At 42.3% G+C, this 57,671-nt stretch carries 54 protein-coding genes (1 of these 54 running past the window's edge); 29 read left to right on the top strand and 25 right to left on the bottom strand.

Annotated elements, in window-relative coordinates; translation table 11 throughout:
• Positions 1-144 precede the first annotated feature (144 nt).
• A complete protein-coding gene (locus ABMY41_RS05080; protein WP_349274291.1) occupies positions 145-1,716 on the top strand; it encodes a translocation protein TolB in 1,572 nt (523 codons plus the stop codon).
• Here the strand turns inward: ABMY41_RS05080 and ABMY41_RS05085 are convergent, their stop codons facing one another.
• Both ABMY41_RS05085 and ABMY41_RS05090 read right to left on the bottom strand, forming a co-directional pair.
• Entirely contained in the window at positions 1,717-2,046 is a 330-nt protein-coding gene (locus ABMY41_RS05085) for a 5-carboxymethyl-2-hydroxymuconate Delta-isomerase (protein ID WP_054560998.1), read from the bottom strand.
• A 10-nt stretch (positions 2,047-2,056) separates the two neighbouring features.
• Positions 2,057-2,644, bottom strand: a complete 588-nt coding sequence (locus ABMY41_RS05090; RefSeq protein ID WP_175078480.1) for an outer membrane beta-barrel protein — start codon at positions 2,642-2,644, stop codon at positions 2,057-2,059.
• A 103-nt stretch (positions 2,645-2,747) separates the two neighbouring features.
• Between ABMY41_RS05090 and ABMY41_RS05095 the strand changes: the two genes are divergently transcribed.
• From ABMY41_RS05095 to ABMY41_RS05120, 6 genes are all read left to right on the top strand, one after another.
• Positions 2,748-3,218, top strand: coding sequence for a CreA family protein (locus tag ABMY41_RS05095; protein ID WP_055196731.1), 471 nt, complete (start codon positions 2,748-2,750; stop codon positions 3,216-3,218).
• A gap of 3 nt (positions 3,219-3,221) precedes the next feature.
• On the top strand, positions 3,222-4,004 hold the full coding sequence (locus ABMY41_RS05100; RefSeq protein ID WP_054560995.1) for a hypothetical protein: 783 nt from the start codon (positions 3,222-3,224) through the stop codon (positions 4,002-4,004).
• A 6-nt stretch (positions 4,005-4,010) separates the two neighbouring features.
• Complete coding sequence (locus ABMY41_RS05105; RefSeq protein ID WP_287245694.1) at positions 4,011-4,631, top strand: LysE family transporter; 621 nt, start codon at positions 4,011-4,013, stop codon at positions 4,629-4,631.
• Between the two features lie 7 nt (positions 4,632-4,638).
• Positions 4,639-5,154: a gamma-glutamylcyclotransferase family protein gene (locus tag ABMY41_RS05110; protein ID WP_175082464.1), complete on the top strand. Its 516-nt coding sequence runs from the start codon at positions 4,639-4,641 to the stop codon at positions 5,152-5,154.
• Positions 5,151-6,698, top strand: a complete 1,548-nt coding sequence (locus tag ABMY41_RS05115; protein WP_054560992.1) for a serine hydrolase — start codon at positions 5,151-5,153, stop codon at positions 6,696-6,698. The genes ABMY41_RS05110 and ABMY41_RS05115 overlap by 4 nt, the downstream gene beginning before the upstream one ends.
• A 68-nt stretch (positions 6,699-6,766) precedes the next feature.
• Positions 6,767-7,687, top strand: a complete 921-nt coding sequence (locus tag ABMY41_RS05120) for a histone deacetylase family protein (protein ID WP_054560991.1) — start codon at positions 6,767-6,769, stop codon at positions 7,685-7,687.
• On the opposite strand, the gene ABMY41_RS05125 is transcribed toward ABMY41_RS05120, so the two are convergent.
• Positions 7,684-7,977 (bottom strand): DUF4144 domain-containing protein, encoded by a 294-nt coding sequence (locus ABMY41_RS05125; protein ID WP_251601060.1) that lies wholly within the window; start codon positions 7,975-7,977, stop codon positions 7,684-7,686. The two genes, ABMY41_RS05120 and ABMY41_RS05125, sit on opposite strands and share 4 nt — an antisense overlap.
• Before the next feature lie 78 nt (positions 7,978-8,055).
• Between ABMY41_RS05125 and ABMY41_RS05130 the strand changes: the two genes are divergently transcribed.
• Positions 8,056-10,560 carry an EAL domain-containing protein gene (locus tag ABMY41_RS05130; protein ID WP_349274292.1) on the top strand — a complete coding sequence of 835 codons (2,505 nt, stop codon included), beginning with the start codon at positions 8,056-8,058 and terminating at the stop codon, positions 10,558-10,560.
• On the opposite strand, the gene ABMY41_RS05135 is transcribed toward ABMY41_RS05130, so the two are convergent.
• The 13 genes from ABMY41_RS05135 to rsmD form a co-directional block, all read right to left on the bottom strand.
• Complete coding sequence (locus ABMY41_RS05135; RefSeq protein WP_054560988.1) at positions 10,557-11,366, bottom strand: DUF2797 domain-containing protein; 810 nt, start codon at positions 11,364-11,366, stop codon at positions 10,557-10,559. The genes ABMY41_RS05130 and ABMY41_RS05135 overlap by 4 nt on opposite strands.
• Before the next feature lie 46 nt (positions 11,367-11,412).
• Entirely contained in the window at positions 11,413-13,911 is a 2,499-nt protein-coding gene (locus tag ABMY41_RS05140) for an EAL domain-containing protein (protein ID WP_349274293.1), read from the bottom strand.
• A 94-nt stretch (positions 13,912-14,005) separates the two neighbouring features.
• On the bottom strand, positions 14,006-15,292 hold the full coding sequence (gene purD, locus ABMY41_RS05145; RefSeq protein ID WP_287245695.1) for a phosphoribosylamine--glycine ligase: 1,287 nt from the start codon (positions 15,290-15,292) through the stop codon (positions 14,006-14,008).
• Positions 15,293-15,307: 15 nt separating this feature from the next.
• On the bottom strand, positions 15,308-16,129 hold the full coding sequence (locus ABMY41_RS05150) for a methyltransferase (protein ID WP_349274311.1): 822 nt from the start codon (positions 16,127-16,129) through the stop codon (positions 15,308-15,310).
• 102 nt (positions 16,130-16,231) lie between these two features.
• Complete coding sequence (purH, locus tag ABMY41_RS05155; RefSeq protein ID WP_138619132.1) at positions 16,232-17,818, bottom strand: bifunctional phosphoribosylaminoimidazolecarboxamide formyltransferase/IMP cyclohydrolase; 1,587 nt, start codon at positions 17,816-17,818, stop codon at positions 16,232-16,234.
• A 360-nt stretch (positions 17,819-18,178) separates the two neighbouring features.
• On the bottom strand, positions 18,179-18,469 hold the full coding sequence (gene fis / locus ABMY41_RS05160; protein WP_002957804.1) for a DNA-binding transcriptional regulator Fis: 291 nt from the start codon (positions 18,467-18,469) through the stop codon (positions 18,179-18,181).
• A 21-nt stretch (positions 18,470-18,490) separates the two neighbouring features.
• A complete protein-coding gene (gene dusB / locus ABMY41_RS05165) occupies positions 18,491-19,462 on the bottom strand; it encodes a tRNA dihydrouridine synthase DusB (RefSeq protein ID WP_054551040.1) in 972 nt (323 codons plus the stop codon).
• A 270-nt stretch (positions 19,463-19,732) separates the two neighbouring features.
• Complete coding sequence (gene prmA / locus ABMY41_RS05170; protein ID WP_055020740.1) at positions 19,733-20,614, bottom strand: 50S ribosomal protein L11 methyltransferase; 882 nt, start codon at positions 20,612-20,614, stop codon at positions 19,733-19,735.
• 64 nt (positions 20,615-20,678) lie between these two features.
• Positions 20,679-22,538, bottom strand: a complete 1,860-nt coding sequence (rpoD, locus tag ABMY41_RS05175; RefSeq protein ID WP_175078471.1) for an RNA polymerase sigma factor RpoD — start codon at positions 22,536-22,538, stop codon at positions 20,679-20,681.
• 123 nt (positions 22,539-22,661) lie between these two features.
• Complete coding sequence (gene dnaG / locus ABMY41_RS05180; RefSeq protein ID WP_175082460.1) at positions 22,662-24,413, bottom strand: DNA primase; 1,752 nt, start codon at positions 24,411-24,413, stop codon at positions 22,662-22,664.
• Between the two features lie 136 nt (positions 24,414-24,549).
• The gene (locus tag ABMY41_RS05185) at positions 24,550-24,996 is read right to left on the bottom strand and encodes a GatB/YqeY domain-containing protein (RefSeq protein ID WP_054551044.1); all 447 of its coding nucleotides are present in this window, start codon (positions 24,994-24,996) and stop codon (positions 24,550-24,552) included.
• A 21-nt stretch (positions 24,997-25,017) separates the two neighbouring features.
• A complete protein-coding gene (gene rpsU / locus ABMY41_RS05190; RefSeq protein ID WP_002957797.1) occupies positions 25,018-25,233 on the bottom strand; it encodes a 30S ribosomal protein S21 in 216 nt (71 codons plus the stop codon).
• 145 nt (positions 25,234-25,378) lie between these two features.
• Positions 25,379-25,996: a 16S rRNA (guanine(966)-N(2))-methyltransferase RsmD gene (gene rsmD / locus ABMY41_RS05195; RefSeq protein ID WP_175082459.1), complete on the bottom strand. Its 618-nt coding sequence runs from the start codon at positions 25,994-25,996 to the stop codon at positions 25,379-25,381.
• A 209-nt stretch (positions 25,997-26,205) separates the two neighbouring features.
• On the opposite strand from rsmD, the gene ftsY reads away from it, so the two are divergent.
• The 5 genes from ftsY (at position 26,206) to glsB (ending at position 31,971) form a co-directional block, all read left to right on the top strand.
• The gene (ftsY, locus tag ABMY41_RS05200) at positions 26,206-28,167 is read left to right on the top strand and encodes a signal recognition particle-docking protein FtsY (protein WP_349274312.1); all 1,962 of its coding nucleotides are present in this window, start codon (positions 26,206-26,208) and stop codon (positions 28,165-28,167) included.
• Between the two features lie 53 nt (positions 28,168-28,220).
• Positions 28,221-28,898: a cell division ATP-binding protein FtsE gene (gene ftsE / locus ABMY41_RS05205; RefSeq protein WP_054560978.1), complete on the top strand. Its 678-nt coding sequence runs from the start codon at positions 28,221-28,223 to the stop codon at positions 28,896-28,898.
• Positions 28,895-29,881 carry a permease-like cell division protein FtsX gene (ftsX, locus tag ABMY41_RS05210; RefSeq protein ID WP_054551047.1) on the top strand — a complete coding sequence of 329 codons (987 nt, stop codon included), beginning with the start codon at positions 28,895-28,897 and terminating at the stop codon, positions 29,879-29,881. The genes ftsE and ftsX overlap by 4 nt, the downstream gene beginning before the upstream one ends.
• 225 nt (positions 29,882-30,106) lie before the next feature.
• Positions 30,107-30,970, top strand: a complete 864-nt coding sequence (gene rpoH / locus ABMY41_RS05215) for an RNA polymerase sigma factor RpoH (RefSeq protein ID WP_349274294.1) — start codon at positions 30,107-30,109, stop codon at positions 30,968-30,970.
• Positions 30,971-31,050: 80 nt separating this feature from the next.
• Entirely contained in the window at positions 31,051-31,971 is a 921-nt protein-coding gene (gene glsB, locus ABMY41_RS05220; RefSeq protein ID WP_054560977.1) for a glutaminase B, read from the top strand.
• A gap of 6 nt (positions 31,972-31,977) precedes the next feature.
• On the opposite strand, the gene ABMY41_RS05225 is transcribed toward glsB, so the two are convergent.
• Positions 31,978-33,282, bottom strand: coding sequence for an inosine/guanosine kinase (locus ABMY41_RS05225; protein WP_349274295.1), 1,305 nt, complete (start codon positions 33,280-33,282; stop codon positions 31,978-31,980).
• A 180-nt stretch (positions 33,283-33,462) separates the two neighbouring features.
• On the opposite strand from ABMY41_RS05225, the gene tadA reads away from it, so the two are divergent.
• Positions 33,463-33,960, top strand: coding sequence for a tRNA adenosine(34) deaminase TadA (gene tadA / locus ABMY41_RS05230; RefSeq protein ID WP_175082457.1), 498 nt, complete (start codon positions 33,463-33,465; stop codon positions 33,958-33,960).
• Here the strand turns inward: tadA and ABMY41_RS05235 are convergent, their stop codons facing one another.
• Positions 33,961-34,131: a hypothetical protein gene (locus tag ABMY41_RS05235; RefSeq protein WP_165385080.1), complete on the bottom strand. Its 171-nt coding sequence runs from the start codon at positions 34,129-34,131 to the stop codon at positions 33,961-33,963. It abuts the gene before it with no gap.
• A gap of 102 nt (positions 34,132-34,233) precedes the next feature.
• On the bottom strand, positions 34,234-35,715 hold the full coding sequence (mltF, locus tag ABMY41_RS05240; protein ID WP_175078467.1) for a membrane-bound lytic murein transglycosylase MltF: 1,482 nt from the start codon (positions 35,713-35,715) through the stop codon (positions 34,234-34,236).
• 311 nt (positions 35,716-36,026) lie between these two features.
• Here mltF and purL point away from each other — a divergent pair, with 311 nt between their 5' ends.
• From purL to ABMY41_RS05260, 4 genes are all read left to right on the top strand, one after another.
• Positions 36,027-39,911, top strand: a complete 3,885-nt coding sequence (gene purL, locus ABMY41_RS05245) for a phosphoribosylformylglycinamidine synthase (RefSeq protein WP_289096961.1) — start codon at positions 36,027-36,029, stop codon at positions 39,909-39,911.
• A 141-nt stretch (positions 39,912-40,052) separates the two neighbouring features.
• Entirely contained in the window at positions 40,053-42,521 is a 2,469-nt protein-coding gene (locus ABMY41_RS05250) for a YdbH domain-containing protein (protein ID WP_349274296.1), read from the top strand.
• Positions 42,514-42,696: a YnbE family lipoprotein gene (locus ABMY41_RS05255; protein ID WP_054551055.1), complete on the top strand. Its 183-nt coding sequence runs from the start codon at positions 42,514-42,516 to the stop codon at positions 42,694-42,696. The genes ABMY41_RS05250 and ABMY41_RS05255 overlap by 8 nt, the downstream gene beginning before the upstream one ends.
• Before the next feature lie 9 nt (positions 42,697-42,705).
• On the top strand, positions 42,706-43,041 hold the full coding sequence (locus ABMY41_RS05260; RefSeq protein WP_054551056.1) for a YdbL family protein: 336 nt from the start codon (positions 42,706-42,708) through the stop codon (positions 43,039-43,041).
• Between the two features lie 75 nt (positions 43,042-43,116).
• On the opposite strand, the gene ABMY41_RS05265 is transcribed toward ABMY41_RS05260, so the two are convergent.
• The gene (locus ABMY41_RS05265; RefSeq protein ID WP_287246107.1) at positions 43,117-43,659 is read right to left on the bottom strand and encodes a DUF1415 domain-containing protein; all 543 of its coding nucleotides are present in this window, start codon (positions 43,657-43,659) and stop codon (positions 43,117-43,119) included.
• Between the two features lie 37 nt (positions 43,660-43,696).
• Entirely contained in the window at positions 43,697-44,956 is a 1,260-nt protein-coding gene (gene waaA, locus ABMY41_RS05270; RefSeq protein WP_349274297.1) for a lipid IV(A) 3-deoxy-D-manno-octulosonic acid transferase, read from the bottom strand.
• 153 nt (positions 44,957-45,109) lie between these two features.
• Here waaA and ABMY41_RS05275 point away from each other — a divergent pair, with 153 nt between their 5' ends.
• Genes ABMY41_RS05275 through hldE form a run of 3 tightly spaced genes read left to right on the top strand, consistent with a single transcriptional unit; the run spans position 45,110 to position 48,625 of the window.
• On the top strand, positions 45,110-46,564 hold the full coding sequence (locus tag ABMY41_RS05275; RefSeq protein WP_287246050.1) for a capsule assembly Wzi family protein: 1,455 nt from the start codon (positions 45,110-45,112) through the stop codon (positions 46,562-46,564).
• A 31-nt stretch (positions 46,565-46,595) separates the two neighbouring features.
• Positions 46,596-47,186 (top strand): SIS domain-containing protein, encoded by a 591-nt coding sequence (locus tag ABMY41_RS05280; protein ID WP_054560969.1) that lies wholly within the window; start codon positions 46,596-46,598, stop codon positions 47,184-47,186.
• Positions 47,186-48,625: a bifunctional D-glycero-beta-D-manno-heptose-7-phosphate kinase/D-glycero-beta-D-manno-heptose 1-phosphate adenylyltransferase HldE gene (gene hldE / locus ABMY41_RS05285; RefSeq protein ID WP_289097015.1), complete on the top strand. Its 1,440-nt coding sequence runs from the start codon at positions 47,186-47,188 to the stop codon at positions 48,623-48,625. Before ABMY41_RS05280 ends, hldE begins: the two co-directional genes overlap by 1 nt.
• Here the strand turns inward: hldE and ABMY41_RS05290 are convergent.
• Positions 48,615-49,337, bottom strand: coding sequence for a 3-deoxy-D-manno-octulosonic acid kinase (locus tag ABMY41_RS05290; RefSeq protein WP_289096957.1), 723 nt, complete (start codon positions 49,335-49,337; stop codon positions 48,615-48,617). The genes hldE and ABMY41_RS05290 overlap by 11 nt on opposite strands.
• Positions 49,338-49,461: 124 nt before the next feature.
• Between ABMY41_RS05290 and ABMY41_RS05295 the strand changes: the two genes are divergently transcribed.
• The 6 genes from ABMY41_RS05295 (at position 49,462) to glpG (ending at position 54,682) form a co-directional block, all read left to right on the top strand.
• The gene (locus ABMY41_RS05295) at positions 49,462-50,520 is read left to right on the top strand and encodes a glycosyltransferase family 9 protein (RefSeq protein WP_287246057.1); all 1,059 of its coding nucleotides are present in this window, start codon (positions 49,462-49,464) and stop codon (positions 50,518-50,520) included.
• A complete protein-coding gene (gmhB, locus tag ABMY41_RS05300) occupies positions 50,520-51,071 on the top strand; it encodes a D-glycero-beta-D-manno-heptose 1,7-bisphosphate 7-phosphatase (RefSeq protein WP_287246059.1) in 552 nt (183 codons plus the stop codon). Before ABMY41_RS05295 ends, gmhB begins: the two co-directional genes overlap by 1 nt.
• Before the next feature lie 149 nt (positions 51,072-51,220).
• Positions 51,221-52,417: a glycine C-acetyltransferase gene (locus ABMY41_RS05305; protein ID WP_054560964.1), complete on the top strand. Its 1,197-nt coding sequence runs from the start codon at positions 51,221-51,223 to the stop codon at positions 52,415-52,417.
• Between the two features lie 55 nt (positions 52,418-52,472).
• Entirely contained in the window at positions 52,473-53,498 is a 1,026-nt protein-coding gene (tdh, locus tag ABMY41_RS05310) for an L-threonine 3-dehydrogenase (protein ID WP_054551064.1), read from the top strand.
• Positions 53,499-53,552: 54 nt separating this feature from the next.
• Complete coding sequence (glpE, locus tag ABMY41_RS05315; RefSeq protein ID WP_054560963.1) at positions 53,553-53,870, top strand: thiosulfate sulfurtransferase GlpE; 318 nt, start codon at positions 53,553-53,555, stop codon at positions 53,868-53,870.
• The gene (gene glpG / locus ABMY41_RS05320) at positions 53,867-54,682 is read left to right on the top strand and encodes a rhomboid family intramembrane serine protease GlpG (RefSeq protein ID WP_175078458.1); all 816 of its coding nucleotides are present in this window, start codon (positions 53,867-53,869) and stop codon (positions 54,680-54,682) included. The genes glpE and glpG overlap by 4 nt, the downstream gene beginning before the upstream one ends.
• Before the next feature lie 41 nt (positions 54,683-54,723).
• On the opposite strand, the gene ABMY41_RS05325 is transcribed toward glpG, so the two are convergent.
• Positions 54,724-55,128, bottom strand: coding sequence for a flagellar basal body-associated protein FliL (locus ABMY41_RS05325; protein WP_054551067.1), 405 nt, complete (start codon positions 55,126-55,128; stop codon positions 54,724-54,726).
• A 165-nt stretch (positions 55,129-55,293) separates the two neighbouring features.
• Between ABMY41_RS05325 and ABMY41_RS05330 the strand changes: the two genes are divergently transcribed.
• Complete coding sequence (locus ABMY41_RS05330; RefSeq protein ID WP_289096955.1) at positions 55,294-55,839, top strand: chorismate lyase; 546 nt, start codon at positions 55,294-55,296, stop codon at positions 55,837-55,839.
• Positions 55,836-56,714 carry a 4-hydroxybenzoate octaprenyltransferase gene (ubiA, locus tag ABMY41_RS05335; protein WP_289096954.1) on the top strand — a complete coding sequence of 293 codons (879 nt, stop codon included), beginning with the start codon at positions 55,836-55,838 and terminating at the stop codon, positions 56,712-56,714. The genes ABMY41_RS05330 and ubiA overlap by 4 nt, the downstream gene beginning before the upstream one ends.
• On the opposite strand, the gene ABMY41_RS05340 is transcribed toward ubiA, so the two are convergent.
• Positions 56,715-57,335, bottom strand: a complete 621-nt coding sequence (locus ABMY41_RS05340; protein ID WP_349274298.1) for a 2OG-Fe(II) oxygenase — start codon at positions 57,333-57,335, stop codon at positions 56,715-56,717.
• A 140-nt stretch (positions 57,336-57,475) separates the two neighbouring features.
• Positions 57,476-57,671, bottom strand: the end of a protein-coding gene (locus ABMY41_RS05345) for a LysR family transcriptional regulator (RefSeq protein ID WP_217875793.1). 692 nt of this gene lie beyond the right edge of the window; 196 of the gene's 888 nt are visible here — the last part of the coding sequence; its start codon lies beyond the right edge, outside the window; the stop codon is at positions 57,476-57,478.

A 57,671-nucleotide genomic window follows, 5' to 3' on the forward strand; every position in this document is an offset into this window, starting at 1 on the left:
GAGGATCTGTAATTGAATTAAAATGTTTCAGAAAAGTAGTGCTCATATTTATGCGACCAAGTAATTATTATGCCTTGATCTGATCACTACTTGCTCTATAAGTTCAATTTATAATGATCTTGCCGTGATGATCAGCACTATTTGGTGTATTCATGGCGACAGCTTGGTAAACCAAATAACCTATATTTACGTGATTTACATTTTCCTGAGCACCCAGCAAAGCAATTAACGGACTCACCTTTTACAGAAGGGCGCTCTGTGTTTAGCCCAGATGCAAACACATTATATTATTACCGTATGGCCTCTGATGTTTGTGAAATTGTAAAACTCTCTTTGGTAAATGCCACCAGTGTCGTGCTAGGGGAGTGCAGTAATAACTATGCGCCTGATCTTGATATCAGTAGTGATGGTAAAACCTTGGCCTACATTGCTGATCATACGAGCAAGACAGGTGATTATGTCACTCGTATCAAACTGCTCGATTTACAGGCAAAACATAGAAAAGAAACAGTTATTCCTTGTAATGATGACTGCGAAACTGTGTATGAGTCTGTGTCGTTTTCACCAGATGCACAGCGAGTTGTGGTTACGCGTAATGTTAAAAACAACCAAAAAGCACTGTTTTTAATAGATGTAAAAACAGGGCAAAGCCAACGGCTAACTCATGATTTTGTTGATATTCATGGTGTAGATTGGCATCCGTCTAAAGAGCAATTGGCGTTTAGTGCAGTTGAGGGCGGTAAACGTTATGGCTACTTCTTTGACATTAAGAATCAAACCCTAATCAACACGCAAATTGCGGGCATGAGTTCACCTAATTACAGTAGTGATGGTAGTGTTTATTACCATCAGTGGGATTTAGATAAGGTGATCACGCGTCTGAAAATAGACGAACAAGTGGCCAACTCGCCGTTTTCTATGTTGTCGACCAATTTTAGCTCGCTATTCCCTGAATATAATCAGCAGCAAAATAAACTACTGTATGTTTCCAATGAATCTGGCAGTTCACAGCTTTGGATTGTTAACCCTGATAGCAGCTCGCGAAAGCAGCTTACTGACTTTGCACATAACACGGGGGAAGTTCGTGATCCAACCTGGTCAGCCGATGGACGCTATATTTTGTTTTCATTGTATGACAATGGCAGTACCCGCTTATATATTTATGATTTCAAAGTAGAGCAAAGTCAGCAAATCAAACTGCCATTTAGTCATGTAATTAAACCCAAGTTTAGCGCTGATAGCCAGCATATTTTAGTCTCTGATGGTGACTACTTATATCGTTATGACTTAACAGGTAAAAGCCTAGGTAAAGCTGTTGAAGTGCCGGCGCAGTATGGCGTTGAAACACAATCGGGCGATATTTTATTTACCAACTCGCGCCATGCTATTTGGATAAAACATCATGATACGGGTGTTGAAGAAATGCTGGTGAACGATGTTAAGTTGGCGCGCAGTTATGCATGGTTGCTGGTGGCAAAGAACGCGTATCATGAGGGGCGTATTTATTATTATAAAGAACGCTTAGGTGATTACCGTATTAGCTACTATGACTTAGCAAGTAAGCAGCATCATGATTTAATTGCTTTACCGGAGCGAGCTTATAGTCGCTCATCGGGCTTGACCTACATACCCAATGAGCGTTGGCTGGTTTATACAGCGTACTTATCGCCTGAGATAGAAATCAAGCGTTTACCCGCAGCCTATTTACCAAAGTAGTTAACACTTACGGTAGATGTCAGCATCCATATCGTAAATATTAACGCTTAAGCTATACGAGCGGCGGCAGTATGTTCTTAAGCAACTTAGTAATTGCTCACTGAGCATTTGCTTTTGCTCTATAGTTCTGCCTGCCATGATTGATGCGCCGATGTGAATAAAGCCATCTTTGCCTTCACCTAATTCGTAATGCTGATAAGCAATTGCACGAGTCTTTATGGTCGAAAGCTCAAATAAGCCTGAGTCAAAAACGGCTTGGTGAACTTTTTCAACTAACACTTGTGGCAGAATTGGCAAGTCTTCTGAGTGTTCTATAACAATGTGCGGCATGGGGTCTTCCTTAAAAGCGGTAACTAAAACCGATGTTTGTCTGAAATTGGTTTAACACATCACCATCAAAGTGCCATAGACATTGGTCGTCTTCTGATGTTGGCAATGTGCACGATACGTTACTTGCATTATTTACAATAGTTGCCAGCCAGCGAGTTTCAACATAAACCCGAGCTTGTTCAGTAAATAAATAATCTGCGCCAGCATATAGGCCAGAGGTAAAAAACGTATCAGAGTCGGCAAAGTCAGTGCTGACGTGGTTTGCGCCAATTTGGGCACCCACAAAACCAACTATACGGTCAGCTAATGGCACTTCTACGGCACTTTGAAATAGCAGGTATTGCATCTCGACTTGCTTGTTGGTTTGGTCTTTCATATCAAGTTCGGTTGCTGAATAAAAGAACCCATAACGAGCATTATCAATGGTTCTATCTAGGCTGACAGTAAAATGGCTGTCATCCTCAAGCTCAATTTTTAGGTTTTCTTCGGTTTGCACCGAGTTAGTAAAGTTTTTGCCGAAACCAGCGCTAATAGAGTAGTCAGCTTGAGCTGTACTACTTAAGAACATTAAACACAGTAAACCAAGCGATTTTTTCATTGTTTAGGTGCTCGTTGTTGAAGATATTTTGAGATAGTATTGAAACATAGCAAGCAAATCGTTGTAAACGGACAACTATCGCTTTTTAATAAGGAACACTAGGATGAAGTTACTAAAATTAGCTGCACTTACTGCGCCACTGATTTTGTTGAGCGGTTGCTCGGATGATGCTGCTTCGGTGAGTTTGGGGTTATTTACGACCAAAGATATTAAAGTGGTATCACAACAAGACCCGCTTATAAGCGGTGTAACTTGCCACATTAGCCATATTGAAGCGAACCTTGATTTTGCTGATCCATCCGATATGTCTATTGCCTGTCGTCAAACAGGCCCCATTACCGCTGACCAATTACAACAAATTGACCGCAGTAAATCAGGCGAAGTGGTATTTAAGTCATCGAAAAGTATTTTGTTTAAGTCGTTAAAAGTTCGTCGTATTTATGATGCGCCAACACGCACACTTTTATATTTGTCTTATTCAACGAAAGAGTCGAGCGGCAGCCATCATCATGCTTTATCAACTGTGCCTCTTTACAATACAGATGCATGGCAATGGGCACAATCACAAGAGTAATTTATGTTAGCGTTATTTAAGTCGGCCCCACTTGTTGATGAGCAAGAGCAGCAGTGGTTAATCGATACTTTTTTATGGGCTGTTGAACACTTTGATAGTGAATATTTTTTAAAGCACACGCAAATCATTTTACCTAATGGGCAGTTCTTTCCGGATAGGGTGTCGAGCGTCAGTGAAATGGCTGAAAAGGTATTTAGTCGAGTTGTTGATTATGCGGGGATGCAGGCGTGGCCAATTAACTTAGTTGCGCCATCTGGGCTTACACCTCAGGTGTTTCCGCATTTTGAATTTCAAGATAATTTACGCGGTAGCGAGGCGAGTTTAATTGTACCGGCAAATCATCCGGTGAATATCTCCTTTAACCCGAACCAAATCAATCAACCGCAAGATTTAGTGGCAAGTTTTGCTGGTACCTTAGCGACCATTTTGATTCACCATGTGGGTGTCTTACCTCCCGGCGGTAAAGAGTACTTACCGCAAGCAAGCGATGCGTTGGCATGCTATTTAGGCTTTGGGGTGATGATGAGTAATACGGTGTATCAATTTAAAGGTGGCTGCGGCTGCGGTTATAACCCTTATGCCAATCGCCAAGCAGCGCTGACTGAGCCACAAACGCTATTTATGCATGCGCTGGTTACGCATTTTAAAGGGGATAATCAGTCGAAGAAGTTTTTAAAACCCCATTTACGCAGCCAATATAAAAAAGCGCAAAAGCAAATTAAAGCATTGGTAAATGACAGTGCAAATCCGTTGTTATTAGCATTAGATGAACAAGCAGTAGGGTGATATTGAGTGCAGTATTTAGATGAGTTTTTATTGATAGCCATAGCTCACTTTTTTGCGGTAGCAAGCCCAGGTCCTGACTTTGCAATTGTACTAAAGCAAAGTATTCAACAAGGTCGTGAAAATGCGCTTTGGACCAGTGCTGGGGTTGGTGCGGCTATTTTGCTGCATATTGCTTATTGTGTATTAGGTGTGGCATTAATTTTATCCCAGTCACCTAGCTTATTCATGGCTTTAAAATACCTTGCAGGGGCTTATTTGGCATACTTGGGTGTGCAAGCTTTACGAAGCGCAAAACCTAGCGATAGTAAACAGCAAACCCTTGCCCCTGCTGAGCCTGAATCTGTGTATAAAGCATTTCGACGCGGTTTTTTTACCAATGCCCTTAATCCCAAAGCAACACTGTTTTTTATGTCGTTGTTTACTCTTGTAATAAGCCCTGAAACACCTGTTGTAGTGCAGGCTGGTTATGGCGTGTATATGGCAATGGCGACTTGGCTGTGGTTTTCATTTTTATCATTGGTGTTATCAAAAGCATCAGTGCGAGCATTTTTCTTAAAAAGCGGATACTGGTTTGATAGAGGCATTGGCGTGATCTTAATTGCCTTAGCTATTCGCGTTGTTGTGTGAGGTAAGTATGGCGCTATATAACTTTTCATTTGGTTCAAATATGTCATCGAGCAGATTGTTGGCAAGGTTACCTGAAGCAAAGCGGGTAGGCACAGCTACTTTAAAGGGCTATGAGTTGACGTTTGATATGGTAAGTACCGACGGCTCTGCAAAGTGTAGCGTGCGCAAAACAGATCAGGCAGATGCCTTGGTATATGGTGTTGTTTATCAGTTAAACGAAGCTGAAAAGTCGATTCTTGATGATATCGAAGGGCCGCGTTATGACTGTGTAGATATCACCGTTGAGCTACTAGATGGCGAGCAACTTGCTGCCCATTGTTATATCGCTAACACCTTAGATGAGTCTTTACTGCCATTCGACTGGTATCTTCAGCATGTTCATCGCGGAGCGCTTGAAGCAGGTGTACCAAATCATTACAGTGAAGCAATACTCGCAAGACCAAGTTGCGATGATCCAGATAAAACCCGAGCAGCGAAAGAGTTCGCTATTCACAACAATAAAAATCACCAAGGGATATTATGATATTTCGTAAATTAGCCGTTGCAGCGGCGCTTTTATCGAGCTGTTCGTTTTACAGTTATGCCGATATTGATACTAAAAAAATTGAAAAAGTAATCGAAACGTCAATGGCACGTTTTGACGTACCGGGTATGGCTGTAGCGATTGTTGAAAATGACCAGGTCGTGTTAGCAAAAGGTTTTGGCGTATCTCACCTTGATACCGGTAAAAAAGTAAATAAAGACACCTTATTCGGTATCGCGTCAAACACCAAAGCATTTACCGCAGCAGCGTTAGCTAAATTAATTGATGAAGGTAAGCTTAGCTGGGATGACAAAGTAATTGATCATCTTCCTGAGTTTCGTCTGTATGACCCTTACGTAACACGTGAAATGACCATTCGCGATTTATTAAGCCACCGTAGCGGTTTGGGTTTAGGGCAAGGCGATTTAATGATTTGGCCAGATACTGACAAATCGATTGATGAAATTATCGCAGGGCTAAAATACTTAAAACCAGCGAGTAGCTTTCGCAGTAAATACGCCTATAACAACTTAATGTTTGTCACTGCAGGTGAGGTGGTAGCCCGTGTATCTGGCATGAGCTGGAATGATTACATCGAGAAAAATATTCTTCAGCCACTTGATATGAAAAACTCACGCGCAGGTTTTTCACGTATTCCTAGTAGCAATAAAAACTGGGCGACGGGTCATATTCCAATGGATGGCCAACTACACCCATTTTTTGTGAACTACCTCGAAGATTTCCGTGGCGCTGGTGCGATTGCATCAAGCGTAAGCGATATGAGCCAATGGCTACGCACGCAGCTTGCACATGGCAAAATGCCAAATGGCCAGCAGTTATTCACTGAAAAGCAGCAGCAACAAATGTGGCACCCGCACATTACGTCAATGGCATCAAAAAGTGCTTATGAAGCTTACCACCAACAATTTAGAGGTTATGGTTTAGGCTGGAGCATTGAAGATTTCCACGGCATTAAAAAGCTAGGCCATGGTGGTGGTATCTTAGGCATGGTGTCTCAAGTGACATTATTACCAGAGAAAAATCTCGGTATTGTTATTCTGAGTAACCAGCAAGCATTCAGCGCGCTCTCTGCGGTGACTTACGAAGTATTAGAAGATGCATTAGATCTTGAAGATAAAGACTGGGTTGAAGACCTTGCTAAAAAGCACTTTGAAGGTAAAAAAGAAGCTTACGCAAACGCAAAACCAGAAACACCTGCTGATTATCAAGCGAAACTACCAAACATCAACTACACAGGCACGCTGCACGATAACTGGTATGGTGATGTGGTAATCGAGGAGTTAAATGGTCAGCTACGTATTGATTTTACTCATACAAAGCGTTTGAAAGGTCAGCTTGAGCATTACACGGGCAATACGTTTATTGTGAAGTGGGATGAAAAGTTACTTGAAGCAGATGCTTACATTGAGTTTCAAATGAGCCCGGATAACCGAGTGAGTAGTGCAAAAATGCGTGCTGTCTCAACGGCGGTCACAGACTTTAGTTTTGACTTTAGGAATTTAGATTTACGCGCTAAAAAGTAAACCAAAGTCGCAAAGCCACCATTAGGTGGCTTTGTTATACTGGGGGAAAATAATTCAAGGAGCGTATTATGAGAACGGCAGTTATCTCACATCCATTTTGTCGTAAACATAAAATGATTGAGGATCACCCCGAATGCCCTGCGCGTTTAGATGTGATCACCGACCGCTTGCTAGCAAGTGGTGTTGATATAGCAATTACTCACTTACAAGCTCCTAAAGCCAGCCGCGACGACTTTTTACGTGCTCATGATGAACCTTTGGTAAGCCATGTAGAGCAAACAATTCCCGATGAAGGACTTGCTGAATTAGACGGCGACACTTGGTTGTGCCCAGATTCAATGAAAGCAATTGAACGAGCCGTTGGTGCTGGATTACTCGCCGTTGATGAAATCCTTGCTGATAAACTGGATGCCGCATTTTGCTCGGTTAGACCACCAGGGCATCATGCAAACCGCAGCACCTCGGCAGGATTTTGCGTTTTTAATAACCTAGCCATTGCCGTGAAATACGCGCAAAGCAAAGGTGTTAAACGTATCGCTATTTTGGACTTTGATGTACACCACGGTAATGGCACGCAAGATATCTTTTTAGATGATGACAATGTGTTGTTTTGCTCTTTGTTTCAACATCCTTTTTACCCAAATACTGCGGTTGAAAATAACGCGACTTTAGTTAACTCACCGCTGCCAATTGCCAGTGATGGTAATGACTTAAAAGCTGTTTACCTTGAGCAGTGGCTACCAAAACTCAACGAATTTAAACCTGAACTATTGTTTATTAGTGCAGGTTTTGATGCTCACCTTGAAGATGACATGGCAAGCCTGAAGTTTGTTGAAGACGATTACGCATGGCTAACCACGCAATTAGCTGAGTTTTGTCAGCAGCAAGATTGCAAAGGGATTATCTCATATCTTGAAGGGGGCTATGCTTTATCAGCTCTAGGTCGTAGTGCCGTTGCGCACATTAAAGCGCTGGTGGATGCACCTTAATCTGCCAGCATCGCAAAGGCTTGCGTTGGTGTAAGCCGAGTAACCTTACTTAAACAGCATACTCCCTCTTGTGCTAGGTGCTCAGTCACTCTATTAGCAAGCTCTATATCAGTTAATGCTTTCACGCTTTCTTCCTGCAAGTTGACATAGTGCCCTGTTGCCAAAAGTAGCATCGCTTCTTGCTGCTGCTCTTTGCTTAAGCCATATAAAAAGCTTTCTATATCGGCTTCGTCTTCAACTAATGCTAATTCATGGTCTGAAAAAATAATCTTAGGAAATGATGAGTGCATTTATTGTCCTGTGTCAAAGTTGCATAGGTTGAAATGATTATAATTGCCAATTCATGTAAGAACTAGGAAAGTCGACTTATGAATCAACCAAGACGACATCAAAAGGTGAGTGATGTCTTTTCGCAAAAGCTGGTATCGTGTCCTGCGCATACGCCTTTGGTCGATGCGGTAAGGTTGATGCATGTTCACAATGTGACGGCGATTTTTATCAAGCATGAGCAGTCTGTAGTTGGTATTTGGACTGAGGCTGATTGTTTGAAAATTGACATCAGCAGCCCGCTCTATAAGAACCTTGCCATTCACGAGGTCATGTCGGCGCCTGTCATTACAGTACCAAATCAATGCTCAGTCAGTGATGCAACCTTGCGTTTTCAACAACATGGCATTCGTCATTTATTGGTGATGGATAGCGAGAATCAGCCTGCGGGTATGTTGAACTTATCTGATATTGTGCATAACCAAGGTTTGGACCACTACCTACAATTTCGACCCATTCATGACCAGTATCGCACTGATCTAGAGATAGTTGATGCGCAAACACCGATAGAAGAGGTTGTGCAACTGATGCGCGCTGGCCGCCTTGATAGTGTACTGGTTTATAACCGAGAGCTTGAACTGCACGGTATTATTACTCAGCGTGATATTGTTGAGCTGATCATTCAAACCGAGTGGCTAAATCCTTGTTGGCAATATGCTAGCTACCCGTTAATTGAAATTGATTGTGAAAGCAGTTTATTTGATGCGTATCGCACTATGACAGAGCGTAATGTGCGTCATTTAGTGGTTCGAGATGATGAAATTTGCGGGGTGATATCATTTGCTGATTTGATCACAGAGATTGAGTCAGCTTATTGCTGCGAGCTTGAACGGGCCATAGAGCAGCGTGACATTGCTTTGCAAAAGTCACAACGTAACCTATTTTTAGCAAATAAAATTATTGATGCCTCACTCGATGGCATTATGTTAACCCGTAAAGACGGCACTATTATTCAAGTTAACCCAGCTTTTACTAAACTGACCGGCTTTGCCGAGCATGAAGTAATCGGTAAGCGTCCCAATATTTTAAGCTCGACAAAACATAGCCGTTCGTTTTATCAAAAAATGTGGCATGCCATTGAATACGAGGGGGTCTGGCAAGGGGAGATCTGCAATTGCAAAAAAGATGGTGAAGAATTTGTAGAGTGGCTCACCATTATCCAGATTAAAGATCCTAACTTTGATGAAGTGCTTTATGCGGCAATTTTCAGCGACATTACAGAGCGTAAACGTGCCGAAGAAAAAATTGCCCAGCTTGCCTATTACGACGAATTAACCGGCCTGCCTAATCGACGCTTATTTCATGACAGACTCTCTATTGCGCTGAGTTCTGCCAAACGAAACCATGATCTATTAGCGGTGATGTATATCGACTTAGACCGCTTCAAAGAGGTTAACGACAGTTTAGGGCATGACGCTGGTGATAACTTATTACAGCAAGTGGCAGAGCGTATTTTATCAATTCTACCTGAAGGGGATACTCTTGCACGTTTAGGTGGCGATGAGTTTGTTTTATTATGCGAAGTAAATCGGGTTGAAACACTGCTCAACTTTGCCGAACAAGTATTGCAGCAAGTGAGTATGCCGCTTGCTATTAACGAGCATGTGGTTGCAATTACAGCTTCTATTGGCGCTGCAGTTTACCCTGATGATGGCGTAGATAGCGCTACACTGCTTAAGCATGCAGATATTGCTATGTACCGTGCTAAAGAAGTGGGGCGTAATTCATTTCAATTATTCAAACCTGCGATGAATGCACGTTCTTTAGAGCGATTGGCAATGATGAGCCGATTACAAAACGCCATCGAAAGCGATGAGTTTGAGCTTTATTTCCAACCTAAGCAGCAATTAAATTCAGGCAAAATTTTAGGAGTAGAGGCACTGTTACGTTGGCATGAGCCAAACCTTGGAGTGATTTCACCTGCTAAGTTTATCCCTCTTGCTGAAGAACTTGGCCTAATTGTGAAACTTGATTTATGGGTTATCGAGCAAGCGTGTAAAGAGTTAGAAAAATGGCAGCAACAAGGCATTGAAGCAGGGCGCTTGGCAATTAATATTTCGGCAAATCACTTACGTCAGGGGCAACTAGCATCGAATGTTGAGCGCTTACTTGAGCGTTACGATGTAGATCCACACAAGCTTGAAGTAGAGCTTACTGAAAGCTGTTTTATCAGCCACTTTAGTGAGGCTAAGCAAGAGCTACTCGCGCTTAAAAAGCTAGGTGTGCATATTACGTTAGATGACTTTGGCACGGGCTATTCGGCTTTAAGTTACTTAACTAAACTGCCAATTGATACGTTAAAAATAGATGCCAGCTTTATCGCAAAAGTGCCCGATGAATACGGTAATAGTGAAATTGTTACGGCGATTATTAGCCTTGCCAAAAGCTTGAGTATTCATGTTGTCGCAGAAGGGGTAGAGAAGGTAGAGCAGTTAAATTACTTACGTTCACTTAACTGCGATACCATTCAAGGCTATTACTTTTGCCGCCCAATAGCGAAGCAGCAATGGTATGATTTTTATCTCAATAGCGAAAAAAGTGCCTAAGCTAGGCTAATTTCGTAAGAAGTGAACTTACGAATATTAATGACGCCAGTATCAAAAATTAAGTACTGGCCTTTAATGCCTTTTAAAATACCAGATACTTCTGGTGCTTTATCAAAATTGAAAGAGCTGATTTTGCTTGGGTATTCACTTACTGGGTAGTCTAGCTCAACTACATCTTCATCGAGCTTTTCAATGGCTGTTGCGCCAAATAGCTCTGCAAGTTCACTCAACTTAGCATCAATCTGTGGGATCAACTCTGCAGCAGCAGCTTTTAAATCAATCGCTTCAGATTGGCCTTTTAGCATGTTTCGCCAATTGGTTTTATCAGCAATAAATTCGGCTAAGGCAACCTCAACTAAACCCGATTGAAGACGGGTTTGTACTTTGAAGATAGGTAAAGCTTGCGTCGCACCTTGGTCAATCCAGCGTGTAGGAATTTGAGTATGGCGGGTAATACCTACTTTTAGGCCTGAAGTGTTGGCTAAATACACGTAATGCGGGATCATGCAGTTTTCTTCACCCCACTGTGGCTCACGACAGGTGCCCTTATCAAAGTGGCACGTTTCAGGTTTCATGATACACATGTCACAGCTAGCCAGTTTGCGCATACAGACAAAACAGTGGCCTTGAGAGTAGCTTTTCTTGGTTTTCTTACCACAGTTACAGCAAAAAATATTGCCGGTAAAAGTCAGTGTGAGCGGCTTACCAATATAGTCATTTAATGAAACTAGCTCATCACCGATAGGTAATTGATATTCGACAGGAGAAGTCAGTGTCGACTTTAATTTTCTGATCGTACCTTGCATCTTTACATGGCCCCTAAAGATGTTAAAAAGGGCAGTGTAACACGGCCTATTTGAATTGTGAGGCAATAAAGCTTAGATACTCATTAATTGGCACCGCTTTGCTGTAATAATAGCCTTGCCCTTGATCTGCGCCCATCTTGATCAGCATTTTTTCTGTTTCTTGGTCTTCAATGCCTTCGATGGTGATATTCATATCAAGGTTATGAGCCATATCAATGGCGGTTTTTACCACTACCTGGTTGGTGGTGTTATTCACTAAATCAAGAATAAAGCTCTTATCGACTTTAATCGTGCTAAATGAATAATTTACCAAGTAGTTTAACGACGAGTAACCAGTACCAAAATCATCGAGTACCACCTTGCTACCGAGTTTATTAAGTTCGCTGATAAAGCTAACCATTTCATCATGGTTTTTGATAAGCGCAAACTCAGTTAACTCAAACTTTAACTGATCCGCAGTAATGCCATGCTTTAAAATTGTGTTTTCGACTTTTTCGACAAGCTTTGGGATAGCTAGATTTTTGGCACTTAAATTAACGCTAATGGTATGCTCGCGATAGCCTTGTCGATTAAGCTGGGCAGCTGCTAGGCAAGCCTGATCAATCACCCATAAGCTCAACTCGTTAATTAAACCAGTACGTTCAGCCAATAAAATGAGTTGCTCAATGTCCAGGTATTTACCCGCTGTAGGCCAGCGTAACAAAGCCTCTGCGCCACAGATAGTACCATTGAGTAAATTAATAATGGGCTGTAAGTAAATGGCTAAGGTATTGCTTCGCATTGCTTGTTGTAACTCAGCGGCAAGGCTGACATCCATATCGATATGCGGTGTAGTAAAGTCGATGTTGTGCTGCTTTTGTGACAACCCTAGGTAGCCACGTTGTAGCCAAATATCAAAGCCATCATCATTAACCGGTTCGGTAATGCTATAGCGGTAGTAAAGCTGTAGGTCTAAGCCTGCCACTTTATATTGCTTAGGCAGCTGTTTGCATAAGTTGCTAAGTTCTTGGTGTAGCTCTGCTTGTGATTGAATTTTGGTAGAAATAAAAGCCAGTACACCATTGCCTAAGTCAGCCACTTTTGGACTGTTATCTAGCGCTGACTCTAAATTAATAAATTGCCTATTCTTATTAATTTGATGCTCTAAAGATTGAGCCACAGTGATAATTATTTGGCTGCTTTGGCTTGGCTTTAGAATGCTCATTAGGGCATTAAATTGCTCTATTTTCACTAAACAAAGATTAGCGAGTCTATGCTCCGAGGTAATCGCCATATAGGCTTGTTTGAGCATTGCTTGGTTGAGTAGCTCAGTTTGTTGGGTATGGGTTGCATGATACAGCGCTTTTTCACGTTGATAACGCACCCGGTCTGCCAGCGCCATTGCCATAAGCACAATCTCACAGAGAATGGCGACTAAAAATATGTGCCTAACTGCAAAGCTGTAGGGAATAAAGCCAGTTAATTCTAACGGCTGAATGGCTGCGCCTACAATCAATGGCACCCACGACATGACATAAAACTTCGCCCACCGAAAACCGCTCACCAATTTTTTGTAAATCATGCAAATACATAGAATGTATAACGGCACCATGATGGCAAAAAAGATTTTTGAAGAATGGTATTCCAGCATAAAAAAGCTGATAAGACTGAGGCTAAACAGCAGGGCTAAAAAGCTGATACTAAGCTTGTATAGGCGGCAATTGTCTTTATGGTAGCGTAAGAACATGGTGCAAAACGCCACGGTGAAAAATGCAATCGCATAGTTACTGAAGACCACTTGCTCATTAAAAAAGATTTGCCACGATAACGGCCATAAGTAAAAACCAAAGCCGAGCACTGAGCCCATAAGTAACAGTGCTGAGATGATGTAGCCTATATAAATAAGGTAGACGCGATCACGGATCCCTAAAAATAATACCAAGTTATACAGGGCAGCCATGATCAGCACACCAATGAAGATCCCCCAAATTCCTGATTGCGAACGTAGTAAATCTTGAAACTCTTTTTCACCATAAATATTAATAGGTGTTTTGCTAATACCAACCGTATCAATTTTTATAATGAGGGATGTTTGCTCATAGCCCTGCATTGTAAGCATGCTGTGCGGTGTACTGTATTGAAACAAACTAAGACCAGATACTTTATCACCCAGCTCGGTTGTATCTATAAGCTGGCCCTTATCATCAACATGATAAACGCTAAGATAATCAACCATAGGGTTATCAAAGTGAATCGCTAGCTCAACAGGCTTTGCTTGGCGGTTTTCTAAATCAAGCTTTAACCAATAATCTTGCGCCGCTAAATCCCACTCAACATCTTTAAAAGGGCGCTGTTTAAGTTTGTCTGGTTCAGCTAAAAACTGCTCGAGAGTCAGCGCTTTACTACTATCAATTCGATAAGCTGTATTACTGTAGATGGGGGCTGTTTTATCTATGGTGTAGCGGGTAGGGCTGGCTAAATGTGCAGCTAGGGTAGCAATGATAAAAAACAAAATTGTCAGAATAAGAAATGAAACAAAGTTATATTTCAGTGCTTTATTATTCAAAATTAGTTCTTTATCTAGGTAAATGTTCTTAACAGTGTAGCATTAAAAAAGCGCAGATAAACTGCGCTTTTTTCAGAATTAGACTGGTTTGACCTTAATTCTGTTCGCGAGCAATAGCACGGTAAGCGATATCAGTACGATATTCCATGCCTTCCCAGCTGATTTGTTCAACCAGTTTATAAGCACGTTGTTGCGCTTCGGTTACTGTGTTGCCAAGTGCAGTAGCACAAAGCACACGACCGCCAGCTGTTACTACGTTGTCGCCGTCTTGCTTAGTACCTGCGTGGAATACTTTCTCACCTTCAGGGTAAGTAACTTGCAAGCCGCTGATTGCATCACCTTTCGGGTAACTATCTGGGTAGCCTTTTGCTGCTAATACAACACCGACTGCTGCACGCGGGTCGAACTCGATTGCTGTTTTATCTAGTTCTTCACGGTTAGCCGCTTCGATAAGCTCAACAAGGTCAGACTTAAGACGAAGCATCATAGGTTGTGTTTCAGGGTCGCCAAAACGACAGTTGTATTCGATTACTTTTGGCGTACCATCAGCGGTGATCATTAAACCAGCGTATAAGAAACCAGTGTATGGGTGGCCTTCTTTTGCCATACCTTCAACCGTTGGGTTGATCACTTCGTTCATAATACGTTGATGAATTTCATCAGTCACCACTGGAGCCGGTGAGTATGCACCCATGCCGCCAGTGTTCGGACCTTGGTCACCGTTGTAAGCGCGTTTGTGGTCTTGGCTAGTTGCGAATGGCAGTACGTTTTTGCCATCAACCATCACGATGAAAGAGGCTTCTTCGCCTTCTAAGAACTCTTCGATAACCACGCGGCTACCCGCTTCACCAAAGCTGTTGCCTGCAAGCATATCGCGGATAGCTTCTTCAGCTTCAAGCTCAGTCATTGCAACGATAACGCCTTTACCTGCTGCTAAGCCATCAGCTTTAATAACAATAGGCGCACCTTTTTCCTTTAGGTAAGCAAGTGCAGGATCGATTTGTTCAAACGTTTGGTAGTCAGCAGTTGGAATGTCGTGACGTGCTAAGAAGTCTTTAGTGAATGACTTAGAGCCTTCTAGCTGTGCAGCACCTGCTGTTGGGCCGAAGATAGCTAAACCGTTTTCACGGAAAGTATCAACGACACCTAAAACAAGCGGTACTTCTGGACCAACAATAGTTAACTCAACGTTGTTTTCTTTAGCAAAAGTAACTAAACCTGCTAGGTCTTCAACGTTGATAGCAACGTTTTCAAGTTTTGGCTCTAGTGCAGTACCTGCGTTACCTGGAGCAACGAAAACGGTGTTTACTTTAGTATTTTGTGCAGCCTTAAACGCAAGAGCGTGTTCGCGGCCGCCACTGCCGATGACAAGTACATTCATGGCGTATAATCCTATTTATAGCGGTTTTTTAAACTTCAGCGTCATACGATCACTCTCACCAATCGCTTTATATTTAGCAGCATCTTTTTCGTCAAGTGCTAAACGTGGTGGTAGTGTCCACACCCCTTTAGGGTGATCCGCTGTATCAAGAGGGTTTGCATTAATGTCACTGCTTGCCACTAGTTCAAAGCCAGCCTGCTTTGCAATTTCAATTACATAGCTTTGCTTCATATAACCTGATGATTTCTGATCTTCGTCGCTGCGCGCTTCAGGTAGGCGGTGTTCAACCACACCTAAAGTGCCGCCTGGTTTAAGTGCTTTATAAAATGCTTTAAACGCACTTAACGCGCCTTCTTTATCTTTACCCATGTACCAGTTGTGTACATTTCTAAATGTTAAGACAAGATCTGCGCTACCCGCTGGTGCAATATCAAGATGTGTTACTGGCGCAAATTCAGTTAGTTTAACTTCACTGAAGCGTGCGTCATCGCTCATCTTTTTCTTAAAACCAGCTAATGAACGTTGGTAATAACCCACCTCAGAATCAGCAGGGAAATGTGCCGCGTAGTAAACACCATGGCCTTTTACAGCTGGCGCAAGAATTTCGCTATACCAGCCACCGCCCGGTGCAATTTCAACAACTGTCATGTTTGGCTTAAAGCCAAAGAAGTCAAGTGTCTCAACTGGATGGCGATATTGATCACGTGCGCTATTTTTAGCATCACGTTCGCTTGATTGCACAGCTTGTGTAAGCGCTGATTCATGAGAATGGCTTAAAGCCTGTGCTGATGTCAGTGCAAGGCTGGCAACAAGTAACGATTTTACGGCAAATTTCATCATCTGTTCCTTCATTATATGGGTAATTATTATTATTAATCAGAATACGTGAATTTGTGGCAAACAAAAAGGGTTAAGCTATGTGCTTAACCCTTTATGTGATTAGTGGCGGAAATGGCGCATACCTGTAAATACCATTGCCATACCAGCTTCGTCAGCTGCAGCGATAACTTCTTCATCGCGCATTGAACCACCTGGTTGAATAACAGCGGTGATGCCAGCCTCTGCTGCTGCATCAATACCGTCACGGAATGGGAAGAATGCATCTGATGCCATAACTGAACCTTTTACTTCAAGGTTTTCGTCAGCGGCTTTGATACCAGCAATTTTCGCTGAATAAACACGGCTCATTTGACCTGCGCCTACACCAATCGTCATACCGTCACGTGCGTAAACGATTGCGTTAGACTTAACGAATTTAGCTACTTTCCAGCAGAATAATAAATCTTTTAATTCTTGCTCAGTTGGTTGACGCTTAGATACAACTTTAAGGTCGCCTTGCGTAACCATGCCTAGGTCGCGGTCTTGAACTAGAATACCGCCATTAACACGCTTGATGTCGTGACCTGTTGCATTACCAGACCATTCACCACATTCTAATAAACGTACGTTTTGCTTAGCAGATACGATTTGGGCTGCAGCTTCAGATACTTTAGGTGCAATGATAACTTCAACGAATTGACGAGCAACAATTGCTTCAGCTGTGTCTGCATCAAGTTCTTTGTTGAATGCGATGATGCCACCAAATGCTGATGTAGGGTCAGTTTTGAATGCGCGATCATAGGCTTCAAGAATGTTGTCACCAATTGACACACCACAAGGGTTCGCATGTTTTACGATAACACACGCTGGTACGTCGAATTCTTTTACACACTCTAATGCTGCGTCAGTATCAGCAATGTTGTTGTAAGAAAGTGCTTTACCTTGCAATTGAACCGCAGTCGCAACAGATGCTTCAGTTAAGTCGTTTTCAACATAAAAAGCAGCGTCTTGGTGTGAGTTCTCACCGTAGCGCATATCTTGCTTCTTAGTGAACTGCATGTTGATAGTGCGTGGGAACTTAGTCTCTTCAGCAGCTTCTTCTGTGTAGTCAGGAACCATTTTGCCGAAGTAGTTTGCAATCATGCCATCGTACTGAGCTGTGTGCTCGTAAGCAGCAATAGCTAGATCAAAACGTGTTTTATACGTTGTTGAACCGTTGTTGCTTTGCATTTCGCTGATTACGCGGTCGTAATCTTTTGCATTTACCACGATAGTCACGTCTTTATGGTTTTTCGCCGCAGCGCGAACCATAGTTGGGCCACCGATATCAATGTTTTCAATCGCATCTTCTAGGCTGCAGTCTTCTTTCGCAACAGTGTTTGCGAAGGGGTATAAGTTAACTACAACGATATCGATAGCAGAGATGTTATTCTCGCTCATTACGTCTTCATCTTGACCGCGACGCGCTAGGATGCCGCCGTGAATTTTTGGATGAAGTGTTTTTACGCGACCATCCATGATCTCAGGGTGACCAGTATGGTCAGATACTTCAGTGACTTTGATGCCGTTATCAGCAAGTAATTTGCAAGTACCGCCAGTTGATAAAATATCCACGCCTTGTGCTTCAAGAGCGCGAGCAAATTCAACGATACCGGTTTTATCTGACACACTTAATAGTGCGCGACGAATTGGACGATGTGTATCCATTGTAGTTTTGATTACCTCAATGTTTGAGCTAGCTTAGAAAGGCGGTATTTTAACTGAATATGCTTTAAAAAACGACGTTTAAAGCGTGAGGATTTTGCATAGTTTTTAACAGCTATAAAAAAAGCACCCTAAGGTGCTTTTTTCAAAACTTTTATATCTGTTCTTTAAAAACTTACATTCCAGTTCTTAAAAAACTTTTATACCAGTTGTATTGGATTAGTAAGCAATTATAACGACAGAGAAATAAGTCAATAACAAGGCAAAAATTTTGTAGTGTAGTTATTCTACATAAGAAATTTTTAACGCAGTTAGGGACTTATTTAACTCGTTAGAATGATTACGGTTTCAATATAACTGGTATCAGTTCATGCCGTACTTTTTAAGTTTCTTACGTAAAGTACCACGGTTGATACCTAGTAAGATTGCAGCACGAGTTTGGTTACCACGCGTGTACGTCATTACTTCTTCAAGTAATGGTGCTTCTAGCTCAGAAAGAACAAGGTCGTATACGTCTTGTACGTCTTGACCATTAAGTTGCTTTAAGTAGTGATGAACAGCTTTTTTCACTGCATCACGCAACGGCTGTGGTTTCTCGTGTGACTGTACATGAGGGTTTGTGATAAATGGAGAAGTCACGTTTTGTTCGAACATCGTTATATGTCTCTTTCTTTCTTAGTTAGCTGCTAGTGTTTTAAAGTATTCTTCTAATGCGTCGACTTGTGCCTGTGGGTTATCTAACGCATTAAATACTCGCCTAAACTGACCGTCACTGTCATGGGTTTGCAAATACCAAGATACATGCTTTCGAGCGATACGCGCTCCCATTGGCTCCCCGTAAAACTGATGAAGATTGTCTAAATGCTCCATCAAAATGCTACGCACCTCTGCAATTTCAGGTGCTGGCAAATGTTCTCCAGTTCGCAAATAGTGGTCTATCTCCCTAAAAATCCAAGGGCGACCTTGGGCGGCTCGACCAATCATAATGGCATCTGCACCCGTATAATCCAAAACCTGCTTTGCTTTTTCTGGTGAAGTAATATCACCATTGGCAACGACAGGGATAGACACTGAACGTTTAATATCCCTAATTGTGGCGTACTCTGCTTCACCTTTATACATACATGCGCGCGTTCGCCCGTGTACTGCCAGTGAGGCAATGCCATAACGTTCAGCTATTCTCGCAATCTCGACACCATTACGGTTATCCTGATCCCATCCGGTACGGATTTTTAAAGTGACAGGGACATCGACAGCATTAACAACGGCATCGAGTATCTCTTGTACTAATTCAGGAAACTGTAATAAGGCAGAGCCTGCGAGTTTCTTATTCACTTTTTTAGCTGGGCACCCCATATTGATATCTATGATCTGTGCACCATTGCTGACATTGAATTGTGCTGCCTGTGCCATAAGCTCAGGATCGGCTCCGGCGATTTGCACCGAACGAATTCCCGACTCACCGCTGTGATCCATACGGTTCATCGATTTTTCGGTTTTCCATACTTTCGGGTTTGACGAGAGCATTTCAGAAACAGCAAGGCCCGCACCTAAGCGACGGCAAAGTTGTCTGAATGGTCTGTCTGTAATGCCTGCCATTGGCGCGACAATTACATTGTTCTCAAGTTGGTATGAACCGATACGCACTGTTATTCAATTGGCCTCTTTTCAAGGGGCGCTAAGTTTACGGCTTTTTTAGCAAAAATCAAAGGCTATAAATTGAACAAAAGTGACTTTTTTTTGCTCTTTTCGTATTGACTTTTGATAACAGTTTGACGGGCTGGTTGATTTGTTTGATATTTGAACAGAAAAAATTTTACTCACAAAAAAGTGAGAAACTACTAACTGTAAAAATAAGGTAAAGCCTGTTAAATACTGGCTTTACCTATTATGTTTGAGTAAATACTCTAGTGCTATTTAGGCTTTCTTGATGCCGCTCACTCGGGTCCATTCACCCTCAACAGCCACGTCATCAAGTGCTAAAAACGGGGCATAAACATCGGCTACAGACTGAGCTTGTTCTTCTAAAATACCTGACATAGCAATTTTACCATTCGGTTTTAAAAGGCCTAAAATCACTTCATGTAGTTCGCGAAGTGGTTGAGCTAAGATGTTTGCAACCACAATATCAGCTGTAAACTCTGGCTGATCTTCAGGTAAATAGACTTCAAGTTTATCTGCAACGCCATTACGTTTTGCATTATCGCGGCTTGCTTCAAGGGCTTGAGGATCTATATCGATACCGATCATACGCTCTGCGCCGAGTTTGATCGCCGCAATTCCTAAAATGCCCGAGCCACAACCAAAGTCGACCACAGTTTTACCTGTTAAATCTTGGCTTTCTAGCCACTTTAAGCAAAGGGCAGTGGTTGCATGGGTACCTGTGCCAAAAGCAAGGCCAGGGTCGAGCAATACATTAACAGCATCAGGATCTGGAATATCGCGCCAACTTGGACAGATCCATAGGCGCTCACCAAATTGAATAGGGTGGAAGTTATCCATCCACTCACGCTCCCAATCTTTATCTTCAAGCTGTTCAATTTTATAAACGAGCTTATCGGCGAGTGTTGCTTCAGCATTTAATGTTGCTACTACGCTGTCCATATCATGGTTAGCGTCATACAGGCCAATCACAGTGGTATCAGCCCATAACTGCACAGTACCAAGTTTTGGCTCATAAATAGGGGTATCTTTGGCATCAACATAGGTGACTGACGCACTGCCAGTGTCCATGAGTAAGTCGCTGATTAATTCTGCGTTGTCTGCATTTGCGTTGATGCGAATTTGGATCCAAGCCATGAATATCTCTCGAATAGAAAAAAGGCCGCAACAGCGGCCTTTTAGTTAATAACGCGATACTAAATTACTTAGCATCTAAGAAGCTTTTCAGTAAGTCAGAGCGAGAAGGGTGACGTAATTTACGTAACGCTTTCGCTTCGATTTGACGAATACGCTCACGTGTTACGTCAAATTGTTTACCTACTTCTTCTAATGTATGGTCAGTGTTCATGTCGATACCGAAACGCATACGTAGTACTTTAGCTTCACGTGCTGTTAAGCCCGCTAGTACATCGTTTGTTGCGCCACGTAGTGATTCCATGGTTGCAGAATCAATAGGTGAGTCGATAGTGGTATCTTCAATGAAGTCACCTAAGTGCGAATCTTCATCATCACCGATTGGTGTTTCCATTGAAATTGGCTCTTTAGCGATCTTAAGTACCTTACGGATCTTGTCTTCAGGCATTAACATACGCTCAGCTAATTCTTCTGGGCTCGGCTCACGACCCATCTCTTGTAGCATTTGACGAGAGATACGGTTTAACTTGTTGATCGTCTCAATCATGTGCACAGGAATACGGATGGTACGTGCTTGGTCAGCAATCGAACGCGTGATTGCTTGACGGATCCACCATGTTGCATAAGTTGAGAACTTATAACCACGGCGGTATTCGAACTTATCAACCGCTTTCATTAGACCAATATTACCTTCTTGGATAAGGTCTAAGAACTGTAAACCACGGTTGGTGTATTTTTTCGCAATTGAAATTACAAGACGTAAGTTCGCTTCAACCATTTCTTTCTTCGCACGGCGAGCTTTTGCTTCACCAATACTCATACGACGGTTGATATCTTTAATTCGTTCGATGCTAAGACCCGTGCTTTCTTCAATTGCACTTAGTTTGCTGATGCAACGAATGATTTCTGGTTTAACTGTTTCAAGTGCTACTGAGTATTTCTCGTTAGCAGCAATCTCAAGGTCAATCCAGCTTGTGTCAGTTTCGTTATTTGCAAAGTGCTTGATAAAGCTCTTTTTCGGTAACTTAGCAATTTGTACAGCTTGTTTCATGATGATACGTTCTTGTACACGAACGCGGTCCATCATTTCACGCATGTTGTTAACCATACGGTCAAACTGTTTTGGCACTAATTTAAAGGTTTTAAATAGTTCGCCTATTTCTGCAATAGCTTCAAGTGAATCAGGGTGCGAGCGACCTTTTTCTTCGAACGTTTCGCGTGCTTTGTTATAAAGCTCACGTAAGTTTTCGAAGTGAATACGAGCTTCTTCAGGATCCGGACCTGTGTCGCCATCGCTATCATCATCGCTATCATCATCACTATCTTCGTCATCATCGTCTTCGTCGTCTTCTTCATCGAGTTGCTCTTCGTTTAACTCAGAACCGATGTGTGTTGCAGAGATTTGTGATTCTTCTTCATTATTAGGATCAAAGAAACCAGAGATAATGTCGCTCAAGCGCATTTCTTCAGCTTCGAACTTGTCCCATTGCTCTAGTAGATAAGTAATTGCTTCAGGGTATTCAGCAACTGAAATCTGTACTTGGTTAATACCTTCCTCAATACGCTTAGCGATTACGATTTCGCCTTCACGCGTAAGAAGTTCAACAGTACCCATTTCACGCATATACATACGTACAGGGTCAGTTGTTCGACCGATCTCTTTTTCTACAGTCGCAAGTGCAGCTGCCGCGGCTTCTGCTGCGTCTTCGTCTGTCGTTGTTTCTTGCATCATTAATTCATCGGCATCAGGTGCGTTTTCACTTACCTTGATACCCATATCATTAATCATGCTAATGATATCTTCTACCTGATCTGAGTCGATAATGTCTTGTGGAAGGTGATCATTAACTTCTGCAAAAGTTAAATAACCTTGCTCTTTACCTTTTTGAATCAGAAGCTTTAATTGTGACTGAGGAGTTGGATCCATAGAGATTTATTCTTCCACTCTGAAAGTTGATACAACAGGCGCCAGCTCGCTTACTAATTAAGCGACACGAAAACTAACTAGACGCAGTGAATAGCACAGTATAACAGCATTATTCAATTCTGACTAGCTGTTGCTGCCTTTTAACGCTTGCGTCAGTAAGTGGCATTCTAGCCTTTCTTCGCTGCTTAAGCCTTGGGTCTTGTCTTTTATTAATAGGGTCTCTAGTCGATAATTTAAACACTGGTCTTCAATAAATTTAAAAGTATTTTTAAAAACCGTCTCTAAACGATCGTCATTTATTTGGTGCTGCCAAGTTGCTAGTTTCACTAACGCGTCATATTCAGCGCCATCCCTAAATGACTCTAAAATTTGTGCCGTCGTGATACCTTCACGTTCTAGTGCTAAGTGCTGAATGCGTAAAAATAGCTCAATACCGGCTATTTTCATCTCAGCTAATTCTGGCATATAAGCAATGCTGGTCGCCAAATTTGGGTGTTGCAATAAAATACCAATCGCTTGACGCATCGGCGTTATTTTAAATTTACGCTCAATCGCATGCTGTTGCTTTGGCGACTTAACGCGATTATTTAATTGCTCTCTTGTCCGACCAATTAAGCGGCCAAGATGTTCCAAAATATTTTCTTGGTAAAAGTCACTAGGGATTTTTTCAATTAGCGGCAGGGCATCACTAAGGAGCTTTGCTTTACCTGCGTCTTGAGTAAGGTCTATCTCTTGGCTGAGCTTATTAAACAGCACCTTAGTAAAATCATCCGCTTCGCTTAACCTAGCTTCAAAAGCGTCTTTACCTTCTTGTTGTACCAGTGAATCAGGGTCTTCACCATCTGGTAAAAACACAAACTTCAACGACTTACCATCACCAAGATAAGGCAGTGCATTTTCTAGTGCACGCCAAGCTGCATCGCGACCTGCACGGTCACCGTCGTAGCAGCAAATCACTTTATCTGTGGTTCTAAATAAAGTGTGCATATGCTCTGCGGTTGTTGCTGTGCCAAGGGCGGCAACGGCATATTCGATGCCTTGCTCAGCTAAAGCAACAACATCCATATAACCTTCAACAATTAAAATATGTTCAAGCTTTTTATGTGCTTGCTTGGCTTCGTATAAACCATAAAGCTCAAAGCCTTTATGGAAAATACGGGTTTCTGGTGAGTTAAGGTATTTAGGACCTTGATCCGCTTGCATAACACGGCCACCAAAGGCAATCACCCGACCGCGTTTATCACGAATAGGGAACATGAGTCGATCACGGAAGAAGTCAAATTGACGACCAGGCGATTTTTCAGAGGCTAGTTTTAGTTCTACAAGCTGTTCTTTTTGTTCTTTATTGCGGCCAAGTTGTTGGCATAGCGCTTCCCATTCACTAGGCGCATAACCAATCATGAACTTTTTCGCTGTTTCACCACTTAAACCACGACCCTTGATATAGTCGATAACGGCTTTTGAGTTGGCATGATGCTTTAACTGATGCTGATAAAAGCGAGCCGCATGTAACATTAAATCGTAATCAGAGCGCTTTTGTTCTGCAGTGCGTTGCGGGCCTGAGCTTGTGCCTTGTTCGCGAGGTACGTCTAAATTGAGCATACTCGCTAATTCTTCAATAGCATCAACGAACTCTAATTTGTCGTATTCCATAACAAACGAAATTGCATTGCCATTGGCACCACAACCAAAGCAGTGGTAAAACTGTTTATCTTGAGAAACGGTAAATGAAGGTGATTTTTCGTTATGGAATGGGCAACAGGCTTGGTAGTCTTTACCTGCTTTTTTAAGGCCAACTCTCGAATCAATTAACTCAACAATATCTGTGCGAGCGAGTAAATCATCAATAAACTGTCGAGGGATTTTTCCGGCCATAGCTGTTGTATTTTCCTGCGCTATCTATGCGTTGTAAAATAAGATTTGAACACAATTACTGTGTTTATGAAAGACTAAAAGCAAGAAACCGAGCACTAGGCTCGGTTTGCTTGAATCATACATCTGTATGTGGGGGTTAGGCAGTTAATCGTTGCTTGATTAAGCCAGAAATCTTACCTAAATCGGCACGACCTTCAGCTTTGCTTTTGATAACTCCCATTACCTTACCCATGTCTTGCATACCCGCTGCGTTTGTATCAGCTATAGCCGAGTCAATAAGAGCAATGATTTCTTCTTCACTCAATTGTTGAGGTAAGAATTCTTCAAGTGCTTTAATCTCACTGGCTTCAATTTCAGCTAAATCTTCACGACCCGCATCAATGTACTGGGTGTAAGAATCGCGACGTTGCTTAACAAGCTTTACTAAAACAGCGGTAATACCGTCGTCGTCAAGCGTAATTTGCTCGTCAATCTCACGTTGCTTGATTGCAGCAAGTACCATGCGGATAGGCTTAAGACGTTCTTTGTCTTTTGCCTTCATCGCATCTTTTTGCGCATCTTTTAGCGTTAATAAAAGGCTCATTTATACAAGACCAAATACTGATTAGTATAATTTAACGCGACGTGCGTTATCGCGAGAAAGCTTCTTCATGTGACGCTTTACTGCAGCAGCTTTTTTACGCTTACGCTCAGCTGTTGGTTTTTCATAGTGCTCGCGACGACGAACTTCTGAAAGGATACCTGCTTTTTCACATGAACGCTTGAAGCGACGAAGTGCTACGTCAAACGGTTCGTTCTCTCTTACTTTAATTACTGGCATTAAAAATTCACCTACCTAAATAATGAGCGTTGCTCAAGTTGATCGAATAACGACCAAGTGGTTCAAAAATGGTGCGGTATTGTAATCCGAAGCAACACCACATGTAAAGAATAATATTAACAGAAACTAGGTTTGCAAAACAGAGTTAATTTGTCTCGCGTTGATATAGTCGACAAATTACTTGTCCGGCAGCTTTTTCTTTTAAAAGCATCCAGTTATCTGGGGTGTCTAGGTCGCTTAGTTCGCTTTCGACCTCAACATATATAAGTGCTTGGGCAGATAACCAGCTATTTTTTTCGAGTAAAAAACAACTTTTTTCAGCCAAGTTTTGTCGAAATGGCGGGTCAACAAAAATTAGATCAAATTGTTCGTTTTGCGTGTTTTGTTCCAATAATGAAAGGCTATTGCCTTGTTTTACGGCGGCATTATCCAATTTAAGGGTGCTAATGTTTTCTTTTAGTTGGCTAGCGGCGCCTTTATCTAGTTCGAAAAACACAGCATGATCAGCAAAGCGCGATAACGCCTCAAAACCTAAACCGCCGGAACCGGCAAAACAATCGAGTACCGCTGCGCCTCGGGTATCTTGCATTAGCCAGTTAAATACAGTTTCTTTTATTCGGTCTGTGGTTGGGCGCAAGCCTTGCACATCTTTTACGGGTAATTTTCTACCGCGAAATTGCCCACTAATAATACGAATAAAACCATTTGCTGATTTATTGTTCGCTGCTTTTGCTTGGCGGTTAGCTGTTGATTTTTTTCTCATTTAACTCACTAATCATTGGTAACTGACCACTAGCTCAGATAATATTGTATGCAATAGCTAGCGTGTCATTTTTCTACTGCGCTAAAAGTGATAGTATTGCGACCTTAGCGATAGATGGTACCTGTTTATGTTTGGCTAAAAAGCTGAACTGTCACCAAACTATTATTCATGTAAGTTTATCAGATTTTTATAAGTGGTTATTAGCAAGTATGGCAAAAAAAAGTAAATTCCTGTCTTGGTTTGGTTTTGGCAAATCAGATAAGCAACAAGCAGAGCAAGCAGTAAAAGAGGCTGATAACCAGAAGCAAATAGAAGAACAACAGCGAATTGAAGCCGAAAAGGCAGAAGCTGAACGTTTAGAACAAGCACGCATTGCTGCAGAAAAGGCAGAGGCAGAACGCTTAGAGCAAGAGCGAATCGCTGCAGAAAAGGCAGAGGCTGAACGTTTAGAACAAGAGCGTATCGCTGCTGAAAGTGCAGAAGCGGAGCGTTTAGAGCAAGAGCGCATTGCTGCAGAACAAGCAGAAGCTGAACGTTTAGCTCAAGAACAGCAAGCGGCAGAACAGCAACGTCAAGAACAACAAGCTCGTCTTGCTGAGCAAGAAGCTGCAATGAAATTAGAGCAAGAGCGTGCTGCAGCAGAACAGGCGCAGCGTGAAGCCGAGCATGTTGCTGCAAAGAAGGCCGAGGCAGAACGTCTAGAGCAAGAACGTATTGCGGCAGAAAAGGCAGAAGCGGAACGTTTAGAACAAGAGAGTATCGCGGCAGAAAAGGAAGAAGCTGCTCGCTTAGAGCAAGAACGTATCGCAGCAGAAAAAGCAGAAGCGGATCGTCTAGAGCAAGAACGTATTGCTGCAGAAAAGGCAGAGGCGGAGCGCTTAGAACAAGAACGTATCGCCGCAGAAAAGGCAGAAGCTGAACGTTTAGAACAAGAACGTATCGCAGCAGAAAAGGCCGAGGCAGAACGCATAGAACAAGAACGCATTGCTGCAGAAAAGGCAGAGGCGGAGCGCTTAGAACAAGAACGTATCGCGGCAGAAAAGGCAGAAGCTGAACGTTTAGAACAAGAGCGCATTGCTGCAGAAAAGGCAGAGGCGGAGCGCTTAGAGCAAGAACGTATCGCGGCAGAGAAGGCAGAAGCGGAGCGCTTAGAGCAAGAACGCATTGCTGCAGAGAAAGCGGAAGCTGAGCGTTTAGAGCAAGAGAAAGCTGCTCAAGCCGCTGCTGAAAAACCAAAGAAAGAAGGTTTCTTCGCACGCCTGAAAAAAGGTCTATTAAAAACTCGCGTTAATATTGGTTCTGGCTTTGCGTCTATTTTTAGTGGTAAGAAAATTGACGATGAGTTATTTGAAGAACTAGAAACACAATTACTAACAGCCGATTTAGGTGTTGATACAACAATGAAGTTGATTGATAACCTAACCGATGCCGCTGATCGTAAACAGTTAAAAGATGGCGATGCTTTATATGAGTTAATGAAGCAAGAAATGGCTAGTATGCTTAAAACCGCCGAGCAGCCGCTGGTTGTAAGTGGTGACAAAAAGCCATTTGTTATCTTAATGGTGGGTGTAAATGGTGTAGGTAAAACCACCACGATTGGTAAATTAGCTAAGCAGTTCCAAAACGAAGGTAAGTCAGTGATGCTTGCTGCCGGTGATACGTTCCGCGCTGCAGCGGTTGAGCAGCTGCAAGTATGGGGTGAGCGTAATAGCATCCCAGTGATTGCTCAGCATACAGGTGCAGACAGTGCGTCAGTGGTATTTGATGCATTTCAGGCTGCAAAGGCTCGTAATGCTGATGTGTTAATCGCCGATACAGCAGGTCGCTTGCAAAATAAAGATAACCTAATGCAAGAGCTTGAGAAAATTGCCCGTGTAATGAAGAAAATTGACCCAGATGCGCCGCATGAAGTTATGCTAACTATTGATGCAGGTACAGGTCAAAACGCAATTAGCCAAGTTAAATTATTTAATGAATGTGTTGGTTTAACGGGTATTACTTTATCTAAACTAGATGGTACCGCTAAAGGTGGTGTGATTTTCGCCGTTGCAGATAAATTTAATATCCCAATTCGTTACATTGGTGTTGGTGAAGGTATTGATGATTTACGTACCTTTAATAGTAGTGACTTTATTGATGCACTATTTAGCCAAGACGAGGATGACGCATAATTAACTAAAGGGAGCTTGCTCCCTTTTTCGCTGCAAGATGATTGATAACTAAAATGATAAATTTTCAGCAAGTCAGTAAAACATATCCAGGTGGCCATCGTGCCCTTGAAAAAGTCAGCTTTCATATTAAGCCTGGCGAACTGGCCTTTTTAACCGGGCACAGTGGGGCAGGTAAAAGTACACTATTGAAACTTATCAGCTTGATGGAGCGTCCATCAGCCGGGCAGGTGCTTATTAATGGTGTTGATTTAAATGCTGTTAAATCGCGTCAGATCCCTTATGTGCGCCGCGATATTGGTATCATCTTTCAGAATCACCGTTTACTAGAACGTTACTCAGTGTTTGATAATGTTGCCTTACCTTTAATCATTGAAGGTACGCACCATAAGCAAATAGCTAAACGTGTTCACGGTGCGCTTGATAAAGTAGGGTTACTTGATAAAGCTAAGTGTAATCCAGCAACCTTATCAGGTGGTGAGCAGCAGCGTGTTGGTATTGCCCGCGCTATTGTCAATTCTCCGCCTATTTTGCTCGCCGATGAGCCAACCGGTAACTTAGACCCTGAACTTTCGATGGACATTTTACGTTTATTCGAAGACTTTAATAATCATGGTACAACCGTACTCATTGCAACCCATGACATTGGTTTAATTGCACGTATGCGTTATCGCAGTTTAACACTGAAAGATGGCCGTATGATTGACGATCCGTTAGCTGAGGGGGCACTATGAGTTTATTGTTTAAAAGCCGCAACAGCCAAAACGAACGTCAGAAGAAGTCATTTTTAGCAGCGCCTTATTTCTTCTTTATTAACCTTATTCGCCAAGGTGTGCACAGCCTCGGTGAAATGTGGCGAACGCCTTTAGCCTCATTGATGACCATTGCGGTATTGGGATTAAGCCTAACACTGCCAGCGACGCTTTATTTAGTGGTTAAAAATGTCTCGCAAGTGAGCAGTGGCTTTGAAGATGCCGCAGAGATCTCGTTGTTCGTAAAAGAAACTATGAGCGAACAGCAAACGCAAACCTTGGTTAAGCGTTTAGCACTCTACCCTGAAGTAGATAAAGTGGAGTTTATATCAAAAGGCGATGCCCTCACTGAATTTAAACAAGTATCAGGATTTGGCCAAGCACTTGAATATTTAGATGCAAACCCGTTACCTGATGTTGTGATTGTTACACCGACAGCACGATACCGTCAGCCAAATACGGCAAAACAATTACTGCAAAAACTTGAAGGCGAAAGAGAAGTTGATTTTGGTAAACTCGATATTGCTTGGCTTGAGCGATTAAATGCACTTTTAAGTTTATTAAAAGAAAGCGTGATCACCATTGCTCTACTATTATTAACCTCCGTCACCCTTATCATTGGAAATACTATCCGCTTATCAATCATGGATAAGAAAGATGAAATTCAAGTGATGAAGTTAGTTGGGGCGACAAACACCTTTATTCATGCGCCATTTTTATGGACAGGGATTTGGTACGGTATTATTGGTGGTTTGTTCTCTTTTATTTGTGTTGCGTTAATGATGTGGTGGCTTGGTGCTGCTGTAAGTGATGTTGCGGGTGTTTATGAAACCAGCTTTGACTTAATTGGTTTAACACTCACAGAGTTTGGTATTTTAGTCGCTCTTGCAACAGGCTTAGGGTTTGTTGGTTCATACTTATCAGTTAACCGCTACATAAAAGAAATTGAACCCGATAAAGTGTAACAATTCGTTGTTACACTGCTCTTTTAGCGATAAATAGTAGTCGCTGTTAATTTATCAAAATATCACTCCAAGCTAGAATTCATCGCTTATTCAGCGTGTTAGCGTAGACTAAAAATAGATGCAAAAACCACTTGATTTGAACTTTAAAAAAGTTTTTAATTGAAGTTAGCACTCTCGCTTAAAGAGTGCTAAGATGGTTTCAAATGTTTATCACTGAGGTGAAAAATGAGTAAAGATTTATACGCAATGGCACTTACTGCAGGTCAACAGAGCGCAAGTATGGACGGCTACCTTCAAGCGGTTAGCACTATTCCTATGCTTGATGCAGAGAAAGAAAAGCAGTTGGCGACACGTCTTCAGGAAGAAGGTGATCTTGAAGCTGCGAAGCAACTCATTATGTCGCATCTACGCTTTGTTGCTCATATTGCGAAAAGCTATTCAGGTTATGGCTTACCGCAAGCTGATTTAATTCAGGAAGGTAACATTGGTCTGATGAAAGCGGTAAAACGTTTCGACCCAAGTGTAGGTGTTCGCTTAGTTTCATTCGCAGTACACTGGATCAAAGCTGAAATTCATGAATACGTACTGAAAAACTGGCGTATCGTGAAAGTTGCAACTACAAAAGCGCAACGTAAATTATTCTTCAACCTACGTAAAAACAAAAAGCGTTTAGGTTGGTTTAACCAAGCTGAGGTTAGCACAGTTGCTAATGAGCTAGGTGTAAGTGAAAAAGAAGTACGTGAGATGGAATCACGTATGAGTGGCCAAGATATGGGCTTTGACTTAACGGGCGACGACAATGACGAAGCACCGACAAGTACATACTCGCCAGTACAGTATTTAACAGATGGCAGTGCTGACCTTGCTGATGATATCGAAGAGCAGCAATGGCAAGAACAGTCTCATGCACGTTTATTTAGCGCGTTAAAAACCCTTGATGAACGTTCTCAAGACATCGTAAGTGCACGTTGGTTAGCTGACGATAAAGCAACATTACAAGAGCTTGCTGAGAAATATAACGTTTCAGCAGAGCGTGTTCGCCAGCTAGAAAAAACAGCAATGAAAAAACTGCAATCAGCGATGAGCTAATAGCAATCGCTATAGCAAACCATCTTTAGTAGACTACAAAGCCTCGCAAATGCGGGGCTTTTTGTTTTAAAGGACGCGGTATGTCACAGATTGATTATCAACATGTATTAGATGAAATCACAAAAGAAGTTCAACCATTACTGAGCCAAGGTAAGGTTGCTGATTATATTCCTGCGCTTGCAGAGGTTGAGCCAAACCAGTTTGCCATTGCTATTCATACAGTAGATGGGCAAACCTATTGCGCGGGTGATTGTAGTGCGCGTTTTACAATTCAATCTGTTTCGAAAGTAATGACCTTAACTTTAGCACTTCAGCGTTATGGTGATGAGCTGTGGCAACGAGTCGGTAAAGAGCCTTCAGGCACCGCTTTTAACTCACTTACACAGCTTGAGTTTGAACAGGGCATACCACGCAACCCATTTATTAATGCCGGCGCGATTGTCACCTGTGACGCGTTATATAGCCGCTTATCTGCGCCGATGCACTCTATGCTTGAGTCATTTCGTCAGTTATCAGGAAATGCTCAGGTTGTTATTGATAAGAAAGTGGCAAATTCTGAATATGAGTTTCGTCATCGCAACGCCGCGATGGGGCATCTAATGAAGTCATTCGGCAACTTTAATAATGAAGTTGATGATGTGTTATGGGCTTACTTTAACTTCTGTGCCATAGAGTTAAACTGCGTAGAATTAGCAAAAGCTTACAATTACTTAGCAAACCAAGGTAAAGATGCCAATGGCCAAGAAGTACTCAGTGCAAGGCAAAATAAGCAGTTAAACTCGTTACTGTTTACCAGTGGTTTATACGATGCTGCAGGGGATTTTGGCTACCGTGTTGGTATGCCGGGTAAGTCTGGGGTGTCGGGTACTATTTTAGCTGTGTTACCGAATCAATTTACTGTGGCTGTGTGGGCGCCAAGACTTAACTCGTATGGTAACTCAGTAGCTGGGATAGCGGCTCTTGAGCGTTTATCCCAGAAACTGGATATTTCGATTTTTTAGTTGCTGTTACTGATCCCAGTAAACTTGCTCTAAACAATCTTCACGTTCAGGTAAGCCACGAGATAAACGTGGCGAGTGCTGAACAAGTACTTCATAACTTGCACGGTTAGCGTATTTACTAATTTGTGCAAGCGATGAGTAGGTCATAGCAGGTTGCTGATGCTTCGCTGAGTTTGCCACATTAAGTTTGTGGTAAACGTTTGCTGATAGGTCATGCAGTACCGCAGCCAGAGCACAATCGCCTGCGCCATTGGTATTTTTAATACTATCTGGGCCGCCCATAAACGGTGCTGTATGGCTGTACGCACGAATAGGGTTTTGGCAGTCGTCTTTACGCATTGCGCGCGAAAATTCATAACGGTTAAAGTCAGCAATCGCGCCTGGTAATAGTGGGTATTCTGTTTCACGCTTGAATGAGTCGTCTACGTAACCAGCCATAAACAAGCCTTTTTCGCCAGCTGTACAAATAACTAAATCAGTCCAATCAAGCGCTTTGTCGGCAGCTAGAAGCGGATCTTCAAAGCCGGTAATCGCAAGGCCTTCCTCTTCGTTCATAGCAAGAATATCAACATGCTCTTTTACAAAGTCAGCCCACCAAGCAGGGTCTTGTTCAATTAGGAACTTAGTACCAAGGGTTAAAACCACAGGGACACCTGCATCATTGGCATATTTTACTGCCTGCATGGTCGCTTCTGTCATGGTTTCATCACCTTGAGTACGCATTAGGTATGCGCTGATCACTAGTGCTGATGAATTCTCAATAAGTGCCTGATCGATTGATTCAGGGCGAAGGTGATTCATAAGCCCCGCGCTGATTGCGAAGGTACGCTCACCGGTCTCGTCAATTAAGGTAAAACAACGACCAATAGGGCCATCTACAGGCTGAAGGTAGTCAAGGTCAACGCGGCTGGAGGTGTTACATAAAAAACGGTATGCATAGCTGCCGATTTTGATATTTTCACTCATTACCCCTAACAACACTGAACGGTCGTCAGCTAGGGTAGAGTAGTTGTGCATGGTGTTACCTACCGTACCACCGGCAAACTCATAATCGATCATATTGTCGAGTTTTAGTCTGTCGTATAGCGCGTTGGTAATATCGTTATCGATCACTTGCGACATGCCACTGCGCAATTGAAATTCATCTAGGAAAGCTTGATCAACTTTCGCTTCAATATCTACCACAATTTGGTCGATACCCGTAACATAACTACGTTGTAGTCGGTCGGTTGAGTTAAGTTGATTCGTCAGTGGATCTTTGGCTTCCACCGGAAAATAATGTTTATGCCTGCGGCGTCCAGGAAATTTCATTTGCTACCCGTGTTGTAAGCTAAATAAAAAAAGCGCGAGATTATAGCGCAATATGGGTCCATTGAGCCATGAAAAAGCCACTAAATTTTGCGTTAATTTTTAAGTGTAGCAGTATTTATTGCCGACATTTTTCACTAACTAGGTATAATTACTCACAGTTTTACAATATTTGTGTGATATATGAGCGAACAATTTAGCGACCAATATTGGATGGAAAAAGCATTAAACTACGCTAATGAAGCGGCTGCTATTAATGAAATTCCGGTTGGTGCTGTGCTGGTAAAAGACAATCAACTGATCTCCTATGGTTATAACCGCTCAATTATTGATAATGACCCATCCGCTCATGCTGAAATGATGGCAATCCGCGAAGCAGGTAAAGTACTTAATAACTACCGATTAATCGATTGCACTTTGTATGTAACGTTAGAACCTTGTTCTATGTGCGCAGGTCTGTTGGTACATAGCCGCATTAAGCGACTGGTGTTTGGTGCTAAAGATGCCAAAACGGGATCGGCAGGATCAATTATGAATCTACTGCAAGAGCCTAGGCTTAATCATCAAGTTGAAGTAACCGGTGATGTACTGAGTGAGCAGTGTGGGGCGGTAATTTCAGCGTTTTTTAAGCGCCGTAGAGAAGAGAAAAAGGCGGCAAAGCAGGCTGCTCGCAACGCCTAGTTATACAACCGGCGTTGCAGGAACTTGTGCTTCCATTAACTGCATCGCAAATAAGCGGCGACGCCAAATAACTTTTTTGTGTGTATTACGTAGCATGATACGACGGCGGGTCGCCGTTGAGTAAATAACATTACGCTTGAACTTATGTGTCGTGCGTCTTCTTTTTAACATGAGTGCTCCTTAAGTGAGAGTAAAGCATGGCATGGTCCATTCCATTTCTACTAAAAGATAATGATCATTTGATGACAAGTAAACAGATTTCGGTGCTTGAAGTTAGTTGTTTTCTAATTCTTGCTGCTCTGAGTTGGTTTGTTGCGTGTTGTCATTTGGCTTTGGTTCGCTCGCTTGCGCTTCAGGTTGAGCTTCAGGTTGAGCTTCTTCAGTGCTTTGTTCTTCTTCGCTTGGGTTAGCAATCGCATCATTTTCATCAAGCCAAACCAGTGCGTCGTAATAGCGACGGATGTTATCAACGTATTTTACTGCAACATCGCCACGGGCATAACCATATTTGGTTTTTCGATAGTAACGCTTTTTAATTAAAAGCGGTAAGCGCTTTTTAACATCAGCCCACTTATCGGGGCTTGCACCTTCTTGCTCGGTAATAATACGTGCGTCGTTGACGTGTCCCCAGCCAACATTGTAAGAGGCTAAGGCAAACCAGGTTCTGTCGGGCTGCGGAATGCGTTCAGGGATCCAAGAAATCACTTTGGCAAGATACTGCGCACCGCCTTTAATATTTTGCTCAGGCTCTAGTCGATTTGTTACGCCGACCTGTTTTGCTGTTGCTTGGGTTAGCATCATTATGCCACGTACACCGGTTGGTGACTTAGCCCTTGGGTTCCACATTGATTCTTGATAACTCAAAGCTGCCAGTAATCGCCAGTCTATGTTACCTGCGTATTGCTCAAACCAAGGTTGGTATTTAGGTAAGGTGTCTTTTATTGCTTCGATATAAGCAAGGGTATTCACATAGTTAAACTGACGAACATGGCCGAAGTATTTTTCCTCTAAAACATAAAGCTGGTTGCTTTTTTTCACGTCGCCAAAAAATGGTACCATCAAGGCATATAAAGAGTCGTCACCATCTTTTCTTAGTAACCAAGCGATAGGGTCGTTACGGGTAACCGAAAAGCCGATACTCAAATTTGGGTGATAGCGGCGAAACAGCGATAAGGTGTGTGAATCTGCTAGAGTGTAATCAATTTCACCGTCGATAACTGCTTGCAGAAGCTCTTCTTCATCCATGTCTTCTGTTTCGTTCCAGCTAAGTTCAGGATGCAGTTGTTTTAATTGCTGTAGTGCCAACGAGTGGCTGCTTTTGGCTAAAACAGTGAGGTTACCAGTTAAATCCTCAAACTCTCGAGGGCGAGTACGGCCTTGTTTATAAACTAACTTTTGGCTAATTGTTCGGTAGGTTGGGCCAAATCGATAATGCTCTGCCCGAATCGTATTATAGGTAAGACCTGAAGCTATAATATCTAAATCGCCACTTTCTAAGCGTGCAAACATATCGGATAGATTAAAAAAAGGCACCATCTCGAGCTCTACACCAACATAGTCAGCAAACTCTTGGGCAAGCTCATATTCAAAGCCTTGCACACCTTGTGGAGCCTGATAGTAGTTACTCGCGCCAGCTAATGTGCCTACTCTAATTTTGTTCTGTGCCTTGATATGAGCAAGTTGCGACGGTTGCTGTTGCATATCACACGCACATAACATGAGCACTAAACTAAAAATAGCGAGTAACTTTTGCATAGATTATAAATGCCCCTTAAACCATTACCTTAGTGTTATAACAAAACTTCTAAGCCACGTCACTTGGCGAATAGTTTTAGTTATCTATTTAAAAATTAATAACTATAACAAGGCAGCTGGTAGATAAGTCATACAGAACAAGTACCTGCAGAGAAATAAAGACGACTAAGATAGTTAATTGTTGCAACCATAAAAGCGGTTATGAAGATTATTTAAATAAAAGCGTAATTTTGAGTTAAATCTAGACGTTATTTGCACTATAATATGCGCCTAAAATATCGTTCAATCCCTAACCCCGGATGAAAATACCTATGTTGATCCTTCGTGGTGCACCAGCACTTTCCGATTTTAGAGTTCAGAAAATTTTAGCGCGTTGCCAACAGGCACAACTTCCAGTCACTGACGTTTATGCTGAGTTCATGCATTTTGCTGATCTTACAGCCGAGCTTTCAGCTGATGAGCAAACCAAGCTGGAAAAACTGCTTACTTATGGTCCAACAATTGCTGAGCATACCCCTGCTGGCACGTTAATTCTTGTAACGCCGCGTCCAGGTACTATCTCGCCTTGGGCATCAAAAGCAACTGACATCGCACATAACTGTGGCTTAAGCCAAGTTCACCGTGTTGAGCGTGGTATTGCATACTACGTAGAAGGTAATTTATCAGCTGAGCAAACAGCTGAAGTTGCAGCGTTATTACATGACCGTATGACTGAAGCAACGCACGCGGATATGGCTGATGCAGCTAAATTATTCCGTCACGATGAGCCGCGTCCAATGTCATCAGTTGACATTTTAGGTGGTGGCCGTGAAGCGCTTGCTAAAGCAAACGTTGAGCAAGGTTTTGCGCTTGCAGATGACGAAATTGATTACTTGGTAGAAAACTTCCAAAAGTTAGGGCGTAACCCGAACGACATCGAATTATTCATGTTCGCGCAAGCAAACTCTGAGCATTGTCGTCACAAAATCTTTAACGCTGATTGGACAATTGATGGCATCGAACAGCCAAAATCATTGTTCAAAATGATCAAAAACACTTACGAGCAAAACCCTGAAAACGTACTATCTGCATATAAAGATAACGCAGCGGTAATGAAGGGTTCAGTAGCGGGTCGTTTCTTCCCGAATAGTGAAGGCGAGTACGCATACCATCAAGAGAACATCGAAATCTTGATGAAAGTTGAAACGCACAACCACCCAACAGCGATTGCGCCATTCTCAGGTGCATCAACAGGTTCTGGTGGTGAAATTCGTGATGAAGGTGCTACAGGCCGTGGTTCTAAGCCTAAAGCTGGTTTAGTTGGTTTCACTGTATCTAACCTACGAATTCCTGGTTACGAGCAACCATGGGAAACCGATTTTGGTAAGCCTGGTCGTATCGTTAATGCACTGGATATCATGACTGAAGGTCCATTAGGTGGCGCGGCATTCAATAACGAATTTGGTCGTCCTAACTTACTTGGTTACTTCCGTACATACGAAGAAAAAGTATCAAGCCATAACGGTGAAGAAGTACGTGGTTACCACAAGCCAATCATGCTTGCAGGTGGTTTAGGTAACATTCGTTCTGAACATGTTCAAAAAGGTGAAATCCCTGTCGGTGCTAAGCTAATTGCACTAGGTGGTCCGGCAATGAACATCGGTCTTGGTGGTGGTGCTGCCTCTAGTATGACATCAGGTCAATCAAACGAAGACTTAGACTTTGCATCTGTGCAGCGTGAAAACCCAGAAATGGAACGTCGTTGTCAGGAAGTTATCGATAAATGTTGGCAGCTAGGTGATGCAAACCCAATCGCTTTCATCCACGATGTGGGTGCAGGTGGTCTTTCTAACGCATTCCCTGAGCTTGTAGACGACGGTGGTCGTGGTGGTAAATTCCAACTTCGTGACATTCCAAACGATGAGCCGGGTATGGCACCACACGAAATTTGGTGTAACGAATCTCAAGAGCGTTACGTATTAGCTGTTGCAGCAGAAGACTTCGCGCGCTTCGAAGCAATCTGTAAACGTGAACGTGCAGAATATGCTGTTATTGGTGAAGCAACAGAAGAGCGTCACTTAACGGTTGAAGATAGCCACTTCGGTAACAACCCAGTTGATCTTCCGCTTGATGTTTTACTTGGTAAAGCACCAAAAATGCACCGTGAAGTTGAATCGAGAAAAGCACAATCGCAACCATTAGACGTTGCTAACATTGATGCTGCAGACGCTGCACAGCGTTTATTACGCTTACCAACGATTGCTGAGAAAACATTCTTAATCACCATTGGTGACCGTACGGTAACGGGTTTAGTTGCGCGTGACCAAATGGTAGGTCCTTGGCAGGTGCCAGTAGCAAACTGTGCGGTAACAGCCGCTGCGTTTGATACTTACCACGGTGAAGCAATGTCATTAGGTGAACGTACACCAGCTGCACTTTTAAACTACGGTGCTTCTGCTCGTTTAGCTGTGGCTGAGTCACTAACGAACATCGCGTGTGCTAACATAGGTGGCCTTGAAAATATCAAGCTATCTGCAAACTGGATGGCTGCAGCAGGCCACCCAGGCGAAGATGCGGGTCTTTACGAAGCTGTAAAAGCGGTAGGTGAAGAGCTTTGTCCGGCACTTGGTTTAACTATTCCTGTGGGTAAAGACTCAATGTCGATGAAAACTCAATGGGATGAAAACGGCGAGCAAAAATCGGTTACTGCACCATTATCATTGATCATTACTGCCTTTGGTCGTGTTGAAGATGTGCGTAAAACAGTAACGCCACAGCTACGTACTGATAAAGGTGAGTCATCACTATTATTAGTTGATTTAGGTGCGGGTCAAAACCGTATGGGCGCATCAAGCCTTGCACAGGTTTATAAGCAACTAGGTGATGTGACACCTGATGTTGATAACCCAGCACTATTAAAAGGTTTCTATGAAGCAATGCAAGCGCTTGTTGCTGATAACAAGTTACTTGCTTACCATGACCGTTCAGATGGTGGTTTATTCACGACTATCGCTGAAATGGCATTTGCTGGTCACACAGGTGTAACAGTTGACCTTGCTGGCTTAACAGGTTCAGACATCGAAGCGCTTTACAATGAAGAGTTAGGTGCGGTTATCCAAGTGGCAAACGCTGACTTAGGCGCAGTGAAAGCTGTTCTTGCAGACCACGGCTTAGCAGCTATCAGCCATGAAATTGGTTCACTAAACGATGATGACCGCGTGGTATTCACTCGTGGTGATGATGTGGTTCTTAACCACACGCGCACTGAGCTTCGTACGATTTGGGCAGAAACAACTTACCAAATGCAAGCACGTCGTGATAACCCTGAGTGTGCTAAGCAAGAGTTTGATGCTAAGTTTGACGCCAAAGACCCTGGTCTTAATGTAAAACTAAACTTTGACTTAAACGAAGATGTTGCAGCGCCTTACATTGCAACTGGTGCGAAACCGAAAATGGCGATTCTACGTGAGCAAGGTGTTAACTCTCACTTAGAAATGGCTGCGGCATTTAACCGTGCAGGCTTTGCTGCGGTTGACGTGCACATGAGCGACATTCTTGAAGGTCGTTTAACACTTGAGCAATTTAAAGGCTTAGTGGCATGTGGTGGTTTCTCTTACGGTGACGTATTAGGCGCAGGTGAAGGCTGGGCTAAGTCAATCTTATTTAATGAGATGGCGCGTGAGCAGTTCCAAAGCTTCTTCCACCGCGAAGATACATTCAGCTTAGGTGTGTGTAATGGCTGTCAAATGCTTTCAACATTGAAAGAATTGATCCCGGGCACTGAGCACTGGCCACGTTTCGTAACGAATAAGTCAGAGCGTTTTGAAGCTCGCTTTAGCCTTGTAGAAGTACAAGAAAACCCATCGGTATTCTTTAATGGTATGGCTGGTTCACGTATGCCTATCGCTGTTTCACATGGTGAAGGTCATGCTGAGTTCGCAAACGCTGATGCAGTTAAAGCTGCGCTTGAGTCAGGCACTGTGGCAGTGAAGTTTGTTGATAACTACGGTAACCCAACAACGCAATACCCAGCTAACCCGAACGGCTCACCAGAAGGTATCACAGGTATTACTTCTACTGACGGTCGTGCAACGGTGATGATGCCGCACCCAGAGCGTGTATTCCGTACGGTTGCTAACTCATGGCACCCAGATGAGTGGCGCGAAGATAGCCCATGGATGCGTATGTTCCGCAACGCTCGTAAAAACGTTGGCTAGAACTTAGTTATGTACCTAGCTATACAAGCTAGGTTCATACAAACCGTTTAAACTAAAAAGGCTGCACTATCATGTGTGGCCTTTTTGTTTATAATGACGCTAGTTGCTAGTAAGTGTAAGTTCAAAAGCAAGGAGAGTTTTTTGAGTTTTAAGCGAGCGTGTATAGGGTTACTAGGTATCGTGCTAAGCATGGTGCTGTTGGCGTACTTGTTCAGGCTACCACTGACATCGTGGTACTTAACGCCTATACTCAGTAAAAATGGCGCTGAGCTTCACTGCATTGATTGGTCATTGACCAGCCAGCTTGATTTGAATATCGAGAAATTATGCTTAACCTACCAAGGACAGCAAATTGAGTTAGCAGGCATTATAGCGAATAAGCAGCAGGTTAGTGTTTCTCGAGCCAATCTTATAATTAGCAATCAGACTAATAATCAACAACCTGACACTTCACAAACTGAATTTAAAAAGCTTGCCTTGGTATTACCCGAGCAAAGGCCGCTAATAAGCATTGAGCAGCTTGATGTAGTCTCACCGTTTACCGACACCCCTGTTAGGCTGGCGGTACAAGAAAAACGCCTAAATCATTTTACGATTTCACGGGATCTCAATGCTGACGTTGTAATATCTAATTATGAAGTCAAAGCCAACATCACGTTTGATGAGCAAGTGGCTGAGCGGTTCGTAACATTGCCAACAAGCAGCCATTTTACCACTCAGTCACAGATTAAGTTTGATGGAATTACAGTTGCAATTGAAAGCTCAATTAATGCAAGTTATCAGCATGCAATAGAACAGTGCGACCTAGGCTTTAACACTGAAGGACAATTGAGTGCTAAGTATCAATTAAATCAACAGCACTTATACGCGGATTTATCAGCTTTACAAAATCAGCTTAGCGCAAACCGAGATTGCTTAAACACCATAGCAGATCAACAGCATCAATCATTTATTGAAGCCCAGTTACCGCTTACTTGGCAGTTACACATTGAAAAACCAGTGAGTGTAGAAGGTAAAAATCTTTCAGCCCCAATCATAAAGCTGCAAGCTATAGAAGGGCAAAGTGAGGTGACAGTCAGTAATACATCCCTTTCTTTGCTGGATCCGCTCACATCCCTGAATAGCCAAGTTAGCATTGATTTTAATAGTAAAGATATAGATGAGCTTAAGCTCAACGCGCATTTGCATGAAAGCAGCGTTAGCGCTGATTTTCAACTGTCGTTGGATTCACTACCTGCATTTTTAGATTTTCAGGCTGATGGCGCTCTGGTTGAGGGGATTGGGGCTAAAGGAGAGCTAGATATCGATGAGTTATTTACTAGCCCGACAGCTAAACTGAATACCAATATCAGTGTTAAAAATGCCCTAATATCGGGTGCACAGATAGCTGATTTTAGCAGCGCAATTAACGCTGAGTATAATGCCCAGCAGCACCTCGTTGTTAAAGCCAATAGCAAGGTTAAATCATTAACTTATGATGATATTAACGCAGCAAAAATTAGCAATGAGCTTACTCTTAGTACAGATCTCAGTGTGGGGGAGTTATTTGCTGATATTGATGCCAAAACCACTGCCGCTAAATTATCAACAGCAGAGCTCACCTTAAATAAGTTGTCAGTTGTTTCAAAGGCTCTTCAAAGCCGCGCCTTGCAGGCAACGCATCATGTATTTGCAGATGGATTTGAAGCACTTGTTAGTCATCATATGTCTGAGGTTGCTCACCCATTTGAATTGGTGATACCAGAGCAGGCAGTATCCAAACTAAACCCGATTATTGCTCAGTTTGAGCCGCTTGCTACCGTCACTGATGGGGTCGTTTCAGGCATTATAAAAGGGGATGTAAATCTTCAACAAGCACAAGGGCGCGTGCAAATAAGTAAATTCAGTGCGCTATATAATGATTATCTAGCGAATGATTTTGCAGTGAATTTGAACGGCACGTTTAATTCAGGGCAGCTTAATATTGCAGCGACTAAATTTACACTCAATGAACTGCGCGCAGGTGCCGTGGTCAAAAATATACAAGGTCAGTTGCAGGTAACGGCTAATCAGCCTTGCGCAGCTAATCTAACTGGTCAGGTTATGGGCGGGGCATTTGTGGTGAATAAGTACTGCCCACTCAGTGATAACCAAACAGCGACTGTTAAATTTGAAAACATTGATGCCAGCAAATTGGTCACCCTTGATGCTGAATCAGGGATTAGCTTAAGTGGGCGCTTAGCAGGCACCTTACCCGTAGTAATAAGTAAACAGGGCATTGAGGTAAAGCAAGGGCAGTTAGTTAATCAAGGTGATGGTAAATTACTGATCACCAATAATGCGGGTTTTGACGCTGTAAAAGCGCAGCAACAGGAGCTGAGTACCACGCTGAGTTTACTTGAGAATTTAGATATTAAAAAACTACGTAGCAGTGTTAACCTCAAACCGGATGGATGGTTGCATTTAGGTGTTAATTTAGAGGGTTATAATGAAGCGCAGCAGCAAGCAGTGAACTTTAATTATAATCATGAAGAGAATGTATTTACTTTACTTAGAGCGCTGCGTTTAAGTGATGAAATTACTCAAAAAGTTGAGAAAGAGTATGCAAAAAAAGGAAGCAATGATGGCTAAGTGGTTAGTAATGCTGACGGCAGTAGGCATGCTGAGTGCCTGTACCCACCGTGTTGAGGTGGCAGCAAAAGAGCCGATTACAATCAACTTAAATGTAAAAGTTGACCATGAGATCCGCGTAAAAGTGGATAAAGAACTTGATACCTTATTCAGTGATGACAGCGAATTATTCTAAGGAGCACACATGCGTAAATTACAACTTAAAAAACTAAATGTGATCACCTTGATCAGTGCTGTTTGTTTATCTTTCTCTGCTTGGGCTATCAGCCTTGATGATGCAAAAAGCCAAGGCTTAGTGGGTGAAGACAGCTCAGGCTATTTAGGTTTAGTGGTTAATAACAGCGAAGCAAAAGCGGTCGTTGATGAAATTAATGCAAAGCGTAAAGAGCAATATTTAAAACTTGCGAAAAAGAATAATCTTTCGTTAGCGCAAGTTGAAGCCCTTGCTGCGGCAAAAACTATCGAAAAAACTAAGCCGGGTCACTACATTGAAGTGAACGGTGAGTGGGTAAAAAAATAGCTCACTAAATTTAATAGCTATAAAAAATAAAAAGCCAGCATTGCTGGCTTTTTATCTATTAAACGCCGGTAGGTGTTAGCGCTTATCTATGCAGTTTTGCAGCAGCTGCTGCCAAAAGTCGATGCCTTTGCGCCTTGCTAGTTTAATGTTGTGCTCTGGGATAGATTCGGGTTCATCGTAGCTGTCTAACGCTTCGCTCATACTGGCTTCGCGGATCAAATGCAGTGTTGGGTAAGGTGCACGATTCGTATAGTTTGCAGCATCGCTGTCATCGCTATCAGCAAACACATAGTCAGGATGAAAGTTGGCTATTTGATACTTACCTTCATAGCCTTGCGCAGCTAAAAGCGCATTGGCTAAATCGACTAAATCTAAGAACTCTTCAAAATCCTTAAAGCCTTGCTCAAAGATTAACAAAGTGGTTTCGCGCTCTGCTTGTTGGTCTAACGCGCTACATTGCTCAAGCATATCCATTACTGCATCATCAAGCGTAATAGACTGACTGATTTGATAATGAATGCAATTGCTTTCAACTTCTTTACGGGCAAACGGGCAGAAATTGTATTTTACGATTACGCTTGATACCCATTCGCGCATTTGTATTTCTGGGCGATTCATCGCTTGCTTTGAAGTCACATTATTTCTCTATTCTATTTTACTTTTCTAAGTAATGCTCAATTAAATTAACCGTTTTACTGATGGCGCCTTGATTGTTAGCAACGCATTTCGCAGCTTGTTGACCGAGCTTAATCGTCTTTTGTAGATCAGTGCTCAAAGCGATAAGTGTGTCAGCAAGGTGATTTTCATCGGTAACGGTTTTAGCTCCTTGAGCACTAATCAGCTCAGGATAAATATGGTCAAAGTTATAGGTATGAGGACCTGCTAATACGCCAACAGAAAACGCTGCTGACTCTAACGGATTATGGCCGCCTCGCTCGATTAAACTACCACCAACATAGCTGATGTTTGCCACACCATATAAGCATTGTAACTCACCTAACGTGTCAGCTAACACAACTTGTTGGTTGTTATAGTTATCTTCACTGCGACGACTAAAGCTCAAATTTGAGCTTTTTAAAACTTCAGCGACTTTATCAAATTGCTCTGGGTGACGTGGAGCAATAATCAAAAGTGCGTTGGGTAACGCTTTTAATAGCTTCTCATGAGCAGTTAAAATAAGCTCATGTTCAACAGGGTGAGTGGAGCCTGCAACCCAGATAAAGCGCTCATTGTTATACTGTTTTTTTAGTGCTGCGACTTTATTTAATTGCTCTTCTGTAGGCGTGATATCAAATTTAATTGAGCCAAATACGCGTGCCTTTTCAGGTTTTAAACCAAGTTCAATAAAACGTTTGGCATCATTTTGATTATGACTGGCCAGGTCACTAATAGACTGCATTATCACCTTAGTTAAAGGCATTACCTTTTGGTAGCCTTGCTGTGATTTAGCTGAAAGTCGGGCATTTAAAACAAGTACTTTTGTGCCGTATTTGTTGCTTTGCACCATAAGGTTTGGCCAAAGCTCAGTTTCTAAAATACACAGTACCTTTGGCTGGATACGTTTTAAAAATCGATTCGTAGCGAAGAAAAAATCAATCGGTAAATAACAGCAGCTAACCGCATCTTTAAAGTTATTCTTTATTTGCTCGCGACCCGTTGGGGTATTACAGGTTACTAAAATAGTAAGTGCTGGATTTTCTGATTGAACGGCCTTAATAAGCGGCGTTGCTGCTAAAACTTCCCCTACAGAGGCACAATGGAAAACAACATCGTGATGCGACAAATTCGAAAAGCCAAAGCGCTCAGCAAAATGCTCACGGTAACCCTTATTCTTTTTGCCACGTAAAACATACAGGTAAAAAACAACCAGTGGGCTTAGTAGGTATAAAAGTAAAGAGTATAAAATGCGCGCCATTGCTTAGCCTAAATGGGTAAAACGTTATGATAGCGTGGAACATACGCGATCTAAATATAAAATGTTAAAAACGGTTATCTCAAAGAGTTTTAAGTGTTTCGCTCTGGGTTATTTGGTAATATTTCGGTTACTTAAGAAATCAACGAAGCAGTTATGAAATTTAAAATGATAAAAGCCTCGGTAATTGGTGCTTTTTTTTGTTGCTCAATGCCTTTATTTGCAACACCAACCGCCTACTTACCTATTGGCATGGATGCACAGCTAGATCATCAATTAGATACTTTGTTTGCACTAACCTTTGGCACACCTATGACTAAACCCTATCGTTTAGCAGAAGTTGAGAAAGCGCTTTTGGTGCTTGAAAAGGAAAAGCCAAGGTTAGCAGCCGCTATTCGCTTTAAAATCAAACCTTATCAAAGTGATGATGCAGTAACTCGCGTTGGTGTAAAACTGCGAGTAGATACAGATAATTCAAAGAAAATTGCTAATCAACGCGGACTCAGCTCTGATGAGTGGGGACAAGGCTTTTTCGAAGGTATTTGGCGTGCCAATGATTATACGCTAGTACAAGTTGGTGTTGATTATCGAGCTAAAGAAAATAAGTTTGTAAATTACAATTCGTTTATCAGTTTTGCCGGTGAAGATTTGCAGTTGAATCTGGGTTATAAAGAACATTGGTTCTCGCCCTTTAAGCACTCTGCGCAAATCATTTCTACCAACGCTAAAACTGCACCCTCTATTTCGATTGGCATGGTAAAGCCTGCTCATAACTGGTGGAATTTTGATTTTGAATTGTATTATTCAGAGTTAGAACATGTTGATAATGGTATTCTTTATCAAGGTGAACTTCATAGTGGTACGCCTAAACTTGCAGGTACTCACTTCAGTATTGAACCCATTAGCGGTTGGAAGATTGGCCTTAATCGAATGATGCAGTTTGGCGGTGGTCCTCGTAAAGTAGATGCTGGTGATGTATTTGACGCATTTTTTGATCCCGCCGGAAATGATAATGTTGCTTTAGCCGGAAGCCCTGATGCGGAACTAGGTGATCAGTTCGCTTCAATTACAAACGTAATAAATTTTAATTGGGGATTACCAACTGAGCTTTATTTTGAATACGGCGGTGAAGATACTAAAGAGCACAAAAACTATCAATTTGGTAATGTTGCTTATAGTTTAGGGGCTTTCTTTCCTAAATTGACAGACTCAATAAGTTTTAGATTTGAACATACCAATATGCACAGCTTTTGGTATAAAAATTATATTTATCCTACTATGGGCAATACAGTAGATGGATTTGTTGTCGGACACTTTGCTGCAGATCAGCGCTACTTTGGTGACGGCGTACCGTCTGAAGTAAATGTTTTAGAAATGACCTATTCTGAATCTTTTCAGTCTTTATGGCGCGCTAAACTGTCGACTATTTCTAATAAAAGCAATTATGAATACGATATAGGTGGATTTAGCGAAGAATATGATGATGCTATTGAACTTCAACTAAGTAACACACGTCAATTAAATGAGCATACACTAGAGACAACTCTTACCTATGGTGAAGATGTATTTGGCGATAACTATACTTGGTTATCTGTTGCCTATTTTTGGTAAGCAAGCCGTTAAAACTTTTTAAGGAATATTTATGTCTAATCTTGATTCTGTAGCGGCAAGCTACCTCGAAAGTTTAAATCGTCATCAAATGTTATTTGAAACGATGGAAACCTACCACCCTGAAGTAATGCAACTACTTGAAGCTTGCCACAGTGCTTTGCAAGCAGGTGGTAAGGTTATTTGGTTTGGTAATGGTGGTAGCGCGGCTGATGCGCAGCATTTAGCTGCAGAGTTTGTTGTGCGTTATAAATTGGAACGTGGTCCACTTGCTTCTATCGCATTAACAACAGACACCTCAATTTTAACCGCTCACAGTAACGACTATCATTTTGATACTGTATTTGAGCGCCAAGTGCAGGCGTTATGTAAACCTGAAGATTTGGTGATTGGCTTAACCACCTCAGGCACTAGTCCTAACATCAATCTTGCACTGGCAGCGGCAAATGAAATCGGCGCCTTTACTGTGGCATTAACTGGCCGAGATGGTGGCAAGGTAAAAGATATCGCTAAGCTACCTATTATTATTAAAAATGATGAAACCGCGCGTATCCAAGAAGCGCATATGTTTATCGGGCATTGGCTATGCGAAGCCATCGATATGGTTGTAGCGGAGCAAAAGTAATGGATTTAGCGTTACTAAAGAACCTTTCAAAGGCACGTATTTTGGTCGTTGGTGATGTCATGCTAGATAGGTACTGGCATGGCGACTCAGGGCGTATTTCACCTGAAGCCCCTGTACCTGTTGTAAAAGTCAGTAAGTTTGAAGACAAAGCCGGTGGTGCAGCAAACGTCGCAAAAAATATTGCCCGTTTAGATGGTAAAGTGGGCCTACTCGGCTTAGTTGGTGAAGATGAAAGCGGGCAAATCCTCGAAACAATTTTAAGTTCAGAGAAAATTGATTCGCAACTAGTGAGTGTTTGTGATTTACCGACTATTTCTAAAATGCGAGTAATCAGCCGTCATCAGCAAGTTGTTCGTTTAGACCTTGAAGAGAGCTTTACTGAGCAACACAGCCAATTGTTATTAAACCGTTTAGAGCTGGTTTTAGATGACTACGATTTTGTGTTGTTTTCTGATTACAACAAAGGCTCACTGAGCTTAATTCAACAAATGGTTCAGGTTGCAAAGAAAGCAAGTAAAACGGTTCTTATTGATCCTAAATCATCTGATTTAAACTTATACCGTGGTGCCGATTACATAACCCCTAACTTAAACGAATTTAAGCTTGCTGGTGGTTTGACGGACTCTGAGCTAAACTTGACTGACAGCGCTCGTAAGTTAATTAGTGAAGCGGGCATCGCTGCGATGCTATTAACGCGCTCAGAGCAGGGGATGTCGTTAATCAGCCAAGCAGAAAAACATGACTTTGCAGCCCAGCAGCTCGAAGTCAGCGATGTTACTGGCGCTGGCGATACCGTAATCGCGACGCTAGCAGTGATGCTTGGTGCGGGTATGGCAGCAAAAGATGCGGTTGAAATTGCCAATCTTGCTGCTGGAATTGCGGTGAGTAAACTGGGTGCCGCAACCGTGTCGCCAGAAGAGTTGAGCCGTAAGCTTGGTCAATATTTGCAGCAAACTGGCGAGCACTACCAAACGCCGTTTGAAGATGTGCTTCAGCATATTGAATTTGCTAAGCAAAATGGTGAAAAAATAGTGTTCACTAATGGCTGTTTTGACATTCTTCATGCAGGCCATGTACGCTACCTTGCTCAGGCTAAAGCGCGTGGCGATAGACTTGTTGTTGGCTTAAATAATGATGAATCAATCACTCGCTTGAAAGGTCCAGAAAGACCGATTAATCCATTGGATGAACGTGCCATGGTATTAAGTGCACTGGCTTCAGTTGACTGGGTTATTCCATTTGGCAGTATTGAAGAAAATGACACGCCAGCTAAGCTTATTGAGCAAATTAGCCCTGATGTACTAGTAAAAGGCGGCGATTATACCGTTGACCAAATTGCTGGTGCCGATCATGTATTACGCCATGGCGGAAAAGTCGAAGTACTTGAGTTTCTTAATGGTTGCTCAACGTCTAACGTAATTAGCAAAATTAAGTCTTAAGCAATGCTTGGTAGTCACACACCAGTGACTGCCAATCACTTTGTTGCCAATGCATCACTTCATTACGGCCTTGCTCTTTTGCAAACGAACGGGCAAGGCGCTTAATGTTTTCTGTTTGCCAGCTAGCATGTGGCAGTTTGATTTCACCGCGGTCAAAGTCGATGATAAACACCTTCCCTGAATCATCGAACAAGATGTTATTGATGTTTAAATCTGCGTGATAGACGCCGTTATTGTGAAACTCGCTGAGAGTGACAGCTATCGCTTTTAGCTCAGACTGGCTAAGTGGGCGCGTGACTAAAATATCTAACACGCTTTTTGCGCCAGTTACAGCTTCGGTAATGATATCGCCGCGATAGATTAAGCCACGGGTGGTCACTTTTGCCGCGATAGGTGTAGGCACATTTAGGCCAAGCTCAAGTAAACGCATCATCAGTGCAAACTCTTTATAGACACGAGTTTGCTTTAAACCAAAATATAAGTACTGATCGCTCAGCAACTTACCTATTAAACCACCACGCCAATAGTGACGCAGAACGCCTGTAAGCTGTTGATGTTTAAAAAACCACGCTGTTGCGCGACCTTTTTTTGCACCAACGATTTTATCTTGTTGTTGCCAATAATTGGCATCGAACCACTGTGGCGTGAGCTCATCTTTATAAGCTGGATGACACAAAAGGGTGGTGCTTTGTAGATGCTGAGTTTCAAACATAACAACTTCAAGATTAAATAAAATTAGCGCTATCTTACCGTATTTTTAGCTTTTCGCATAAGTGCTTGCATTAGCATCAAGTTAATTTAAGATCGCATATTATTTGCTGTAGCTAAGGGCGCACGTGACTCAATCAACCTCCTATTCAGATATTTGTATTTTAAGGCTTTCGGCTATTGGTGATGTATGTCATGCCGTATCAGCAGTGCAAGCGATTCAAAAGGCACATCCGAAGGCAAAAATCACCTGGGTGATTGGTAAAGTTGAGGCCATGTTACTGGCTGATTTACCTGGCGTTGAGTTTGTTGTGTTCGATAAAAAGCAGGGCAAACAGGCTTATCAGCAACTAAAAGATACGTTCAAGGGGCGTAAATTTGATGTGCTATTACATATGCAAGTAGCCTTCAGAGCGAATCTAGCGGCCCGTTGTATTCCTGCAAAAGTCAAAGTGGGGTTTGATTGGGCGCGCTCAAAAGAGTTACATAGCTTGTTTATTAATAAGCGTATTGCCCCGCAATCAGAGGCGCATGTATTAGAAGGCTTTAAAGGTTTTGCTCAAGCAATAGGGACCCCTGATTACAAACCTCAATGGCAAATGCCAATTACTGAACAGCACCAACAAGCAGCCGATGCGCTATTAGGCGATGAGCGTTTAGCCGGGCGTATTTTTGTTATCTCGCCAGCGGCAAGTAAAAAAGAGCGTAATTGGTTACCTGAGCGTTATGCTGCACTTGCTGAACATGCTCATCAACAAGGCTTTTCGGTGGTTATTACTGGCGGCCCAACCTCTTTAGAAATTGAACTTGCCGAGCAAATTATCGCGCAGAGTTCGGCACCTGTGCTTAACTTAGTAGGGAAAACTCAACTAAAAGAACTGTTATGTGTTTTGAAACGTGCGGCGTTAGTGCTAGCTCCTGATACTGGGCCTGCACATATGGCGGTAACGGTAGGAACGCCTGTTATTGGTTTGTATGCCCACTCAAACCCAAAACGCACAGGGCCTTATCTGTATCAAGAGTATGTTGTTGAGGTTTATCACCAAAATTTACGTGAGCAAACAGGCAAAACAGCGCAAGAGCTACCTTGGGGAACACGCGTTAAAGGGGCTGATTTAATGGCGCAAATAAGTGTTGAAAAGGTGATTTCGATGTTTGACCACGTGCTAGATAAAGAGCAATTGTAATGAGCAAAGTTTTATTTTTAGACCGTGATGGTGTGGTCAATATTGATCATGGCTATGTATACAAACCCGAAGAGTTTGAATTTGTACCCGGTGTATTTGAGGCGTGCAAAGCCTTCACTGATGCGGGCTATAAAATTGTGGTGGTAACTAATCAGTCAGGTATTGGCCGTGGTTATTATTCAGAACAAGATTTTTCCAACCTCACTGAGTGGATGAAGGGCGAATTTTTAAGTAACGGCGTTACTATTCTTGATGTCTATTTTTGTCCGCATCATCCAAGCAAAGCAGAACCTGCCTATTTGCAAGAGTGTAACTGTCGCAAGCCTGCTCCAGGTATGCTTTTACAAGCCATTGATGAGCATCAAATCGATCCATCTCAAAGTATTATGGTTGGTGATAAGCTTGGCGACCTTATTGCCGCTGAGAGAGCCAATATCGCTACCCGCGTTTTAGTTCGTTCAGGGCAAAGTTATGCTGAGTCAACAGAACAACATGCCGATGTAGTCTGTGAGTCTTTAGCTGAGTTACCTGCTTTAATTTTACAGTCTTAGCAGGTAAGACCAGTTTTATTTCGCAAGCCTTAAGGTCTGCGACGAACTGCAAACAGTGCAATTGTTCGTCTAAGCTTTTACAATAGGCGCAAAATTTAATGTCATGCTAATCATTTCTGGTTAGATACAAGAATATGTGGAGATTACAGATGAGAGCATCTGCGTTTTTTAATCAGTTGCAGCAGCAAATTGATGAAGTGAAAGCTGAAGGCTTATACAAAAGCGAGCGTGTTATCACGTCACAGCAACAGGCTCAAATTGAAGTTGCCTCAGGTGATAAGGTCATTAACTTTTGTGCTAATAACTACCTTGGCTTAGCAAATAGCCCAGAGTTAATTAAAGCAGCTCAACAAGGCCTTGACGATCATGGTTTTGGTGTTGCGTCTGTACGCTTTATTTGTGGTACTCAAGATATTCATAAAACTTTAGAGCAAAAGATTTCTGAGTTCTTAGAAACCGAAGACACTATTCTTTACTCATCATGTTTTGATGCCAACGCAGGTTTATTCGAAACAATCTTAGGCCCAGATGATGCAATCATCTCTGACGCTCTTAACCACGCTTCGATCATTGACGGTGTGCGTCTTTGTAAAGCAAAGCGTTTCCGCTATGCAAATAACGACATGAGCGACCTTGAAAAGCAACTTATTGCTGCTGATGAAGCGGGTGCTAAAACTAAGTTAATCGCCACTGACGGTGTTTTCTCAATGGACGGCGTAATTTGTAATCTAGAAGCGGTTTGTGACCTAGCTGATAAATATGATGCATTAGTGATGGTTGATGACTCTCACGCGGTTGGTTTTGTTGGTGAAAATGGTAAAGGTACGCCGGAGTACTGCGGTGTACTTGATCGTGTTGATATCATCACAGGTACCCTTGGTAAAGCACTTGGTGGTGCATCAGGTGGTTACACTTCAGGTAAAAAAGAAATTGTTGAGTGGTTACGCCAACGCTCTCGTCCTTACCTTTTCTCAAACTCACTTGCACCATCAATTGTTACTGCATCAATTAAAGTGCTTGAGATGCTAAGCAATGGCGGCGAGTTACGCGCTAAGCTTTGGGATAACGCAAAGTACTTCCGTGAACAAATGGAAGCAGCAGGATTTACCTGTGCAGGTAAAGACCACGCTATTATCCCTGTCATGTTAGGCGATGCTAAAGTTGCCTCAGCCATGGCTGACAAATTACTTGCCGAAGGTATTTACGTAACAGGTTTCTCATTCCCTGTAGTACCTAAAGGCCAAGCACGTATCCGTACGCAAATTTCTGCGGCGCATACAAAAGAGCAATTAGATACCGCTATTGCTGCCTTTACCCGTATTGGTAAAGAAATGGGTGTTATCTAATTTTATTTCCTAAACCGAAGCTTTTGCTTCGGTTTTGTTTAATTGAGTATAAATCATGAAAGCATTATCTAAATTAAAAGCAGAACCAGGGATCTGGATGACTGATGCACCAAAACCTGAAGTTGGCCATAACGATCTGCTTATTAAAATCCGCAAAACAGCAATTTGTGGAACAGATGTCCATATTTATAAATGGGATGAGTGGGCACAAAATACAATTCCTACGCCAATGGTTGTTGGTCACGAATATGTAGGTGAAGTGGTTGATATGGGTCAGGAAGTCCGTGGTTTCCAAGTGGGTGACCGTGTTTCTGGCGAAGGTCATATTACCTGTGGTCACTGTCGTAACTGTCGCGCTGGTCGTGTGCACTTATGCCGTAATACAACAGGTGTTGGTGTAAACCGTGAAGGTGCATTTGCTGAATACCTTGTGATCCCAGCTTTCAACGCATTTAAAATTCCAGATAACATTCCTGATGAACTAGCATCAATCTTTGACCCATTCGGTAATGCAGTACACACAGCGTTGTCGTTTGACTTAGTAGGTGAAGACGTATTAATCACAGGTGCTGGCCCTATTGGTATCATGGCTGCTGCTGTTGCCAAACATGTTGGTGCACGTCATGTGGTTATCACCGATGTGAACGAATACCGCTTAGATTTAGCACGTAAAATGGGCGCGACTCGTGCTGTAAACGTAGCAACTGAAAAGCTTGAAGATGTAATGAAAGAGCTTGGCATGACCGAAGGCTTTGATATTGGTCTTGAAATGTCAGGTGTGCCAGTTGCATTTAACAGTATGCTAAACAACATGAATCACGGCGGTAAAATTGCCATGTTAGGTATTCCACCTTCAGATATGGCGGTTGATTGGAACCAGGTTATTTTCAAAGGTCTAATTATTAAAGGTATTTACGGCCGTGAAATGTTTGAAACTTGGTATAAGATGGCGAGTCTAATTCAGTCAGGCCTTGATCTGAAACCAATTATCACTCACCAGTTCTCCGTGGATGACTTCCAAGCAGGCTTTGATACAATGATTTCAGGCCAATCAGGTAAAGTAATCCTCAACTGGGATTAATACCGAGTAATTTGATAAGGCGGCTTTGGCCGCCTTTTTAGTTTAGAGAGTACTATGTCGTATAAACATATTTCAGTGAGCGAAACATTTGCGCTGTTAGATAAAGAAGAGGTTGTGATTGCAGATATTCGCGATCCCAACTCATTTCAAACGGGTCATATCCCAGGTGCTGAGCATTTATCAAATGCCAACATCAGCGAATTTATGATGCATAAAGAGTTTGATCAGCCAATCATCATCGTTTGCTATCATGGTGTGAGTTCTCAAGGTGCTGCGAGCTATTTAGTTGAGCAGGGGTTTGAAGACGTATACAGCATGGATGGTGGCTTTACAGCCTGGCAGACACAACTTCCGGAGCACATTGAACGATGATTGAGTTGGGTAGCATAAATAATCCTCGCGCCGCACAAGGCTTTATAGATTACATAAAAAGTAAGGGCTTACATGGAGAGCTGCGCTCGCAAGATGGACAAACTGTGATTATTTGTGTTGCTCCAGAGCACTTTCATCAAGCTCAACCTCTTTGGCAGGAGTTTGCTGCTAACCCTCATGACGAAAAATACCAACAAGCTTCATGGCAGGTAGGCAGTACGCAATCGCCTCTGTCATATCAAGGGCAATCCCTTAATTTAAAAGCTCGCTTTAAGGCATTAAGCTGGCTAAACCGTACGGTTACTTTAGTCTCGATAGCTATATTTATTGCCTTCTTATTAGGTGGTTTTGAAACTATTTACAGTATGTTGCAGTTCAACCCTGCACAGCCACTAACTTGGTTTACACCTGCCATTGTGCATTTTAGCGCTATTCATCTTATTTTTAATTTGATCTGGTGGATGACGCTGGGTAACGATATAGAAAAACGCAGTGGCAAATTAACCTTAGTGGGTTTATTTTTAGTGACGGCATTCATTAGTAACTGGGCACAGTTTTTAGTAGTTGGGCCTAACTTTGGTGGTCTAAGCGGCGTTGTGTATGGCTTACTGGGTTTTTGTTGGATTTACAGCGTAATGAGACCAACAGAGCCGCCACTAGTAAGTAATAGCATTGTCGGTTTTATGCTGGTTTGGCTTATTCTGGGCTTTGTAGATATGTTGCCTGTGAGTATGGCGAACTGGGCGCATTTAGCGGGGTTGTTGGCTGGTATGGCTTATGCTGTATCAGATAAGCTTTTATCGCGTAAATAATCGCGTAAATAAAAATGGCGGCTTATGCCGCCATCTTACAATTAATGATATAAATACTTAGTAAATAACACTTCTCGGACAATCTCTTGTCCTGTTTCTTGTTTTAGTAGTGCTTTTAGTTTTTCGGTGCAGCGTTTTCTGATTTCTTCGCGACCGGTAAGCGATTTAATGTTTTCTTCAGGCTCTTTTGAGAGTATTTCAACAATCGCATCACGTAATAGTGGAGTGTGATGTTCTACGATTGCGATATCAGATAGATCATTGAGCATGAGATCCACCGTTATACGAACATAGCCAAGCTTTTTATTACCTTGACCTATGTAGTTAGTGATGATGTCAGGCTCAAAACCAAAGTAGCCAACATTTGATTCAGCGCGTACAGACCAACTTGTTGCAGTAACAAGTAGCATGCTTATCAAGTAAATTGATAACAATGATTTTTTCATAGTTAAGAATATTCCACCCTTTCAATGATTTTTAGTCTATACCCAAATTCACTTAAGATACAGGCTGTTCTGCGTTTTTTAACCTTGCTTGAGATTAAATCATGACTTTTTCGAAACGTGCAGCAGTGATATCATTTGCACGGTTTTTAAAAATAATGAGTCGTTGTGATCACATTCCCAGTTTCATTAGCTGCAAATTGGCAGCCTGCTTCAGCATTTCCAGATTTGACGCAACAACAGCAAAGTTGGTTGCTTGAAGCTGGGTCATTAACAGCCAAGCTTAAAAGTCACTGTCAGGCTTTTTCAGTTGAAGTTTTAAACGAAGCGCCATTTGACCTAACCGCCGAGCAACAAGCGTTACTCAATACCTCTCTAAGTCAGGCATTAAATCGCGAAGTGTTACTCCTATGCGATGGTAAACCAATGGTTTATGCACAAAGCTGGTTGCCGGCAGATGATACATTAAAAAAGCAGCAGTTACTAAGTATGGGAACAAGGCCGCTTGGTGATGTTATTTTTCAAGACCCAAGCTTATCGCGTACAGAAATAGAAGTTGCTGAGTTTTCCCAGCAGCACGCTATTCAAGCTTTAACAGCTGAAATTGGCCTCTCTTCACAACCATTGTGGGGAAGACGCAGTGTTTTTAGCTTATCTAATGCTCATTTTCTCGTGGCTGAAGTATTCTTACCTGGAGCGTATATTTACCTATGAAGCTAGCTGCACTTAAGGTCGCACATATACCTTACTATAAACAGTTAATGCGTACCGATAAGCCAATTGGCACCTTGTTGCTATTATGGCCAACTTATTGGGCGCTGTGGCTTGCTGAGCTTGGCACACCGAGCTTATTAAATTTTGTGGTTTTCAGTTTGGGCGTCTTTGTGATGCGCAGTGCTGGGTGTGTAATTAATGACTTTGCCGATCGTAAGATAGATGGCTCTGTTAAGCGCACAGCCCAGCGACCGCTGGCAGCAGGTTTGGTATCAAGTGGTGAAGCTCTGAGTTTGTTTGTACTGCTTATTGTGGTGGCCTTTGGTTTAGTGTTAACACTCGGATGGTCAACGATATTATTGTCGTTTGGTGCCTTAGCACTGGCGTTTTGTTATCCATTTATGAAGCGCTACACGCAACTACCGCAAGTTGTGCTTGGTGCTGCATTCAGCTGGGCTATTCCAATGGCCTATATGGCATCGATTGGCTCAGTGCCATTAGAAGCCTGGCTCCTATTTACCGCGAATCTTGTTTGGACTGTGGCTTATGACACTATGTATGCCATGGTTGATCGAGATGATGATTTAAAGATTGGCGTTAAATCAACAGCAATCTTGTTTGCCAGCTATGACAGACACATCATCTTTTTACTCAATGCCTTGTTTATTACGATTCTTGCTTACATAGGTATGAGTAATCACCTTGGCTTGCCTTATTGGCTGGGCTTAGCTGCAGCGGTTGGTTTTTTACTTTATCAACAAATACTTATTCATAAACGAGAGCGAGACCCTTGTTTCAAAGCATTTTTGAATAACCATTATGTAGGGTTAGTGATTTTTATCGGTATAGTAGCATCCTTGCCACTGCCATTTTAATTACCTTGGTGGGTCGATAATGCCGCTGATTGAGGCATTTTTTCTGAACCAGCCCGCAATAGAGTAGCGTACATCGCTTGCGGGTAATACTTCATGCATAAAGCGTTCGCTTTCAAACATAACCAATAAGCCCGCTTGAGGTTTAATAACTATTTCAATGTCTTTACTTTTTGGTTTGTAGATCACCAATTCACCGCCAGACTCTGGCGTATTTAAGTAACAAACCGTTGTAAAAATGCGATTCGAACGGCCTTTGAAGGCATCATAGTGCTTTTTATAAAAGTCACCTTGTTGATACTTTGCATAATGGCATTCATAATCAAATAAGCCTAAATAGAAGTTACGGTTTAACTGTGTCTTTATTGCTTCCATGGTCGCCAGATAAGTAATTTGTGCTTGGCTAGAGCTATCAAACCAAAAGGTTTTATCTTTACGCACAGTTTTATCTATTTGTTGGTCGTTTAATCGGCCAATACCTGCGGTATGAAAATGCGGATTAATGCGATAGCAATCTGCTATTAAATCAGCAATTAAGCTTTCATCAATCGCGTTTTCAACAACAGCATATCCTGTACGTTCAATAGCATCTAAGTATGTGTCGGTAATAAGCGGTGCGGTCATTCATGTGCACAATCAAAAAAAGGTGCGTAAGTGTATATGAAAAATTCTGCGATGCACGCTTTTTATGCAGTAAAAGATGAAGAAATAAAGGGGATTGGCTAGCCTGATTAATTACAGGCTAGCAGTATATATTATAGCTATTAGCTTTGGCTTGATAACGCCGTTTTTTCAATGAGGTCAAGTAAATGACTAACATGAGAATTCTCATTGATTTGTTGATTTGTTTGGATCACAAGCTGCTCGTGTGCGATACCTTTATTGGTTTTCAATAACAGTAAATCTGGGTCTGAAGAGACAATATTTGTGTGTTCAATACTGGCTATTGCGATGTGGTTT

Source organism: Pseudoalteromonas sp. BZA4, assembly GCF_040104395.1.
Lineage (GTDB): Bacteria > Pseudomonadota > Gammaproteobacteria > Enterobacterales > Alteromonadaceae > Pseudoalteromonas.

Excerpts from the sequence above, each read along its gene's own strand:
- ABMY41_RS05085 (WP_054560998.1), bottom strand. The coding sequence starts at position 2,046 with ATGCCGCACATTGTTATAGAACACTCAGAAGACTTGCCAATTCTGCCA.
- ABMY41_RS05090 (WP_175078480.1), bottom strand. The coding sequence starts at position 2,644 with ATGAAAAAATCGCTTGGTTTACTGTGTTTAATGTTCTTAAGTAGTACA.
- ABMY41_RS05095 (WP_055196731.1), top strand. The coding sequence starts at position 2,748 with ATGAAGTTACTAAAATTAGCTGCACTTACTGCGCCACTGATTTTGTTG.
- ABMY41_RS05100 (WP_054560995.1), top strand. The coding sequence starts at position 3,222 with ATGTTAGCGTTATTTAAGTCGGCCCCACTTGTTGATGAGCAAGAGCAG.
- ABMY41_RS05110 (WP_175082464.1), top strand. The coding sequence starts at position 4,639 with ATGGCGCTATATAACTTTTCATTTGGTTCAAATATGTCATCGAGCAGA.
- ABMY41_RS05115 (WP_054560992.1), top strand. The coding sequence starts at position 5,151 with ATGATATTTCGTAAATTAGCCGTTGCAGCGGCGCTTTTATCGAGCTGT.
- ABMY41_RS05120 (WP_054560991.1), top strand. The coding sequence starts at position 6,767 with ATGAGAACGGCAGTTATCTCACATCCATTTTGTCGTAAACATAAAATG.
- ABMY41_RS05125 (WP_251601060.1), bottom strand. The coding sequence starts at position 7,977 with ATGCACTCATCATTTCCTAAGATTATTTTTTCAGACCATGAATTAGCA.
- ABMY41_RS05130 (WP_349274292.1), top strand. The coding sequence starts at position 8,056 with ATGAATCAACCAAGACGACATCAAAAGGTGAGTGATGTCTTTTCGCAA.
- ABMY41_RS05135 (WP_054560988.1), bottom strand. The coding sequence starts at position 11,366 with ATGCAAGGTACGATCAGAAAATTAAAGTCGACACTGACTTCTCCTGTC.
- purD (WP_287245695.1), bottom strand. The coding sequence starts at position 15,292 with ATGAATGTACTTGTCATCGGCAGTGGCGGCCGCGAACACGCTCTTGCG.
- ABMY41_RS05150 (WP_349274311.1), bottom strand. The coding sequence starts at position 16,129 with ATGAAATTTGCCGTAAAATCGTTACTTGTTGCCAGCCTTGCACTGACA.
- purH (WP_138619132.1), bottom strand. The coding sequence starts at position 17,818 with ATGGATACACATCGTCCAATTCGTCGCGCACTATTAAGTGTGTCAGAT.
- fis (WP_002957804.1), bottom strand. The coding sequence starts at position 18,469 with ATGTTCGAACAAAACGTGACTTCTCCATTTATCACAAACCCTCATGTA.
- prmA (WP_055020740.1), bottom strand. The coding sequence starts at position 20,614 with ATGGCTTGGATCCAAATTCGCATCAACGCAAATGCAGACAACGCAGAA.
- rpoD (WP_175078471.1), bottom strand. The coding sequence starts at position 22,538 with ATGGATCCAACTCCTCAGTCACAATTAAAGCTTCTGATTCAAAAAGGT.
- dnaG (WP_175082460.1), bottom strand. The coding sequence starts at position 24,413 with ATGGCCGGAAAAATCCCTCGACAGTTTATTGATGATTTACTCGCTCGC.
- ABMY41_RS05185 (WP_054551044.1), bottom strand. The coding sequence starts at position 24,996 with ATGAGCCTTTTATTAACGCTAAAAGATGCGCAAAAAGATGCGATGAAG.
- rpsU (WP_002957797.1), bottom strand. The coding sequence starts at position 25,233 with ATGCCAGTAATTAAAGTAAGAGAGAACGAACCGTTTGACGTAGCACTT.
- rsmD (WP_175082459.1), bottom strand. The coding sequence starts at position 25,996 with ATGAGAAAAAAATCAACAGCTAACCGCCAAGCAAAAGCAGCGAACAAT.
- ftsY (WP_349274312.1), top strand. The coding sequence starts at position 26,206 with ATGGCAAAAAAAAGTAAATTCCTGTCTTGGTTTGGTTTTGGCAAATCA.
- ftsE (WP_054560978.1), top strand. The coding sequence starts at position 28,221 with ATGATAAATTTTCAGCAAGTCAGTAAAACATATCCAGGTGGCCATCGT.
- ftsX (WP_054551047.1), top strand. The coding sequence starts at position 28,895 with ATGAGTTTATTGTTTAAAAGCCGCAACAGCCAAAACGAACGTCAGAAG.
- rpoH (WP_349274294.1), top strand. The coding sequence starts at position 30,107 with ATGAGTAAAGATTTATACGCAATGGCACTTACTGCAGGTCAACAGAGC.
- glsB (WP_054560977.1), top strand. The coding sequence starts at position 31,051 with ATGTCACAGATTGATTATCAACATGTATTAGATGAAATCACAAAAGAA.
- ABMY41_RS05225 (WP_349274295.1), bottom strand. The coding sequence starts at position 33,282 with ATGAAATTTCCTGGACGCCGCAGGCATAAACATTATTTTCCGGTGGAA.
- tadA (WP_175082457.1), top strand. The coding sequence starts at position 33,463 with ATGAGCGAACAATTTAGCGACCAATATTGGATGGAAAAAGCATTAAAC.
- ABMY41_RS05235 (WP_165385080.1), bottom strand. The coding sequence starts at position 34,131 with ATGTTAAAAAGAAGACGCACGACACATAAGTTCAAGCGTAATGTTATT.
- mltF (WP_175078467.1), bottom strand. The coding sequence starts at position 35,715 with ATGCAAAAGTTACTCGCTATTTTTAGTTTAGTGCTCATGTTATGTGCG.
- purL (WP_289096961.1), top strand. The coding sequence starts at position 36,027 with ATGTTGATCCTTCGTGGTGCACCAGCACTTTCCGATTTTAGAGTTCAG.
- ABMY41_RS05255 (WP_054551055.1), top strand. The coding sequence starts at position 42,514 with ATGGCTAAGTGGTTAGTAATGCTGACGGCAGTAGGCATGCTGAGTGCC.
- ABMY41_RS05260 (WP_054551056.1), top strand. The coding sequence starts at position 42,706 with ATGCGTAAATTACAACTTAAAAAACTAAATGTGATCACCTTGATCAGT.
- ABMY41_RS05265 (WP_287246107.1), bottom strand. The coding sequence starts at position 43,659 with ATGAATCGCCCAGAAATACAAATGCGCGAATGGGTATCAAGCGTAATC.
- waaA (WP_349274297.1), bottom strand. The coding sequence starts at position 44,956 with ATGGCGCGCATTTTATACTCTTTACTTTTATACCTACTAAGCCCACTG.
- ABMY41_RS05275 (WP_287246050.1), top strand. The coding sequence starts at position 45,110 with ATGAAATTTAAAATGATAAAAGCCTCGGTAATTGGTGCTTTTTTTTGT.
- ABMY41_RS05280 (WP_054560969.1), top strand. The coding sequence starts at position 46,596 with ATGTCTAATCTTGATTCTGTAGCGGCAAGCTACCTCGAAAGTTTAAAT.
- hldE (WP_289097015.1), top strand. The coding sequence starts at position 47,186 with ATGGATTTAGCGTTACTAAAGAACCTTTCAAAGGCACGTATTTTGGTC.
- ABMY41_RS05290 (WP_289096957.1), bottom strand. The coding sequence starts at position 49,337 with ATGTTTGAAACTCAGCATCTACAAAGCACCACCCTTTTGTGTCATCCA.
- gmhB (WP_287246059.1), top strand. The coding sequence starts at position 50,520 with ATGAGCAAAGTTTTATTTTTAGACCGTGATGGTGTGGTCAATATTGAT.
- ABMY41_RS05305 (WP_054560964.1), top strand. The coding sequence starts at position 51,221 with ATGAGAGCATCTGCGTTTTTTAATCAGTTGCAGCAGCAAATTGATGAA.
- tdh (WP_054551064.1), top strand. The coding sequence starts at position 52,473 with ATGAAAGCATTATCTAAATTAAAAGCAGAACCAGGGATCTGGATGACT.
- glpE (WP_054560963.1), top strand. The coding sequence starts at position 53,553 with ATGTCGTATAAACATATTTCAGTGAGCGAAACATTTGCGCTGTTAGAT.
- glpG (WP_175078458.1), top strand. The coding sequence starts at position 53,867 with ATGATTGAGTTGGGTAGCATAAATAATCCTCGCGCCGCACAAGGCTTT.
- ABMY41_RS05325 (WP_054551067.1), bottom strand. The coding sequence starts at position 55,128 with ATGAAAAAATCATTGTTATCAATTTACTTGATAAGCATGCTACTTGTT.
- ubiA (WP_289096954.1), top strand. The coding sequence starts at position 55,836 with ATGAAGCTAGCTGCACTTAAGGTCGCACATATACCTTACTATAAACAG.
- ABMY41_RS05340 (WP_349274298.1), bottom strand. The coding sequence starts at position 57,335 with ATGACCGCACCGCTTATTACCGACACATACTTAGATGCTATTGAACGT.